53 protein-coding genes, 5 tRNA genes and 3 rRNA genes (2 of these 61 running past the window's edge) are annotated in these 57,671 nt (G+C 39.3%); 53 read left to right on the plus strand and 8 right to left on the minus strand.

Annotation, left to right across the window (positions count from 1 at the left end; genetic code table 11):
- A protein-coding gene (locus KGF34_RS11870) for a transposase (protein WP_333780935.1) crosses the window boundary here: on the plus strand, positions 1 to 255 show its 3' portion. Its footprint begins 201 nt before the window's first position; only the last 255 of its 456 coding nucleotides appear in the window; its start codon lies off the left edge, out of view; its stop codon occupies positions 253 to 255.
- A 138-nt stretch (positions 256 to 393) separates the two neighbouring features.
- Positions 394 to 1,296 carry a transposase gene (locus KGF34_RS11875; RefSeq protein ID WP_333780934.1) on the plus strand — a complete coding sequence of 301 codons (903 nt, stop codon included), beginning with the start codon at positions 394 to 396 and terminating at the stop codon, positions 1,294 to 1,296.
- Positions 1,297 to 1,427: 131 nt separating this feature from the next.
- Here the strand turns inward: KGF34_RS11875 and KGF34_RS11340 are convergent, their stop codons facing one another.
- From KGF34_RS11340 to KGF34_RS11350, 3 genes are all read right to left on the minus strand, one after another.
- The gene (locus KGF34_RS11340; protein WP_195411121.1) at positions 1,428 to 1,859 is read right to left on the minus strand and encodes a hypothetical protein; all 432 of its coding nucleotides are present in this window, start codon (positions 1,857 to 1,859) and stop codon (positions 1,428 to 1,430) included.
- Positions 1,860 to 1,861: 2 nt separating this feature from the next.
- A complete protein-coding gene (locus tag KGF34_RS11345; RefSeq protein ID WP_022234420.1) occupies positions 1,862 to 2,305 on the minus strand; it encodes a VWA domain-containing protein in 444 nt (147 codons plus the stop codon).
- A 68-nt stretch (positions 2,306 to 2,373) separates the two neighbouring features.
- On the minus strand, positions 2,374 to 2,730 hold the full coding sequence (locus KGF34_RS11350) for a GNAT family N-acetyltransferase (protein WP_333780933.1): 357 nt from the start codon (positions 2,728 to 2,730) through the stop codon (positions 2,374 to 2,376).
- Positions 2,731 to 2,915: 185 nt separating this feature from the next.
- Between KGF34_RS11350 and alr the strand changes: the two genes are divergently transcribed.
- The 10 genes from alr (at position 2,916) to rbr (ending at position 11,462) form a co-directional block, all read left to right on the plus strand.
- Entirely contained in the window at positions 2,916 to 4,094 is a 1,179-nt protein-coding gene (alr, locus tag KGF34_RS11355; RefSeq protein ID WP_252559183.1) for an alanine racemase, read from the plus strand.
- Entirely contained in the window at positions 4,091 to 6,649 is a 2,559-nt protein-coding gene (gene polA / locus KGF34_RS11360; protein WP_252559186.1) for a DNA polymerase I, read from the plus strand. Before alr ends, polA begins: the two co-directional genes overlap by 4 nt.
- On the plus strand, positions 6,633 to 7,064 hold the full coding sequence (locus KGF34_RS11365) for a protein-tyrosine-phosphatase (RefSeq protein WP_022234416.1): 432 nt from the start codon (positions 6,633 to 6,635) through the stop codon (positions 7,062 to 7,064). The genes polA and KGF34_RS11365 overlap by 17 nt, the downstream gene beginning before the upstream one ends.
- Entirely contained in the window at positions 7,054 to 7,488 is a 435-nt protein-coding gene (rimI, locus tag KGF34_RS11370; RefSeq protein ID WP_252559189.1) for a ribosomal protein S18-alanine N-acetyltransferase, read from the plus strand. The genes KGF34_RS11365 and rimI overlap by 11 nt, the downstream gene beginning before the upstream one ends.
- A gap of 21 nt (positions 7,489 to 7,509) precedes the next feature.
- Positions 7,510 to 8,517 (plus strand): tRNA (adenosine(37)-N6)-threonylcarbamoyltransferase complex transferase subunit TsaD, encoded by a 1,008-nt coding sequence (tsaD, locus tag KGF34_RS11375; RefSeq protein WP_022234414.1) that lies wholly within the window; start codon positions 7,510 to 7,512, stop codon positions 8,515 to 8,517.
- Between the two features lie 141 nt (positions 8,518 to 8,658).
- A complete protein-coding gene (locus tag KGF34_RS11380; RefSeq protein ID WP_252559192.1) occupies positions 8,659 to 9,195 on the plus strand; it encodes a DUF4190 domain-containing protein in 537 nt (178 codons plus the stop codon).
- Between the two features lie 141 nt (positions 9,196 to 9,336).
- A complete protein-coding gene (locus KGF34_RS11385; protein ID WP_252559194.1) occupies positions 9,337 to 9,684 on the plus strand; it encodes a DUF2752 domain-containing protein in 348 nt (115 codons plus the stop codon).
- A 124-nt stretch (positions 9,685 to 9,808) separates the two neighbouring features.
- Positions 9,809 to 10,300 carry a hypothetical protein gene (locus KGF34_RS11390; RefSeq protein WP_022234412.1) on the plus strand — a complete coding sequence of 164 codons (492 nt, stop codon included), beginning with the start codon at positions 9,809 to 9,811 and terminating at the stop codon, positions 10,298 to 10,300.
- 100 nt (positions 10,301 to 10,400) lie between these two features.
- Positions 10,401 to 10,745, plus strand: coding sequence for a DUF2752 domain-containing protein (locus tag KGF34_RS11395; protein WP_252559197.1), 345 nt, complete (start codon positions 10,401 to 10,403; stop codon positions 10,743 to 10,745).
- Between the two features lie 177 nt (positions 10,746 to 10,922).
- Positions 10,923 to 11,462 carry a rubrerythrin gene (gene rbr / locus KGF34_RS11400; RefSeq protein WP_022234411.1) on the plus strand — a complete coding sequence of 180 codons (540 nt, stop codon included), beginning with the start codon at positions 10,923 to 10,925 and terminating at the stop codon, positions 11,460 to 11,462.
- A 242-nt stretch (positions 11,463 to 11,704) separates the two neighbouring features.
- Here rbr and KGF34_RS11405 read toward each other — a convergent pair whose 3' ends face one another.
- Entirely contained in the window at positions 11,705 to 12,094 is a 390-nt protein-coding gene (locus KGF34_RS11405; protein WP_022234129.1) for a metal-dependent transcriptional regulator, read from the minus strand.
- Between the two features lie 279 nt (positions 12,095 to 12,373).
- Here KGF34_RS11405 and KGF34_RS11410 point away from each other — a divergent pair, with 279 nt between their 5' ends.
- Positions 12,374 to 12,895: a peptidylprolyl isomerase gene (locus tag KGF34_RS11410; protein ID WP_117705662.1), complete on the plus strand. Its 522-nt coding sequence runs from the start codon at positions 12,374 to 12,376 to the stop codon at positions 12,893 to 12,895.
- A 32-nt stretch (positions 12,896 to 12,927) separates the two neighbouring features.
- Positions 12,928 to 13,938, plus strand: coding sequence for a UDP-glucose 4-epimerase GalE (galE, locus tag KGF34_RS11415; protein WP_252559199.1), 1,011 nt, complete (start codon positions 12,928 to 12,930; stop codon positions 13,936 to 13,938).
- Between the two features lie 1,569 nt (positions 13,939 to 15,507).
- Here galE and KGF34_RS11880 read toward each other — a convergent pair.
- Positions 15,508 to 15,639: a pentapeptide repeat-containing protein gene (locus KGF34_RS11880; protein WP_186935976.1), complete on the minus strand. Its 132-nt coding sequence runs from the start codon at positions 15,637 to 15,639 to the stop codon at positions 15,508 to 15,510.
- A gap of 2,278 nt (positions 15,640 to 17,917) precedes the next feature.
- Here KGF34_RS11880 and KGF34_RS11425 point away from each other — a divergent pair.
- From KGF34_RS11425 to KGF34_RS11505, 17 genes are all read left to right on the plus strand, one after another.
- Positions 17,918 to 18,757, plus strand: a complete 840-nt coding sequence (locus KGF34_RS11425; protein ID WP_252559203.1) for a cohesin domain-containing protein — start codon at positions 17,918 to 17,920, stop codon at positions 18,755 to 18,757.
- 200 nt (positions 18,758 to 18,957) lie between these two features.
- The gene (locus tag KGF34_RS11430) at positions 18,958 to 20,613 is read left to right on the plus strand and encodes a hypothetical protein (protein WP_252559205.1); all 1,656 of its coding nucleotides are present in this window, start codon (positions 18,958 to 18,960) and stop codon (positions 20,611 to 20,613) included.
- A gap of 802 nt (positions 20,614 to 21,415) precedes the next feature.
- Positions 21,416 to 21,910 (plus strand): DUF177 domain-containing protein, encoded by a 495-nt coding sequence (locus tag KGF34_RS11435; RefSeq protein ID WP_022234846.1) that lies wholly within the window; start codon positions 21,416 to 21,418, stop codon positions 21,908 to 21,910.
- 28 nt (positions 21,911 to 21,938) lie between these two features.
- Positions 21,939 to 22,127 carry a 50S ribosomal protein L32 gene (gene rpmF, locus KGF34_RS11440; protein ID WP_022234847.1) on the plus strand — a complete coding sequence of 63 codons (189 nt, stop codon included), beginning with the start codon at positions 21,939 to 21,941 and terminating at the stop codon, positions 22,125 to 22,127.
- Between the two features lie 128 nt (positions 22,128 to 22,255).
- Entirely contained in the window at positions 22,256 to 23,542 is a 1,287-nt protein-coding gene (locus KGF34_RS11445; RefSeq protein ID WP_252559206.1) for a DUF512 domain-containing protein, read from the plus strand.
- A 7-nt stretch (positions 23,543 to 23,549) separates the two neighbouring features.
- Positions 23,550 to 24,872: a ribosome biogenesis GTPase Der gene (der, locus tag KGF34_RS11450; RefSeq protein WP_178586178.1), complete on the plus strand. Its 1,323-nt coding sequence runs from the start codon at positions 23,550 to 23,552 to the stop codon at positions 24,870 to 24,872.
- Entirely contained in the window at positions 24,872 to 25,591 is a 720-nt protein-coding gene (gene plsY / locus KGF34_RS11455) for a glycerol-3-phosphate 1-O-acyltransferase PlsY (protein ID WP_195411368.1), read from the plus strand. The genes der and plsY overlap by 1 nt, the downstream gene beginning before the upstream one ends.
- A gap of 59 nt (positions 25,592 to 25,650) precedes the next feature.
- A complete protein-coding gene (locus KGF34_RS11460) occupies positions 25,651 to 25,992 on the plus strand; it encodes a histidine triad nucleotide-binding protein (protein WP_195411367.1) in 342 nt (113 codons plus the stop codon).
- Between the two features lie 12 nt (positions 25,993 to 26,004).
- Complete coding sequence (locus KGF34_RS11465) at positions 26,005 to 26,541, plus strand: phosphoribosyltransferase family protein (RefSeq protein ID WP_249375903.1); 537 nt, start codon at positions 26,005 to 26,007, stop codon at positions 26,539 to 26,541.
- 25 nt (positions 26,542 to 26,566) lie between these two features.
- Complete coding sequence (locus KGF34_RS11470) at positions 26,567 to 28,708, plus strand: ComEC/Rec2 family competence protein (RefSeq protein WP_252559208.1); 2,142 nt, start codon at positions 26,567 to 26,569, stop codon at positions 28,706 to 28,708.
- 10 nt (positions 28,709 to 28,718) lie between these two features.
- Positions 28,719 to 29,762: a DNA polymerase III subunit delta gene (gene holA / locus KGF34_RS11475; protein WP_186935931.1), complete on the plus strand. Its 1,044-nt coding sequence runs from the start codon at positions 28,719 to 28,721 to the stop codon at positions 29,760 to 29,762.
- Positions 29,763 to 30,356 carry a DUF4093 domain-containing protein gene (locus tag KGF34_RS11480; protein ID WP_252559211.1) on the plus strand — a complete coding sequence of 198 codons (594 nt, stop codon included), beginning with the start codon at positions 29,763 to 29,765 and terminating at the stop codon, positions 30,354 to 30,356. It abuts the gene before it with no gap.
- A gap of 51 nt (positions 30,357 to 30,407) precedes the next feature.
- On the plus strand, positions 30,408 to 30,800 hold the full coding sequence (locus KGF34_RS11485) for a putative ABC transporter permease (protein WP_252559213.1): 393 nt from the start codon (positions 30,408 to 30,410) through the stop codon (positions 30,798 to 30,800).
- A 65-nt stretch (positions 30,801 to 30,865) separates the two neighbouring features.
- Entirely contained in the window at positions 30,866 to 31,537 is a 672-nt protein-coding gene (locus tag KGF34_RS11490) for an ABC transporter ATP-binding protein (protein WP_186935937.1), read from the plus strand.
- A gap of 3 nt (positions 31,538 to 31,540) precedes the next feature.
- Positions 31,541 to 34,222: an FtsX-like permease family protein gene (locus KGF34_RS11495; protein WP_252559215.1), complete on the plus strand. Its 2,682-nt coding sequence runs from the start codon at positions 31,541 to 31,543 to the stop codon at positions 34,220 to 34,222.
- Positions 34,223 to 34,271: 49 nt separating this feature from the next.
- Complete coding sequence (locus tag KGF34_RS11500) at positions 34,272 to 34,928, plus strand: response regulator transcription factor (RefSeq protein WP_022234858.1); 657 nt, start codon at positions 34,272 to 34,274, stop codon at positions 34,926 to 34,928.
- A complete protein-coding gene (locus tag KGF34_RS11505; protein ID WP_252559217.1) occupies positions 34,925 to 36,130 on the plus strand; it encodes a HAMP domain-containing sensor histidine kinase in 1,206 nt (401 codons plus the stop codon). The genes KGF34_RS11500 and KGF34_RS11505 overlap by 4 nt, the downstream gene beginning before the upstream one ends.
- A 52-nt stretch (positions 36,131 to 36,182) precedes the next feature.
- Here the strand turns inward: KGF34_RS11505 and putP are convergent, their stop codons facing one another.
- Positions 36,183 to 37,733 carry a sodium/proline symporter PutP gene (putP, locus tag KGF34_RS11510; RefSeq protein ID WP_252559220.1) on the minus strand — a complete coding sequence of 517 codons (1,551 nt, stop codon included), beginning with the start codon at positions 37,731 to 37,733 and terminating at the stop codon, positions 36,183 to 36,185.
- Between the two features lie 169 nt (positions 37,734 to 37,902).
- Here putP and KGF34_RS11515 point away from each other — a divergent pair, with 169 nt between their 5' ends.
- On the plus strand, positions 37,903 to 38,643 hold the full coding sequence (locus KGF34_RS11515) for a M23 family metallopeptidase (RefSeq protein ID WP_022234861.1): 741 nt from the start codon (positions 37,903 to 37,905) through the stop codon (positions 38,641 to 38,643).
- A gap of 274 nt (positions 38,644 to 38,917) precedes the next feature.
- On the opposite strand, the gene KGF34_RS11520 is transcribed toward KGF34_RS11515, so the two are convergent.
- Entirely contained in the window at positions 38,918 to 39,541 is a 624-nt protein-coding gene (locus KGF34_RS11520; RefSeq protein WP_022234862.1) for a cytidylate kinase-like family protein, read from the minus strand.
- 913 nt (positions 39,542 to 40,454) lie between these two features.
- On the opposite strand from KGF34_RS11520, the gene KGF34_RS11525 reads away from it, so the two are divergent.
- The 21 genes from KGF34_RS11525 to KGF34_RS11620 all read left to right on the plus strand — a co-directional run bounded on the left by KGF34_RS11525 (position 40,455) and on the right by KGF34_RS11620 (position 57,461).
- Positions 40,455 to 41,986, plus strand: a 16S ribosomal RNA gene (locus KGF34_RS11525).
- Positions 41,987 to 42,094: 108 nt separating this feature from the next.
- A tRNA-Ala gene (locus tag KGF34_RS11530) sits at positions 42,095 to 42,170 on the plus strand.
- A 35-nt stretch (positions 42,171 to 42,205) separates the two neighbouring features.
- Positions 42,206 to 42,282: transfer RNA gene (locus KGF34_RS11535), tRNA-Ile, on the plus strand.
- 371 nt (positions 42,283 to 42,653) lie between these two features.
- A 23S ribosomal RNA gene (locus KGF34_RS11540) occupies positions 42,654 to 45,484 on the plus strand.
- A gap of 101 nt (positions 45,485 to 45,585) precedes the next feature.
- A tRNA-Lys gene (locus tag KGF34_RS11545) sits at positions 45,586 to 45,661 on the plus strand.
- Positions 45,662 to 45,716: 55 nt separating this feature from the next.
- Positions 45,717 to 45,791: transfer RNA gene (locus KGF34_RS11550), tRNA-Glu, on the plus strand.
- Between the two features lie 51 nt (positions 45,792 to 45,842).
- Positions 45,843 to 45,959, plus strand: a 5S ribosomal RNA gene (gene rrf, locus KGF34_RS11555).
- The 16S, 23S and 5S rRNA genes sit together here with 5 tRNA genes alongside, the layout of an rRNA operon.
- Positions 45,960 to 46,175: 216 nt before the next feature.
- Positions 46,176 to 46,251 (plus strand) — tRNA-Asn (locus KGF34_RS11560).
- 638 nt (positions 46,252 to 46,889) lie between these two features.
- Positions 46,890 to 47,207 carry a DUF4314 domain-containing protein gene (locus KGF34_RS11565; protein ID WP_252559223.1) on the plus strand — a complete coding sequence of 106 codons (318 nt, stop codon included), beginning with the start codon at positions 46,890 to 46,892 and terminating at the stop codon, positions 47,205 to 47,207.
- Positions 47,208 to 47,248: 41 nt separating this feature from the next.
- The gene (dcm, locus tag KGF34_RS11570) at positions 47,249 to 47,731 is read left to right on the plus strand and encodes a DNA (cytosine-5-)-methyltransferase (protein WP_252559225.1); all 483 of its coding nucleotides are present in this window, start codon (positions 47,249 to 47,251) and stop codon (positions 47,729 to 47,731) included.
- A 29-nt stretch (positions 47,732 to 47,760) separates the two neighbouring features.
- The gene (locus tag KGF34_RS11885) at positions 47,761 to 47,922 is read left to right on the plus strand and encodes a DNA cytosine methyltransferase (RefSeq protein ID WP_354667463.1); all 162 of its coding nucleotides are present in this window, start codon (positions 47,761 to 47,763) and stop codon (positions 47,920 to 47,922) included.
- Entirely contained in the window at positions 47,849 to 48,553 is a 705-nt protein-coding gene (locus KGF34_RS11575; protein ID WP_354667446.1) for a DNA cytosine methyltransferase, read from the plus strand. Before KGF34_RS11885 ends, KGF34_RS11575 begins: the two co-directional genes overlap by 74 nt.
- Before the next feature lie 162 nt (positions 48,554 to 48,715).
- Entirely contained in the window at positions 48,716 to 49,675 is a 960-nt protein-coding gene (locus KGF34_RS11580; RefSeq protein WP_252559227.1) for a DNA adenine methylase, read from the plus strand.
- The gene (locus KGF34_RS11585) at positions 49,657 to 49,875 is read left to right on the plus strand and encodes a hypothetical protein (RefSeq protein ID WP_252559228.1); all 219 of its coding nucleotides are present in this window, start codon (positions 49,657 to 49,659) and stop codon (positions 49,873 to 49,875) included. Before KGF34_RS11580 ends, KGF34_RS11585 begins: the two co-directional genes overlap by 19 nt.
- Positions 49,875 to 50,192, plus strand: coding sequence for an AbrB/MazE/SpoVT family DNA-binding domain-containing protein (locus KGF34_RS11590; RefSeq protein ID WP_252559230.1), 318 nt, complete (start codon positions 49,875 to 49,877; stop codon positions 50,190 to 50,192). Before KGF34_RS11585 ends, KGF34_RS11590 begins: the two co-directional genes overlap by 1 nt.
- A 78-nt stretch (positions 50,193 to 50,270) precedes the next feature.
- On the plus strand, positions 50,271 to 50,975 hold the full coding sequence (locus KGF34_RS11595; protein WP_252559232.1) for a hypothetical protein: 705 nt from the start codon (positions 50,271 to 50,273) through the stop codon (positions 50,973 to 50,975).
- Between the two features lie 64 nt (positions 50,976 to 51,039).
- A complete protein-coding gene (locus KGF34_RS11600) occupies positions 51,040 to 51,639 on the plus strand; it encodes a hypothetical protein (RefSeq protein WP_252559234.1) in 600 nt (199 codons plus the stop codon).
- Between the two features lie 80 nt (positions 51,640 to 51,719).
- Positions 51,720 to 55,796: a SpaA isopeptide-forming pilin-related protein gene (locus KGF34_RS11605; protein WP_252559236.1), complete on the plus strand. Its 4,077-nt coding sequence runs from the start codon at positions 51,720 to 51,722 to the stop codon at positions 55,794 to 55,796.
- Entirely contained in the window at positions 55,796 to 56,146 is a 351-nt protein-coding gene (locus tag KGF34_RS11610; protein WP_252559238.1) for a DUF4406 domain-containing protein, read from the plus strand. The genes KGF34_RS11605 and KGF34_RS11610 overlap by 1 nt, the downstream gene beginning before the upstream one ends.
- Entirely contained in the window at positions 56,124 to 56,468 is a 345-nt protein-coding gene (locus tag KGF34_RS11615) for a DUF3852 domain-containing protein (protein ID WP_252559239.1), read from the plus strand. The genes KGF34_RS11610 and KGF34_RS11615 overlap by 23 nt, the downstream gene beginning before the upstream one ends.
- A 45-nt stretch (positions 56,469 to 56,513) precedes the next feature.
- Positions 56,514 to 57,461, plus strand: a complete 948-nt coding sequence (locus tag KGF34_RS11620) for a conjugal transfer protein TrbL family protein (protein WP_333780932.1) — start codon at positions 56,514 to 56,516, stop codon at positions 57,459 to 57,461.
- A gap of 191 nt (positions 57,462 to 57,652) precedes the next feature.
- Here the strand turns inward: KGF34_RS11620 and KGF34_RS11890 are convergent, their stop codons facing one another.
- On the minus strand, positions 57,653 to 57,671 hold the end of the coding sequence (locus tag KGF34_RS11890) for a hypothetical protein (protein WP_354667447.1). It continues 179 nt past the right edge of the window; the window shows 19 of its 198 coding nt (coding positions 180–198); the start codon falls outside the window, past its right edge; it ends in the stop codon at positions 57,653 to 57,655.

Genomic DNA, 57,671 nt, shown 5'->3' on the forward strand with positions numbered 1-57,671 from the left:
TGTGATTTAGGCGAAATTTCTTACAAAAACATATTCATAGACGGTACAAAAATAGAAGCCAATGCCAACAGATATACCTTTGTCTGGGCGAAGGCGGTAGAAAAGAATCTACAAAAATTAAAAAATAAAATTAATCAGGAACTGGCTTCTATTTGTGAAAAATACGGATTAGCCGACGGAAGTAATTTGGAAGAGGTAATTGAGTTTCTGAACTGTTCAATTCAATTGCTTAATATTGAATTTGTACATGGATGAGGCAAACACAAAACGCAGCTGCAACGGGATTACGAGAAACTTTACAGTTATCTTGAAAGACTGGACAACTACAACAAAAGTCTAGAAATATGCGGCAAGAGAAAGAGCTATTCAAAAACTGATACGGATGCGACCTTTATGAGGATGAAAGAGGATCATATGCTCAACGGACAGCTCAAGCCGGGATACAATGTACAGATAGGAGTAGAGAGCGAATATATTGTCGGAGTAGGCTTGTTTCCTAATCCCACAGACACAACTACACTGATACCGTTTCTAGAGAGAATACGAAAAAACACCGAAAAGAAATACGAAAATATCATAGCAGATGCAGGATATGCAAGTGAGGAAAATTACACATATCTTGAATCGGAAGAACAAAATGCGTATATCAAGCCTGCCGATTATGAGATTAGCAAAAAGCGAAAATACAAGAATGATATTTACCGCAAAGAGAATCTCTTTTACGATGAAACAGGAGATTACTTTGTGTGTCCTAATGGCAAAAAGCTGATCTTTGCTTATGATAGCAAACGCAAAAGTCAGAATGGATATGAAACAACAAGGAGAAATTATATATGTGAGGACTGTTCAGGCTGTCCGCACCGAGAAAAATGCTACAAGGGAAAATATGAAAATCGAAAGATAGCGTTTTCTCCGACAATGGCAAGGCAGAAGAAGGAAGCCACACAACGGATAACTACAGATGAGGGTATTATCCTGAGAATGAACCGTTCAATTCAGGTAGAGGGAGCATTCGGAGTAATCAAGCAAGACTTTGCATTTAGAAGATTTTTAACGAGAGGAAAAAAAAGACCGAAACGCAATTTTTTCTTCTTGCATTCGCTTTCAATATTCAAAAACTATGGAACCGAACAAAATCTGACCGTTTTCACAAACCTTTATTTGAGAAAAAAATCGCATAGCGTTAAGAAAAGTAAACAATCCGAAAAAAGAGGATGGAAATTTTATCCACCCTCTGAATTAGTGCGTATGCCATTGAAGATATTTTCAACTTTTTTAAAATTTCATTCTTACTAAAACTTAATCTATCAAAAAAATAGGGACTGTTGCAAATTTCACTCATTTGCGACAGCCCCTTCTGGCTGATAAACTATATTATTTACTATAATCACCACAGTTGGTTTTCATGGGCTTTATTAAATGAAAAATTACCAGTCGAATAAAAACCTATTGGATTCATCATATGTGCTACTGCTGAAATTCAAATCCTCCCAATATAATCTAAAGGATTTTTCACTCCCTTTATTATTGATGGTCGTTATTTTTACATATTCATCATGCCATTCCAATCTGTAGTTTTTTTCATCCGGAACATCACCGTCATTATCCACAGTAATCATCATAGTTGACGTTTCATGATTTTCATTAAATATCATTATTTGAACGCAGATTCTTTCCGAAGTATTGTTGCCGATAAAATTAGCTACAATAGTGTGTTGTTCATCGGGAGAAACTTCTCTGAACCATTGTGGATCTTTTATTGTTGTATGTTCACTGATATAACTGCAAGATAAAGGCAACAATAAAAATAAAAATACAATAATAATCGTTTCGATTATGACGATAATTTTAAACTTCAATATTATCTCTCCTTTTGCAACTGATGCATCAAAAAGTCAGTAAAAGCCTCGGCAGATGCATTCGATTGATTTTCTGAAAAATTATAATATTCAGTTCCATCAACCTTATTTGATTCATTGAATAATGGCCACCTTAACATATCTATATCTAAAAGATAATTAGTATTTGTATAGGTTTTAACAAGGTTTAATATTGTTTCTCTGTTCCAATTATTTGTAAATGAACTATATCTTTTTTTGTAACCATCACTATAATATGTTTTAGTTGAATCAGCTAAACAATTTGAGGTTCCATCTAATAAAGTGTAGATATTATATGCATCTGTATCAGCATACAAATCCTTCATAGATAATGAAAAATCATTGTCACCAATTAATTGATAAAATTTATTATAAAATTCATCATAATTATCACTACCGTCCAATTGAATATAAGTATTAATCATTAACGTTTATAAATCTCCTGCCCAACCTCCTAAATTATTGAAATGATATTCCAACATTTCTGTTTTAACTACAGTTGTTGCATTTTTGTAAATCCGTTTTCCTTGCCTTGAACAAGGCAATCCGAAACAAGCTTTTCACCGATATGTAAATTTCTTGCACTGCTTTTTACAGCATAGCTTGCGTTGCAAATGTGACCGCATCTGCCTACATTGTTGGGGTGAAGAATGTATAAGCCTAAAATTTCGTGACTTTCGGTATTTTCCGCAACCGCACAATATGTTTGTGAACCGAAAAATTCCGCACCGCTGTTTTCGTCAAGTAAATCAAGCTGCGGAAAGGCTATTCCGTCCTCTACAACTTCGTTCCAGATTTTAACCATGGCAGGGTAATCACTTTTGACTGCTTTGCGAATATTTATTTCCATAAAATCAACCTTTTGTGCGTAATCTACTAATATTTTAGCACTTAGTTTTTCTTTGTCAATATGGATTGATTTATCGGTGTAAAAGTATTATAATAAATATTTAAGACAGTACAATTTGATTTGTAAAAAATACAGATGTTTACGGTATTAAATTAGATGCGAATAAAAATAAAAGAGGTAGTTTGATGGATTACTTAAAGAGAACCTGGGCAGAGGTATCGCTTGATGCAATTAAGCATAATTTTAATGAAATAAAAAACAAAGTTGGCGGCAGAGCAAAGATTTGCTGCGTTATAAAAGCAGACGGTTACGGTCACGGCGCCGTTGAACTGTCTAAACTCTATGAGCAACTTGGCGCTGACTTTTTTGCCGTTTCAAATATTGACGAGGGTATAGAAATTCGTGAGGCAGGCGCAACACTTCCTATCGTAATTTTAGGATTTACTCCTGCAAATGAGGCTAAGCGACTTGCAGAATACAATATTTCTCAGGCAGTTTACAGCCTTGATTATGCAAAAATGCTTTCTAAGGCTTGTTGTGAGCAGAATGTGGTTTGTAAAATTCACATCAAAGTTGATACCGGTATGAGCAGAATAGGTTTTATGTGCCAGGAATTTCCGAGAGATGATTATTCTGTCGAAGAAATTAGAACAGCCTGCACTCTCAAAAATCTTGAGCTTGAGGGTATGTTTACTCATTTCTGTGTGTCGGATGAAGCCGAGGACGGCAAAGACTTTACAGAAAAGCAGTACAGTTGCTTTTCTTATGTAAGGGATAAACTTAAAGAATCGGGAATTAACATTAAGATTTGCCACTGTTCAAACAGCGGTGCTATTGAAGATTACGAGCATACATATTGCGATATGGTAAGAGCAGGTATTATACTTTACGGACTTGCTCCGTCGTATAAAATTCAGAATAATTTAAATCTTATTCCCGCAATGACTTTAAAATCAACGGTTGCATATGTAAAAAATCTTAAAAAGGGTGCTGATATTTCATACGGAAGAACATTTACCGCTCCTAAAGATATGAAGATTGCAACTGTTCCGATTGGATATGCCGACGGTTTTATTCGTCAGAACGCAAAAGACGGATATATGCTTGTCAACGGTAAAAAAGCAAAAATTGTGGGCAGAATATGTATGGACCAGACTATGATTGATGTTACCGATATTGAAGATGTAAAAATCGGTGACGAGGTAGTGATTTTCGGAACAGGCGAAAACGGCGAAATGACAGCCGATGACCTTGCAAAAAATACTGATACTATTAACTATGAAGTAGTTTGCCTTGTAGGCAAGCGTGTACCGAGAATTTATATTAAAAACGGAAAAGTAATGGATGTGATGTATAAGCTATGAGAATGCTTGTTATTGACGGAAACAGTATAGTAAACCGTGCTTTTTACGGTATAAGACCGCTTACAACAAAAGACGGTCAGTTTACAAATGCGATTTACGGATTTCTTACAATGCTCACAAAAATAAAAAACGAAGAAAATCCCGATGCGGTAGCTATTGCTTTTGACCTTAAAGCTCCTACATTCCGCCACAAGGCATATGCAGGCTACAAGGCAACAAGAAAAGGTATGCCGGAAGAGCTTGCCTCACAGATTAAACCGCTAAAAGAGCTTTTACAGCTTTTGGGTTATACTCTTGTGACCTGCGAGGGATATGAGGCCGACGATATTTTGGGAACATTTGCAAAGGCTTGCGAGAAAAACGGCAACGAATGTGTGATTGCGACAGGTGACCGTGACAGCTTACAGCTTGTTTCCGATACAACAACAGTGCATCTCTGCACAAACAAGCAAGACATCAGTTATACACCCGCAAAAATTCTTGAGGATTACGGCGTTACACCAAAACAGCTTATAGAAATTAAGGCTATTCAAGGCGATTCGTCCGATAACATTCCGGGCGTTGCAGGCATTGGTCCAAAGGGTGCGGGCGATTTGATTTCACGCTTTGGCAGTGTGGAGTACATTTACAGCCATATTGACGAGATAGATGTTAAGGACGGCATCAGAAATAAACTTAAAAATTCCGAGGAAAATGCGAAGTTAAGTCGTATGCTCGGTGAGATTTTCTGCGAAGTTCCTATCAATACAAATGTTGAGGATTACAAAGTAGAATTGAAAGACCCCGAAGAATGTGCGAGGTTTATGGCAAAACTTGAGCTATTCTCGCTTATCGACAAACTCGGATTAAAAGAAATGCCGACAGCGGAGGAAAAGCCTGCAGCTGTGCAGAACTTTGAAGTTGTAGAAAATGCAGATGCTAATGTTCTGTATGAGAATATTAAAAAACAGGGTAAGGTATATTTTAAAACTGATTTTTCTGATATAGAAAATCCTGTTTGCAACATTCTTTTTGACGGTAAAGTTTATATTGTTAAGGATAACGAATTTTTCGACAGACTTCTTGAAAATGAAGAGATTTTGAAATTTACTCACGGCAGCAAGACAGTTTTTGCTTATGCCGATAAGAAGAATATTGAAGTAAAATCGCTTGCTTTTGATATTGAACTTGCGGCATATCTTATTGAGCCGTCATCAAAAGATTACAGTGACGAAAATTTATGCGGCGGTTACGGAATAACGCTTCCGAAAAACGAGAAGTTTTCGGAACTTTCCGCTCTTGCCGTATATGATGTGCTTTGCGAAAAACTTAAGAAAGATATAGATACAAACGAACAGGAAAAGCTGTTGACAGATATTGAAATTCCTCTTGCAAAGGTGCTTGCTAAAATGGAGAACATCGGATTTGCCGTTGACAGGCAGGGTATAGAGGACTACGGCAAGATATTGCACGAACAGATAAAAAATCTTGAAAATGAGATATACACAAGCATCGGTTATGAATTTAATATAAATTCTCCGAAACAGCTTGGCAAGGCGCTTTTTGAAGATTTAGGACTTCCGTGTAAGAAGAAAACAAAAAGCGGCTACAGTACAAACGCAGAGGTGCTTGAAAGTCTGCGCTACGAACATCCTGCGGTTGAAATGGTGCTTTCGTATCGTACGCTTGCAAAACTTTATTCAACCTATTGTGAGGGGCTGTTAAAGGTTATTGCCGAGGACGGCAGAATACACTCAAGTTTTAATCAAACCGAAACCAGAACGGGAAGAATCAGCTCAACAGAGCCTAATTTACAAAATATCCCTGTCCGTACAGAAATCGGCAGAGAATTGAGAAGGTTTTTTGCCGCAAGAGAGGGTTGGGTGCTTGTTGATGCCGACTATTCTCAAATTGAATTAAGAGTGCTTGCTCATATTTCAGGCGATAAGAATATGATAGAGGCATTTAATACGAATGCCGATATTCACACTATTACAGCGTCACAGGTGTTTAATATGCCTGTTGAAATGGTTACTCCCACAATGCGTAGCCGTGCCAAGGCGGTAAACTTCGGTATAGTTTACGGAATCGGTGCTTACTCACTTGCCAAGGATATTAAAGTAACCAATAAAGAGGCATCTAAATATATTAAAGACTACCTCGCTCATTACAGCGGCGTTGACGAATATATGAAAAATGTCGTTGAAAAAGCAAAGCGTGACGGTTATGTTGAAACAATGTTCGGCAGAAGAAGATATTTGCCTGAACTTAGCTCGGGCAAGCATATGATGAGAGCTTTCGGTGAGCGTGTGGCAAGAAATATGCCGATTCAGGGCACTGCCGCAGATATTATCAAAATCGCAATGATTAAAGTTGACGAAAGAATGAAAAAAGAGGGCTTGCAGGCAAGACTTATTTTGCAGGTGCACGATGAGTTGATTGTCGAGGCTCCCGAAAACGAAAAGGAAACAGTGGCAAAGCTGTTGCAGGAGGAAATGGAAAACGCCGTAAAACTTTCTGTTCCTCTTACCGCCGACGCTGCTGTCGGAAGGACTTGGTATGATGCCAAAAAATAAAATTATGTTTGTATGCACAGGCAATACTTGCCGCAGCCCTATGGCAGAGGCTGTTTTTAACCGTTTTGCAGAGGAAAAAGGACTTGCCGTAAGGGCAGAGAGTATGGGTACAACAACTGTTACGGGTATGCCTGTTTCTGAAAATTCGGTTGAAGTCTGCAAAGAAATCGGTATTGATATTTCGGATATGCATTCTACGGCTTATTCCGATAAAAAACTTGACGAATACGATAAATTTTATTGTATGTCGACAAGCCACAAGTTTTTTCTTATGACACAGTGCGCTGTCCCTGCCGATAAAATCGAGGTTATTAATGTTGCCGACCCGTATATGTGCGGTGTTGAGGTTTACAGACAGTGCCGAGATGAAATTTGCAGTGCCGTTAAGGAAATTTTAAAACAATATGAGAATTGAAGAAATGAAAGAAAGCCACCTTTTACAGGTGGCAGAGATTGAAAATAAATGCTTTTCTCATCCGTGGTCATTAAAAAGTCTTGAGTCTGAACTAAAAAACAACGGCTCACATTTTTATGTAAGCGTTGAGGACGATAAGGTTCTCGGCTACATAGGAATGAATGTTGTTGTTGACGAAGGATATATTTTTAATGTGGCGGTTGATGAAAGCGCACGAAAAAAGGGCATAGGTACGGCTTTGATAAATACTCTTGTTACCTTTGCCAAGAAAAACAGCCTGGCTTTTTTGACTCTTGAGGTAAGACAATCCAATGAAAATGCAATAAGACTGTATTCAAACGCAGGCTTTGTTAAGGTGGGGGAGAGAAAGAATTATTATTCTGAACCTGTCGAAAACGCAATACTGATGACAAAGTATTTTTGATAAAACGAAAGGATTATTTTTATGAAGATACTTGCAATAGAGTCCTCTTGTGACGAAACCGCAGCAGCGGTTGTTGAGGACGGAAGAAAAGTTATATCCTCTGTTGTTGCCTCTCAGGTTGAGGAGCATAAACTGTATGGCGGTGTTGTTCCCGAAATTGCATCCCGCAGACACGCCGAGGCAATAGTGCCTGTTGTAAAAAACTCGCTTGAGCAGGCAGAACTTACTTTAAAAGAAATAGATGCAATTGCGGTTACATACGCACCTGGTCTTATAGGGGCTTTGCTTGTAGGAGTTAATTTTGCAAAGGGACTTTCTCTTTCAACAGGACTTCCGCTTGTTCCGACCCATCATTTAAGGTCGCACATTGCCTCTAATTATATTTCTAATCCCGATTTAAAACCGCCGTTTCTTTGCCTTGTTGTTTCGGGCGGTCACAGTCATATTGTGATGGTTGAGGATTACACAAAAATGCGCATTATCGGCAAAACAAGAGATGATGCGGCAGGCGAGGCATTTGATAAAGCGGCAAGAACTATGGGTATGCCGTATCCGGGCGGAATTGCACTTGATAAGGTAGCAGAGGACGGCGATCCTTTTGCATTTAAGTTGCCAAGACCTACCGTAAGCGGTTCACAGTATGATTTCAGCTTTTCGGGACTTAAAACAGCTGTAATAAATCTAATTCATAATTCTGCGCAAAAGGGCATAGAACTTAACAAGGCAGATGTTTGCGCATCTTTCAGATATGCGGTTGTTGACTGTTTAAAAACCAATTTTTTGAAAGCGGCAGAAGATTTAAAGGTTGACAAGCTGGTTATTGCGGGTGGTGTGTCTGCAAACCGACTTTTGCGTTCTTCTTTACAGGAAGAATGTGATAAGCACGGACTTGCTTTTTATATGCCCGAAAAATCTCTTTGCGGTGACAATGCGGCAATGGTTGGCTCGCAGGGATATTATGAATTTTTAAGCGGAAATATTGCAAGCACAGACCTTAACGCTTTTGCCACTATGAGTATTGAACTGTAAATAAATATGTATTAATTTGTGGCATTTATTAATTACTTGTTGACATTTGTTGACTTGTACTTTATAATAAACATTAAGGCAAATTATGTATATTTACAGTGGTTTGCTGATTTTATGCTTACAAATTTATGGAGGAAAAAGATGGACAATTACAACAATAACGGCTACAACAACGATTCTTTGAATAACCCACAGGGCAACGGCCCGGATCCACAGCAGAATAACTACTCAAATCAGGGTTACCAGCAGCCTTACGGTACAGACAATAATCAGGGTTACCAGCAGCCTTACGGTACAGACAATAATCAGGGTTATCAGCAGCAGTCATATGGTGCAAATGATTATCAGCAGCCATACGGTTCACAGCCTGATTACAATAACTACAATCAGAATAACTATCAGCAGCAGTATCCTAACTACAATCAGTATCCTGTAGAGGATAAAAGCGCAAAGAATAATGCTACTGCATCACTTGTACTCGGTATTATAGGTCTTTGCTGTTGTGCTCCTTGCGGTATAGTTGGTCTTATTCTTGGTATTAATTCTAAAAAGGCAAAGCCTGAAAATAACGGACTTGCAACTGCAGGTATCATTCTTTCTATTATTGCTTTAGTAATATGGGCAATACTTCTTATTACTCAAATTGTTTCAGGCGCATTTATCAGTTCAATTTCCTAATTTACTATTAATTTTATTACATAGCAAGCAACAAGCGGACTATATGTCTGCTTGTTTTGCTTTGGGGTGATTTTTATTATTAAGCCGTGCAAAACATATCAAAAAATTTTGGTTTTAATTTTACCGTTTGCCTCACTTTTTTTGTGTTATCTGATTTGTGCTTTTGCGTTTAAGTACATTTCATTGCCACCGTGTTATATACATCAGTTTACAGGTTTGTATTGCCCCGGCTGTGGAGCGACAAGAGCGGTATATGCGCTTGTTCACGGAGATATTCTGCTTTCGCTAAGGCAAAATGCTTTTTTAGCGGTTGGAATAGTTATTGTGCTTATTCTGTATATTCAGTTCGTACTCCGTGCTTTTGGTAAAAAAACAAATACATTTATTAATATGCAAGGCTTTATATGGATAATGTTTGCTTTATTGATTGTTTATACAATTTTAAGAAATATTTTTCCCGCACTTGCTCCTGTGGAGATTACATATTAAGCAGGTTTGTAAAATTATAATATTTTCAATAAATTATTGACATTAAAATAACTGTATTTTATAATTATATTGAGTAGGTTATATTAATTTGCTTTTGTGGCTTATTAAAATTTGGAGGAAAACTATGGACAATTACAACAACGATTCTTGGAACAATAACCAAAATCCACAGCAAAATCAGAATACATATTCTGCACAGGACTATCAGCAGCCATACGGTTCGCAAAACTATTCCGCACAGGATTACCAGCGACCATATGGGACTGACAACAATCAAAATTATCAGAATTCTTACGGCACTGGTTACAATCAGACTCCGTCTTATCAGCAGCCTAACTATAACAATATGAGCAATGACGAAGAGCATGTTTCTGTTCTTCACTGGATCGGAATTTTCTGCCTTAATATCATTCCGTGCGTAGGCCCTATTGTTTATCTTATTATGATGTTTGTTTGGGCTTTTGGCAGCACACCTAAAAAGTCACTTAAGAATTTTGCAAGAGCACAGCTTATCTTGTCTGCGATTGCATTAGGTATTATGATTATTATGATTATTATTTCAGCAGCAACAGGTGCTGCTATATTCAGCGGTTCAAGCAGCTATAATTATTATTAATTTTTACAGCAAGTTTATATACGAGGTGGTATAAATAATTACTCCATATAAAACATATCAAAAAATATTGGTATTTATATTACCGTTTGCATCTGTTGGTATGGCGTATTTGTTTTCGTTGTATGTTTTCAGATACATAACATTACCGTCTTGTTATTTATACGAGCTTACAGGAATTTACTGTCCCGGATGCGGCTGTACAAGAGCGGTTTATGCGCTAATTCACGGAGATGTTATATTGTCGTTAAAGCAAAATCCGTTGGTTATAGTTTCTCTTGCTACATTATTTGTACTTTATATTGAACTCGTTTTCAGAGCTTTCGGAAAAAAACTGCGCACATTTGTACACAGCAAATACTTTTTATGGGGTGCGTTTATAGCGATAATGATATATACGGTATTGAGAAATATCTTTCCGCAGCTTGCTCCGATAGAGCTTGTGTAAAATTAAAACTTTATAATTCGGTAGAAAGGCAATGTAAAAGTTGCCTTTTTATTTTTTGAAAAAATTTTCGGAAAAGTGTTGACAAATACTAGACAATAGTATATCATATAAATACAGTAATAATTACTGATTTATATGATAATTATAGAAAATATGAATTAGAAAGGGTTGAACTTTATGGCAAATAAATATGCCGGTACACAGACAGAGAAAAATTTACTTGAGGCTTTTTCAGGTGAATCACAGGCAAGAAATAAATATACTTACTTTGCGTCAAAGGCTAAGAAAGACGGATTTGAGCAGATAGCTTCATTATTCCTGAAAACAGCAGATAATGAAAAAGAACATGCAAAGATGTGGTTTAAAGAATTGAACGGTATTGGCAGTACAGCAGAAAATCTTGCCGCAGCTGCAGAGGGCGAAAATTACGAGTGGACTGATATGTACGAAGGCTTTGCAAAGACAGCGGAGGAAGAGGGATTTCCTGAACTCGCAAAGAAATTCCGTATGGTCGGTGCTATTGAAAAAGCACACGAAGAGCGTTACCGTGCATTACTCCATAATGTTGAAATGCAGGAAGTGTTTGCAAAGAGTGAAGTTAAGGTATGGGAATGTCGTAACTGCGGTCATATTGTAGTAGGAGAGAAAGCTCCGCAGGTTTGCCCTGTGTGCGCTCACCCACAGTCATACTTTGAAATTCACGAAGAAAATTATTGATTATTGACAGAGTTTACTGTATAATAATTTAAATTCAAAAGATTTTAAATATAGTTTAGCAAACTGTTTTGCCAAGTAACTATAAAAGTATTTTGTTAAACCGTAATTAATAAAGAAAAGAAAATAGAACAATATAAAAACAGCAGTCTATATCGTAAAGTAATGACCCGACCCCCAAAAGTTAGATTTTTTAGGTCTAACTTTTTGGGGTCACCACATAATAATGACTGCTGTTTATTTTATCAGTTATTTGTTTTATCGGCTAAAATTCCCGATAGCTTTTTTAATGCCATAAAACTCTCTTCGCTTATATCGTGCTCGATTTTACATGAATCTTCATAAGCTGTTTCTTCGCTTACACCGAGAGAAATTAAAAGTTCGGCTATATAATTATGCTTTTCAAGAATTTTCTGCGCAATATTCATTCCGCTTTCGGTAAGGGTGATATAACCCTCGCTGTCCATAAGAATGTAATCGTTTTCTCTTAGCTTTTTCATGGCAACGCTTACGCTTGGCTTTGAAAAACCGAGAAGATTTACTATGTCGATAGAACGAACGCATCCTCTTTTTTGTTTAATTAAAAGTATAGCCTCGAGGTAATCTTCGGCTGACTTGTGGACTGATAATGACAATAAAAACACTCCTTGAACAATGATAATATTAATGTTCAATCCCTTAATACATAAAATTAATAAAATATTACAAAAAGATTATATAACTATTTCTATTTATTGTATCATATTTTTATTAAAAAGTAAAGTTATTAAATTTTATTATTAAATATTTTTAAGTATAAAAATTCACTTGATATTTTATGGAATATATCGTAAAATTATAGACAAGGGATAGCTATTAAAATCAGCTTGATATGATATGCTTGATATGATATATAGATGAAAGGACGATTTATTATGTCACAGAATCCTGTAATTACTATTGAAATGGAGAACGGCTCTGTAATTAAAGCCGAGCTTTATCCTGAAATTGCACCAAACACAGTAAATAACTTTTTAAGCCTTGTAAATAAAGGTTTTTATGACGGACTTACTTTTCACAGAGTAATTTACGGCTTTATGATTCAGGGCGGTTGTCCTGACGGAACAGGTATGGGCGGCCCGGGTTACAGCATTAAGGGCGAATTTGCTATCAATGGTTTTGAAAATAACCTCAAGCACACAGAGGGTGTTCTCTCTATGGCTCGCTCAATGATGCCGAACTCAGCAGGCTCACAGTTCTTTATCATGCACAAGAATGCGCCTCACCTTGACGGTCAGTACGCCGCTTTCGGTAAGGTAATTGATGGTATGGATGTTGTAAACAAGATTGCTGAGTGTGACACAGACTTTGCAGACAAGCCGCTTGACGCTCAGATTATGAAAAAGGTTACAGCCGATACCTTTGGCGTTGAGTATCCCGAACCTGAAAAGTGTTAATTAAAGTTATATAATATAGAAAGGTAATTATTATGAATGTTTTGCTTACAGGCGGCGCAGGCTACATTGGTACACATACCTGCATTGAACTTATAAACGCAGGTCATACAGTAGTTGTTGCCGATAATTTTTCAAACAGCTCTCCAAAGGCTATTGAAAGGGTTGAGGAGATTACAGGTAAAAAAATTCCGCTTTATAATATTGATGTTTGTGATGTCGAGGCGCTCGACAAGCTCTTTGCCGAAAATAAAATTGACGCTGTAATTCATTTTGCAGGATTAAAGGCAGTAGGCGAGAGCTGCGAGATTCCTGTTGCTTATTACAGAAATAACCTTGATTCTACACTTGCTTTGCTCGAGGTTATGAAGAAATATTCGGTAGCAAACTTTGTTTTCAGCTCATCTGCTACTGTATACGGGATTCCCGAGAGAGTTCCGCTCGTGGAAACAATGCCGACTGGCTGCACTAACCCATACGGTTGGACAAAACTTATGAACGAGCAGATTCTTACCGATGCAGCTAAGGCTGACAGCAATCTTTCCGTAGTTCTTTTAAGATATTTCAATCCGATCGGTGCTCACGAAAGCGGTAGAATCGGCGAAAATCCTAACGGTATTCCAAACAACCTTATGCCTTATATTACACAGGTTGCTGCAGGCAGACTTAAAAGACTCGGTGTGTTTGGTAATGACTATCCTACACATGACGGCACAGGCGTAAGAGATTATATCCATGTTGTGGATCTTGCAAAAGGTCATGTAAAAGCTATTGATTATGCCGAACAGCACAAGGGCACAGAAATCTTTAATCTCGGCACAGGCACAGGCTACAGCGTACTTGATATTGTTAAGGCATTCAGCAAGGTTAATAATATTGAAATTCCTTATGATATAAAGCCGAGAAGAGCGGGCGATATAGCAGAATGTTACGCCGATCCGACAAAAGCATATGAAATTCTCGGTTGGAAAGCCGAAAAAAATCTTGAAGATATGTGCCGTGACTCTTGGAACTGGCAATCTCATAATATTAATGGTTACGAATGACCGAAAAAACAATCTTGTTTTTGTGCAATTAGCCAAAATAACAAAAATTTATAAAAATAACTCTCCAAAGTGTCAAATTCATTTGACTTTTGGGGAGTTTCTATTATATAATAGAATAGCTTATAGAAGCATTATTATTAAAGGAGGAAAAAGAAAATGTTCAAAAAAGCATTAAGCCTTGTTGTCTCTCTGATGCTTATGGTAACTTCATTGTCATTTGCAGCAATTTCAGTTTCTGCTGCAGATACAACATATGTAGTTGCCGGCGCAGAAGAACTTTGCGGCGTTTTATGGAAGGGCAGCCCAGAAGAAGCTCCTGCAAATGTTATGACAGACAATGGCGACGGTACTTACACAAAAGTATTTACCAATGTTCAGCCGGCATCAGGTCTTACACTTAAGGTTGTAGAAAATGGTGCTGACGGTTCACAGAACTGGATTGGCGACGCAACAGGCAATAACATTACATTTAATGTAACTGCTGCAAGTGATGTAACAGTAAAATTTGATTCTTCTACTAAAGAAATCACTGTTACAGGCGACGGCGTTCAGTTTGTAACAAATCTCGATATCAAGAGCATCAATGCTGTTGGTAACGGCGATCCTGAAGATGCAGCTTGGTTAAACGGTGTAGCTTGGGATCCTGCAGCTAACCCTATGACAGAAGTTTCAGAAAAAGTTTATGAGATTACATTCAAGAATGTATCTAAGTTCGACAACTATCAGGTTAAGTTTGCCGCTAACGGCGGATGGACTGACAGTTGGGGCGGTGCAGCGGAAAACTTCACACCTGAATCAGGCGTAGAGTTTGACGCAGCATATAACGGAGAGAACCTTACCGTTAATGTTCCTTATGAATTTGCTGATGTAACACTCAAGCTCGACCTTACAAACTTCGACTATGCTACAAAGGCCGGTGCTAAGGCAACCGTTACAGTAACTGAAGTGTCAACTCCTGCTGAAACAACAGAAGTTGCTACAACAGAAGCAACAACTGCTCCTGCTACACAGGCAACAGCTGCTCCGGAGAAAGCACCTCTTACAGTAAATGCAACATCTAATGTATTCTCAACAGCAAAAGCAGAATACAACAGCAAAACAAATCAGGTAACAGTATGCTACTATCTTGGTACAAATTGTGACCTTGTAAACCTCGAATGGTACTTCACATATGACAGTAACATATTTGAGGTAAACAACAAGAACAACCTTGATTCAACAGGTAAGAAACTTGGTATTATGCCACAGATTACAAGCAGTTCTGTAATCAACACAAGTATCCCCGGCAAGGTAAACGCCAACTCTTCTGACCTTGGCCTTTACACAATTGATGCAAAGGTTCCGTTTATTAAGATTGTTTTAGATGTAAAGGGTAATCCTGAAAATGTTGAAACAAATGTAAACCTTAATGTAAGAGTTCTTACAAAGGGCGAAATGGACTTTAATACAATGAGAGTTGATCCTGATACAATGGTATCATTCGTACTGGAGTATAAAATAGTAGATCCTTCATATATTGTTTCTGCTGAAACAAAACTCACAGAGTCAACATTTGTTCCATCGACAGAGTCAACAGAAGCTCCTGAAACAACAGTTCCTGAAACAACAGTTCCAGAAACAACAGTTCCTGAAACTACAGTTCCGGAAACAACAGTTCCTGAAACTACAGAAGAAGTTCCTGCTGGTGCTCTTACTGTAAATGCTACTTCTAACTTATTCCCTGCATCATCTAATGTTGTTGCAGGTGACGAAGAGTATGTAACAGTAACTTATTACTTTGAGTCAGAGAAGAATGTTCTTAACGCAGACTTCAACCTTACTTATGACCCAACAATGCTCGCTCTTGACAGTGTTATGACTCCTTACACAAACGGTGTAGTAGTAAACTCTGCAACAGCAGGCAAGGTTTATGGTAATATGTCAAGCCTTGAGCTTTACAATTTCAACCAGAAGACACCATTTGTTTCAGTTGTATTCAAGAAACTTGGTCTTGGCGAAACAGATGTAAACCTCACAGTTGATAACCTTACACTCTCACTTGCAAACGCTGAGGGCGTAACAGACGAGGCTCAGGAAGAGGGTCTTGTAAGAGATGGCGTTCTTGCTGAAACATCAACAAAATATTCAGTTGAAACTGAAATTCAGGCAGGTAAAGTTACACCTGTTGTTCCAACAACAGCTGAACCAACAACAGCTCCTGCTCCTGCAGGTTCAACATATGTTGTAGCAGGTTCAGAAGAACTTTGCGGTGTTTTATGGAAGGGTAGCCCGGAAGAAGCTCCTGAAAATGTTATGACAGATAACGGCGACGGTACATACACTAAGGTATTTACCAATGTTCAGATTGCTGATTCACTTCAGATTAAGGTTGTAGAAAATACAGCTGATGGCGGTCAGAATTGGATCGGTGATAACGGCGGAGACAACAATATAACCTTTAATGTTCTTGCCGCTTGTGATGTAACAGTTACATATGACAGCAATACACGCAAAATCACTGTTTCAGGTGACGGTGTTCAGATCGTTTCTGATATTGAAATCAAAAGCATGCATGCTGTTGGTAACGGTGACCCTGATGATGAATCATGGTTAAACGGCGTAGCTTGGGATCCAACAGCTAATGAGATGGAGCAGGTTGCAGATAAGGTTTATGAGATTACATATCACAATGTACCTGAGTTTGACAACTACCAGGTTAAGTTCGCAGCTAACGGCAAGTGGGCTGACAGCTGGGGCAGTGCAGAAGAGGGCTTCACACCTGAATCCGGCGTTGCATTTGACGCTGTATACAACGGTCAGAACCTCACTGTAAATGTACCATATGAGTTTGCTGATGTAACACTCAGAATTGACCTTTCAAACTTCAACTATGCTACAAAGCTTGGCGCAGTTGCTACAGTAACTGTAACAGAAGCTTCTCAAGCACCATCAACAGCTCCTGAAACAACAGTTCCGGCAACAACAGTTCCTGAAACAACAGTTCCAGCAACAACAGTTCCTGAAACAACAGTTCCAGCAACAACAGTTCCGGCAACAACAGTTCCTGCAACAACAATTGCACAGAATACAACAACACCTAATACAACTCTTGCTCCTGCAACAGAAGATGCAACATCTTCAACAGGCGCAACAGTTAAGCCGGGTACAGCCGATACAGCTAACAACGGTAACAATGGCAACAGTACAGCCAATAACAACAATGGTACAGTTAAGACAGGTAATGCTTCTATGGCAGCAGTTATCCTCCTTGTACTTGTATCAGCTACCGGTGTAGTTTACTTTACCCGCAAGAAGGTTAAATAATCTTTTATAAGCATTAATAAAACTTAGTTTTTTCACCCTCTGAGAAATCAGAGGGTGTTTTTTGTTTATAATTCAGAAGTCTAAATTATGGTTTAGCAAATTGTTTCGGCAAGTAATTATAAAAGTTTGGTCGACCTTTTCAAAGGTCGTGGGTGTGGGCAAGGCCCACAAATACTTTCCGTTTACGCAATCTGATGATAGCCAAACAGCTCGCTGTTTGGCGACTTGAACACAACGGCGTTAGCCTTAAAAAGCGATAGCAATAAGAAAGCCATTCGATATATAATGAAAAGTTAATCATTTCTTTTATAAAAGGCTGTCGCCTGTTTTTCAAACTATGTGCAAGCACGCAAACAGCGTGGCTGTTTGCGCCTGATAAATTGTTATATCGGAAGATTTTATGGGCGCTGTCCCAACCCGCAATTTTTGAAAAAATTGAGTAAACTTTTTTGCTTTTGGGAGGATAATTTAGCGTTATCTAAATTTTAATGCCCGACCGACACTCTGCTAAACCACAATTTATGGTGTTTATCTTATGTTTAAAATATAACTCAACATAGATTTATTTCTTTTTTAAAATTATCACATAAAATTCAAATTAAATTTTATATAAGTTCGTTGAAATTTTGTTTATAATATTATATAATAAATGTATTATATATAAGGAATTGATTTTATGTTTAAAAAAATTAAAACTACGTTAGCTTGTTGTTCTGCACTTATGATGCTTTGCGCTGTACCTCTAAATGCAAATGCGGCGGAAGAAGTGAAAATTAACGATGCTGCTTCTGTTGCTGTGGGGGACACATTTACATATTCAATGTATATTGCTGATGCATCAAAAGATGTAATGGGTATGCAGGCATATGTTTTTTATGATACAGATTACCTTGAAATTGACACTGATTCTATTAATTTTGATAATTTGAACGGTGTGATTTATAATGGAAATCTTGACGGATATATGACTTTTAATTTCTCTGATATATCAAATTATGCAAGCTTTTCATCCCGTACACAGCTTGTATCTATGAATTTTAAGGTTAAAAAATCCGGAAATACTAATGTTACATATTTTATTAAAGAAATGTATGACAGCGATATGAATACTCTTACTGCATATACCATAACCTATGATATTAAGTCAGACGGAAAAACTGTTGTTTCAGAAAAAACACCGATTGTTGAAGAAGCGGAAAAATATATAAATACTTACCAGGGAAATTTTATTAATTATATAGACGGTAAAGGAAATGATAATACAGATGAAAAAACGGACCATAAAGCTGTAATCGGCGAAAAAACAACAATGATGCCGCAAAATAACCAAGGCAATACGCAATATGTTGATGTGCAGAAATCGGGTTCGGGTGCATCGGTTACAACGATTGTAATCGTTTGCGGCTTGCTGCTGATAGGCGGAGCAATCGGCGGAGTTATGTATTTCAGACATAAAGAAAATACGAAAAACGGTTTGAATACTGATAGTGACAATATTGACAACGATATGACTTAAAGTGACGAACAGTTTTGACTGTTTATTGCAAAATTAAAAATTGTTTAAAAATTGTTTAAAAATTGTAACTGATTTTTGGTTATTATTACACCCTATAATCGACCTGTTTTTTTGAAAAAGCCTTGATTTTTTGAGCAAATTATTATATAATTGTCATACCGAGTATATCGGAAACATATTTTTATAGGAGGAAATTTCTAATGTCCAAGAAAATCATTAGTCTTATGTTGGCTATGGCTCTTTCTGCTTCAATGGTAGCAGTTGCAGCAGTTAGCGTTTCAGCTGACACAGACAGCGATGGTAACTATGTTCCTTCAGAGGGAACTGAAACATATAGATATTATTTCTATATGCCACAGAGATGGGAAAATGAGTTCACAACATCAACAGGTGCATACTGGTGGGAAGGCACAGATGCTTGCGAAACATGGCAGGATATGTATAAGGTTAAAGAAACTGAGAACGAAAACATTTTCTGTATTGATGTTCCAACGGATGTTCCTAAGCTCATCTTCAACAACTATGTTGACGGCGGTGATGATCCAACGGCTCCTCAGTACACAAAGGCTGCTCAGACATCAGATGTTACATGTGTAGACGATGATGGTGAAGAGGCTTGGGGTTACTGGCCTAAAACTGATGAAGACGATCCTAGTAACGAGCTTTATCCGGAAGGTATCAGAAATTTTAATAACATGATTTATGTTATTGATGAAAACAGAATTGAAGAGAACCCACTCAACCAGAAGCTTACATGCCGTGGTCAGTGGTACTACTACTATGGTAACGGCGAATATGGTTACACACCTGTAAAGGGTGACGGCGCTGTTTACAACACAGAGTATATGTCATTTGAAAAGGCACTTAAGGATAAAGAGGACGGTGTTAAACCAACACCAACAGAGCCTGACTCAACTGTAGCTACAACAGAGGCAGTTGAAACAACAGCTTCAGAGGAAGCTACAACAGCTCCTGCTCCAGTTTCAAAGCCTGCTCTTACAGTAAATGCTAAGTCAAACGTCTTCTCAGATGCTAAGGCTGTGTATGATAACTCAACAAAGCAGGTTACAGTTACTTACTACCTTGGCACAGACAGAGATCTCGTAAACCTTGAGTGGTACTTAAAATTTGATAACACTGTTCTTGAGTATAACAACAAGTCAAACCTTGATGCTACAGGCAAGAAACTCGCCATTATGCCACAGATTCCAAGCGGCTATGTTTTTAATACAAGCCTTCCGGGAAAAATCAATTCTAACGCTTCTGACCTTGGTCTTTACGCAATCGACTCTAAGAAGCCATTTATACAGGTTACATTTGATGTAATCGGTGAGCCTGAAAATGTTGAAACAACTATCGACCTTGACGTAAGAGTTCTTACAACAGGCGAGCTTGACCCCGACAAAATGCAGGTTGATGCTTCAACAATGAACTCGTTCGTAGTTGATTCTGAAATTAAGGATCCTTCAGTTCTTAAGGTTGCTAATACAACTCTTACAGAGTCAACATATGTAGCGCCAACAGTTCCTGAGACAACAAAGGCTCCTGAAACAACAAAGGCAACTGAGACAACAAAGGCTCCTGAAACAACAAAGGCAACTGAGACAACTAAGGCTACTGAGACAACTAAGGCTTCTGAAACAACAATAGCTCCTGCAACTGAAGATGCTACATCATCGACAGGCGCAACAGTTAAGCCGGGCACAGCTGATACAGCTAATAACGGCAACAACACAACTAACAATGATAACGGCACAGTTAAGACAGGTGACGCTACACTCGCAGTTGTAATTCTTACTCTTCTTGTTTCTGCTACAGGCGTAATGTTCGTCATTCGCAAGAGAGAGATGTTCTAATCTTAATTAGTAATAATTTAGATTTCTTTGGGCTGACCTGACAGGTCAGCCCATTTTTGATATTATGATTAAGAATAAATTTCAGAAAAATTGTGTAAATTATGGTTTGTAAAATGTTTTACCAAATAATTATAAAAGTTTGGTCAACCTTTTCAAAGGTTGTGGGTGTGGGCAAAGCCCACAAATACTTTCCGCTTACACAATCTGACGATAGCCAAACAGCTCCCTGTTTGGCGGCTTGAACGCAACGGCGAATGCCCTTAAATGCGATAGCAACAAGAAAGCCATTCGATATATAATGAAAAGTTCATTATTTCTTTTATAAAATGCTGTCGCCTGTTTTTCAAACTATGTGCAAGCACGCAAACAGCGTGGCTGTTAGCGTTTGATAAATCGTTATATCGGAAGATTTTTATGGGCGCTGCCCAAACCCGCAATTTTTGAAAAAATTGAGTAAACTTTTTTGTCTTTGGGAGGATAATTTAGCGTTAGCTAAATTTCAATGCCCGACCGACGCTCCGCCAAACCCAATTTATCAAGTTTAACCAAAATTTAGAACAGAAAAAATACCCTATAAACTCATTTTAATATGTCTGATATTTACTTAAATTTATAACTTGTATTTTGTGCATTGACAATGAATTTTACTTATAATTCCTATAAATAATAATTTTGAAAAAAATTAAAAAAATAGCGTATTTATGAAGAATTTATCGTAAATATCGGTTGACAAAGCGCAAATACTTTTGTATAATAATCAATAGCGTTTTAATATGCGTTTATGCGGTCAAGAGGTGCAATTATGCTTTTTGAACTTAAAAGTGTCTTTCAAAATGAAGGCGAAGAAAAAACAATCAGCTATAAGCTGGATATAAGCAATATTGACATTGACGGCGTTTTTCCATTCAAAACACCGCTTGATATTACCGCAACAGCAGGAAACAGGGCATCACTTGTTGACCTTACTTTGCTTGTCAGCTTTGACTATGTTCGCAGCTGCGACAGATGTGGAGAAGAATTTACAAGGAAGATGAAGTACAAGTTTACTCATAAGCTTGCCCGTACTCTTGAAACTGACGGCAACGACGACTATATTGAAACACCTGATTTTGTACTCGACCTTGATGAAACGGTTATTTCTGATGTGCTGTTGTCGCTTCCGCAGAAAAACCTCTGTAAAGAAGATTGTAAAGGACTGTGCAGTCAGTGCGGTCATAATCTTAATGAGGGTGAATGCGATTGCGATAAAAAGCAGGTTGACCCAAGGCTCGAGATTCTTAAACAACTTATGGATTGATATATGTTATTGTAAGGAGGTCTTTGTAATGGCAGTACCAAAGAGAAAAACTTCACACGCAAGAAAGAGTTCAAGACGTTCAACAGTTTGGAAGCTCAACGCTCCAACACTTGTAATTTGCCCTAACTGCGGTGAGTACAAGGCAGCTCACAGAGCTTGCGGCAACTGCGGTATGTATAACGGCAGACAGGTAATCGTAAAAGCTAACGAGAACTAATTACGGTACAAACATTATGGGCGGCAGAATTCTGTACGCCCTTTTGTTTTGCTCTGATACCTTGAATTTTTCGTGATTTTTGTGTAAAATAAGTGTGAGGTGAGTTCGTGGCTGTAAATATATTTGGTGTGACTGCTAACAGTCACGCAGACAGAGCAAAAATTAAAAGCGGTGAAATTCTGCTTAGTATTAACGGAAATATAATCGAAGATGTCCTCGATTACCGTTTTTATCAGGTAAACAGAGATTTGACACTCGAGATTAAAGATAAAAACGGCGAAATCAGAACAGTGCGTATTGTGAAAAGTGAATACGAGGAAATCGGTCTTGAGTTTGAAACTTATCTGATGGACGAGCAAAAGAGTTGCCGTAATAAGTGTATTTTCTGTTTTATAGACCAATTGCCTAAAGGCATGCGTGAATCACTTTATTTTAAAGACGATGACAGCAGACTTTCATTTTTGTTTGGTAATTACATTACGCTCACAAACCTTACACAGCACGAAATTGACAGAATCATAAAAATGCACATCAGCCCGATAAATGTGTCGGTTCACACTACGAATCCACAACTGCGCTGTAAGATGATGCATAACCGTTTTGCAGGTGATGCGTTAAGACATCTTGAAAGTTTTGCAAAGGCAGGAATCAGTCTTAACTGTCAGATTGTTGCTTGCCCCGGTATAAATGACGGTGATGAACTTCTCCGTACTTTTACCGATCTTGAAAAACTTGGAGTTAATATGACCGCTGTCGTGCCTGTAGGACTTACAAAATACCGTCAAGGATTATATCCGCTTACGGAATACAATCAAGAAACTGCCGCACAGACGCTTGATATAATCGAAAAATTCGGTGATGAATGTGTTAAAAAGTACGGCAGAAGAATTTTTTATGCCGGCGATGAATTTTATATAAAGGCTAACAGACCGATTCCCGATCCTGATTTTTATGAGGGCTTTCCCGCCGTAGAAGACGGTATTGGTATGATTGCCTGTCTTAAAGAAGAAATTGAGTTTGCTGTGGAGGACAGCGAGTACAATGATGCATTGAATTATAAGGTGACTATGGCATGCGGCGAGGCTGTTGCACCTTATTTGAGAGATATGATGAAGATTATTGCAACAAAATTTCCGAATATAGAGATAAATGTTGTTGCAATTAAAAATAACTTTTTCGGCGGAGGAGTTAATGTGTCGGGTTTGGTCACAGGCGGTGACTTGATTGACCAGCTGAAAGACAAAGACCTTGGCGACAAACTTTTTATTCCGTCATCTATGCTTAGATTTGAAAATGACATTTTCCTTGATGATGTTTCGGTTGAAGATGTTGAGCGTGAGCTTAATATTTCTCTTGGAATTGTAAATAACAACGGTGACGAACTTGTAAGAGAAGTTACCACGGTAAAGGAATGATAGAAGAATGAATAAACCTGTAATTGCGATTGTAGGCAGACCGAATGTCGGTAAATCTACACTTTTTAATAAACTTATCGGTCAAAGACTTTCAATAGTCGATGATACACCGGGTGTTACCCGTGACCGTATTTACGGCGAGGTTGAATGGCTCGGCAAAAAAGCGTTTATAATTGACACAGGCGGTATTGAACCGAAATCCGACGATATTATTTTGTCGCAGATGCGCAGACAGGCACAACTTGCCATTGATACCGCAAATGTAATTATTCTTGTTACGGACGGCAAAACAGGTATGGTTGCCACAGATATGGATATTGCGCAGATGCTTATGAAATCAAACAAGCCGATTGTGCTTTGTGTAAATAAATGTGACGGAATCGGCGAACCGACTCCTGAATTTTATGAATTCTATAATCTCGGACTCGGAGATCCTATTCAGGTTTCATCTGTTCACGGACACGGCACGGGCGATTTGCTTGACAATGTGTTTGAACACCTTGATTTTACAGAGGACAGCGAGGATGACGGCACAGTAATTAATGTGGCTGTTATAGGCAAGCCAAATGCAGGTAAATCATCGCTCATTAATAAAATTACAAACGAGGAGCGCTGCATAGTTTCTGACATTGCGGGTACTACAAGAGATACCATTGACACAATGATTGAAAATAAGTACGGTAAATTTAACTTTACCGATACAGCAGGACTTCGTCGTCAGAATAAAATTTATGATGATATTGAAAAGTACAGTATTATCAGAGCAAAGATGGCTATTGAACGCAGTGATGTATGCGTTATTATGATTGACGCAGAGGCAGGCGTTACCGAGCAGGATACAAAGGTAGCAGGACTTGCTCACGAGGCAGGCAAGGCTTGTATTCTTGCTGTAAATAAATGGGATGCAATTGAGAAAAACGACAAGACAATGCAGGAGTTCAGGAAAAAACTTGATACAGACTTTGCATTTATGTCTTATGCTCCTAAGGTATTTATTTCTGCAAAGACAGGTCAGCGTATTGACAGGTTGTTTGAATTTATTGTAAGCTGTGCGGAGCAGTCTGCAAGAAGAATTACAACAGGTATGCTCAATGAATTGCTTGCACAGGCTACAACAAGAGTTCAGCCGCCGTCGGATAAAGGCAAGAGATTAAAGATTTTTTATGTTACCCAGGCATCGGTTAAGCCGCCGACATTTATTTTCTTCTGTAATAACGCTCAATTATTCCACTTTTCTTATCAGCGCTATCTTGAAAACAGAATCAGAGAGGCATTCGGACTTGAGGGCACACCAATCAGAATTATTATCAGGGAGCGTGGCGAAAAGTAATGAATTTTTATTTATCGTTTTTAGCGTATAATTGTTGGAGAATTATAATTACTGCCGTTATAGCTTATCTTTTAGGCAGTGTGAATACAGCCGTTATAGTTACAAAGATTGTAACGGGCGGTAAGAAAGACATTCGTGAAATGGGCAGCGGTAATGCAGGATTTACAAATGTTCTGCGTTCCGTAGGAAAAGTGCCTGCAATTTTTACAATCGTATGTGACGCACTTAAGTGTGTGGTTGCGGTTATTATCGGCTGGTTGATTTTCTCGACTATTCCTGCAGACAGTCAGATTCTTTCAAATGAATTTGGCAACTGCGGCAAGTATATAGCCGGTATTTTTGCAATACTCGGACATTCGTATCCTGTTTATTTCCACTTTAAAGGCGGTAAAGGTGTTGTAACCGCTGCCGCTCTTATAGCAAGCGAGGATTGGAGAGTATTTATTGCGGTTATCGCAGCTTTCCTTATTGTTTTTGCTTGTTCAAAAATCATTTCGCTTTCGAGCATAACAGCGGCTGTACTTTACGGCCCATTTACATTCCTTGCAACATTCTTGTTTGATTATCCGAACGGATATTCTTTAGGCTATGTTATCTTGTCAACGGTTGCGGCATTGATTATCGGTATATTTGTTATTGTTAAGCATAAGGATAACATCAAAAGACTTATGCGTGGCGAAGAAAAGAAAATTACCGCAAAGAAAAAGACAAACGCTTGACGGACTTTTGCAAAAGTTGTAAAATAATGACGGATAATTTTATTGAAAGGTCGAATATTATGTCTGACTGTATTTTTTGTAAAATAGTTGACGGTTCTATTCCGTCTACAAAGGTTTATGAGGATGATAAAATCCTTGCATTCAAGGACTTAAATCCACAAGCACCTGTTCACACTCTTATTGTTCCGAAACAGCATATCTGCTGTGCTGATGAAATTACTGCCGATAACTGTGAGATAGTCGGTTACATATTCTCAAAAATTCCGGAGATTGCAAAATCACTTGGTCTTGAGAACGGCTATCGTATTGTTAATAACTGCGGTGAGGATGGCTGTCAGTCAGTAAAGCACTTGCACTTCCATTTGCTTGGCGGCAAAAAGCTTGCTGAAAATATGGCTTAAGAGGTGGAAAAGATGGGTACATACAAAATTACTATTGCAGGTCACGAGCGTGAACTTGAGTTTTTTCCTGTAAGCGATAAACTTGATATTGCAGCTTTTATTATGTTTGGCGATGTTGAAATTACCGAAGCATCTGCTAAAGAACTGTTAAAGATTTGCCCTGAACACGATGTTGTTGTTACGGCAGAGGCAAAAGGTATTCCTCTTTGCTATGAAATGGCAAGACAGGGCTGTAAAAATTATGTTGTTGCCCGTAAAGGCGTTAAGGTTTATATGAGAAACCCTATTGAAGTAAATGTTAAGTCAATCACAACCGAGAATGAGCAAAAGCTTTATCTTGGCGAGGGTGACGCAAACTTTATTAAGGGCAAAAGAGTTTTGATTGTTGATGATGTTGTTTCAACAGGTCAGAGCCTTGAGGCAATTGAAGAGCTTGTTACTAAGGCCGGCGGAAATATAGTAGGTAAAGCGGCTGTGCTTGCCGAAGGTGACGCAAGAGGCAGAAAAGATATTATTTATCTTGAGGAATTGCCGCTGTTTTTTAAATAAAACTGATAAATAAGGATTGAATTTTATGAAACGACCGTTTGCATTGATTGGTATTACTTATCTTTCTGTGCAAGCGGCGCTTTTTTATTTAGAGTCGGATTTAGCAGCGGCAATATTAACCGCTGTGTGTTTTGCCGGAACTATTATTGTGCTCTTTATACTTAAAAATAGAAATTTACGGCATACGGTGCTTGGCTTTTGTTTGACAGCAGCATTTGCAAGTACGATTTTCAGCGGATATAATATATTTGTTAAACAGCCGATTGTAGATAAATATTCCGAAAGAGAAATATATGTGACGGCAACTGTACTTGAGCAACCCACGGTGCAGTACGATACTTACAGATATTTAATTGAAACCGATAGTATAAACGGAAAAATCGAAAAACTGAAAATCTGTCTTTCAACAATTAATGAATTAAATGTTGAAGAATTTGACAGAATAAGCTGTGTTTTGCCATTAAAAGAATGTACTAAAAGTCAGATGATTGCTGACGGTGCGTTTTTACAGGCATCTGTTAATAAAAACTTTGCTTATATTGTAAAAAAGACCGATGACAAGCCTCTGTATTATCAAGCTGTAAAGATAAGAGAAAATTTTGCGGACAGTTTTGAACAAAATATGTCGCAGGATTGCGCATCACTGTGCAGAGCGGTTTTATTGGGAGAAAAAACCGCTTTATCGCAAGAAATTCAGAACGATTTTACCCGTTGCGGCGTAAGTTTTTTGATAGTTGTGTCGGGTATGCATCTTGCCATAATCAGCAGTTTTGTATTTTTGTGTATCAAGAAAATTATAAAAAACAGAGTTTTGCGTTCGATGATAATGCTTATGTGCGAATTTTCATTTATGGCGGTAACAGGATTTGCACCGTCTGTTGTAAGAGCGGGAGTAATGCTTGCCGTAGTGTATTCGGGAAAAATGTTTATGCGCAAAGGCGATTCGCTCAATTCGCTCGGAATTGCGGCTTTAATTCTCACCGTACCCAATCCTACAGCTGTTGCCGATGTGGGTATGCTTTTATCTTTTACCGCAACGCTTGGAATAATATTGTGGGCAAGAAAAATTTCAGTTTATATAATGGGCAAATTTGCAAAATTGAAAAGACTTAAAAAGCCCGTTGAATTTACAGTAAACTTATTTGCGGTTTCCGTTTCTGCCGCTGTATGGACAATGCCGATTTCAGTGTTGATGTTTGGTAAAGTATCGGTATTTTCAATCTTGCTTTCCATTATACTTTCGCCTGCGGTAAGCGTACTTGTAGCTTGTGCGTTGCTTGCGGTGATTCTTTACGGCTTTGGAATTGTAAGTATTATTGCTTATCCGCTTACCTTTGTATGTGAGCAGTTAAGTAAGTATGTAATTTTTATTGTCGGCACATTTTCGGATATTCCGTTTTCTTCGGTAAACGCACGAAAACCGTATTTTTACATTTGGCTTGCTCTTATTGCGGTTATGGTGATTGTCGGATATTTTGTTAAAAACAAAGCAAACTATGCCGTTAAGAGCGCTGTTATTTCGCTGTGTGTTCTTGCACTCGGTTTTGCGGTTTACTCCGTAATTGATGTAAATACAACCGTCATTAATATTTACGCAACGGGAGGAAATACGGTTACGGTAAAGCGTGGAAAAAATTGCTCGGTTGTCAGTTGCGGCGGTGAAGCAACAAATGTATATTATGCCGTGTCTGATATTATGGAAGATACGACTTTGCTTGATTTTTTGATTGTGCCTTCGGATTCGGACGGAAGTTTGCTTTATGCCGATATTTTCCAAACAAAATTTGACGAATCGGATGTTTTGATATATGATAGTAAAGGTGAGAATGAAGATAACGGTAATGTAAAATATTTTACTGTAAATAAAAGTTTTACGCTTAATTTAAATTCGGAAACCAAAGATGAAGCAGTAAGCACGGAAAGCGGTGTGTACCAGTATATCAGCACCGAAAGCACCACTGTTTTGTTACTTGACGGTAATTGCAAGGCAGAAGATATTTTGGAAAAACACAGAAAAGCAGATTACATAATTACCGATAAAGACGGAGATAATTTGCAAGATATTTGCGGTAAAAGAATTATTACGAATACCGACGATGCAAACGCAAAAGATTGCGAAGATATGATTTTTGTACGGGACAAAAATCTGCAGATTGTTATTGATTGACGGAGGAAATATGGCTGTACTAACAGATAAACAGATGGACAAGCATATAAAAGAAAGAAATTTTGCAAAGGTGTATTTGATTTACGGCGAAGAGCAAATGTATGTAAAAAAATATACCGATAAGCTTGTTACGGCTGTAGCAGGTAAGACACCGTCAGAGTTTAATTTTCATTCATTTGGTGACAGCATTAATTTTGACGAGCTTGCCGCCTCTGTACAAATAGTTCCGTTTATGAGTGAATTTAACTGTGTTCTCGTAAGCGATGCGGCTTTCGATGAATTTAATGCAAATGATAACGCAAGGTTTGCAGATATATACAAGGCAGTGCCTGACGGTTGCGTATTTATAGTTTCTTTGCCGTCTGTAAAACCTGTTAAAAATAAAACCGTTTTGCCTGCATTAAAAAAATATGCCGATAAAAACGGAATCGTTTGCGAGTTCAATACTCTTACTCAAAACGAGCTTGTTAAGTTTATTGCAAAATGGGCGAATGCAAACGGAAAATTCATTTCACAGGTAAATGCCACACAACTTATTTCGCTTTGCGGTCGTGACCTTAATATGCTGAAAAATGAGATAGATAAAATTTCCGCATATGCAAAGGGAGAAGAAATCTCTGACGAAGACATAGAAAAACTTGCGACGGTTACACTTGAATCAAAGATTTTTGCGCTTTCGGACGCTGTGCTTAACGGCAATGCACAAAAAGCCTTTAATACGCTTGACACCTTATTTTATCAGCAGGAAAAGACGGCGGATATGCTTTTTATTTTATCGCAGGCTTTTATAGACGCATACAGAATCAGAGTTGCTGATGAAAGCGGCGTACAAAAAACGGAGGTTGCGAGTAAGTTTAATTATAAAAACAGAGCGTTTGTACTTGATAATGCAAGAAGGGCAACAAAGCGAGTTTCTACGCAGGCTTTAAGAAAATCGCTTAGTTTGCTTTTGCAGGCGGAAACCGAATTTAAAAGTGTTTCGGTAAATGACAGAGTGTTCTTTGAAAAACTGATTGCACAGCTTTTGCTGACCGCTGAGAGGGGAAGAGTTTAATTGCTTAAAATAAAAGAGGCAATAATAGTTGAGGGCAGATATGACAAAATAAAATTGAAAAATCTTGTAGACACAACGATTATCGAAACAAACGGTTTCCGTGTGTTTTCGGATAAAGAAAAGCAAACGCTTATCCGCAAAATAGCACAGACGAGGGGAATACTTGTATTTACTGACAGCGATTCCGCAGGCTTTGTTATAAGAAATTTTTTGCGTGGTACGGTTGACAAAAGTAAGATAAAACATTGCTACATACCGCAGATAAACGGCAAGGAAAAGCGTAAGGCGCACGGTTCAAAAGAGGGCTTTCTTGGTGTTGAGGGAGTGAGCGATGATGTGATTATCAAGGCAATTCGCAAAAGCGGAGCTACAATAATCGGTGAAGATGAACAGGCAGACAGAGAAGAGGTAACAAAAGCCGACTTATACAGGCTCGGTCTTTCCGGCAGGGAAAACTCCGAGAAATTAAGAAAAGCCTTGTTAAAGCACTTAGATATGCCGTCTTACCTTACTGCCAATGCTATGCTGTCGGCAATCAATTGCTTATATTCGCTTGATGAACTGAAAAATATAGTTAATGAATTGGAAATTTAATAATCAGAATTTAAATCACCGTTTTTGGACATAATAAAAACGGTGATTTTTTTGTTAAAGAGATTAAAATGTGATTGTATACTGTTTTCAATCGGCGGAGTTGCTTATGCTTTGCTTGAAATACTGTGGCGCAGAAAAACTCATTGGACAATGGCGGTTACGGGCGGCAGTTGTTTTCTTACAATTTTCAGAATATATAAAAAATTCCCAAAACTGTGTTTACGCAGCAAATGCCTTATAGGCGGTGCCGTTATCACACTTATGGAGGGAATATGCGGATTTATAGTAAATGTAAAATTTAAACTTAATGTCTGGGATTACAGCAATTGTACGCTGAATTTTAAAGGACAGGTTTGCCCGTTTTACAGTATGTTGTGGACGCTTTTGTGCATACCTATAAGCTGCATATGCAAATTGCTTTGCAAAAACAAAAAAATTATTTAGCAGTCACTTTAGCGTCATTATGAGTATTTATAATAAACCTGTAAAATAAATTTGGAGGAATTATTATGGAAATACTCAAAGTTGAAAATCTTGTAAAAACCTACGGAGAGGGAGATAATATTGTAAATGCGGTTGACAATATTTCTTTGTCTGTAAATAAGGGCGAATTTGTTGCTATAGTAGGCGCAAGCGGCAGCGGAAAATCAACGCTTTTGCATTTGCTCGGCGGTGTTGACAGACCGACAAGCGGCAAAATTTATATAGACGGAAACGAAATAAATAATATGAATAATGATAAACTTGCTATTTTCAGACGCAGACAGATTGGCATTGTTTATCAGTTCTATAATCTTATTCCGATTCTTACGGTGGAAGAAAATATCTCTCTTCCGTGTGACCTTGACGGTAACAGACCCGACAAAGAGAGAATGGATTTGATTTTAAAGTCTTTCGGACTTTTTGAAAGAAGAAATCATCTGCCAAACGAGCTTTCGGGCGGTCAGCAACAGAGAACCTCGATTGCAAGAGCTTTAATAAATAATCCGGCTATTCTGCTTGCTGACGAGCCGACAGGTAACCTTGATTCAAAATCCACAGAAGAAATTATGAGTATTTTGAAAATGTCTAACCGTGACTTTAATCAGACAATAATTATGATTACGCACAATCTTGAAATTGCAAAGGAAGCCGACAGAATTATTACAATTCAGGACGGCAAAATTTTAAGGGAGGCGTAAGGCTTGAAGATACTGAATAAACTTACTGTTAAAAATTTAAAGTTGAATAAAAGCCGTACGATTGTTACGATTATCGGTATTATGCTTTCGTGCGCTTTGATTATGGTTGTTGCCGGTATGGCGGCAAGCGCACAACAGACAATGGTAAACTTACAAATTAATATTACGGGTAATTATGATTTATTTGTAAAAGGAGCAAACAAAAAAATTATTGACAATGCGCAGGCAAACAGAAATGTAAAGGACATTTATATAAAACAAAATCTCGGTTGCGCATATCTGCCGCAGGCGAAATTTGACACAAAGCCGTACATAAATGTGGTTGCATTTAACGAAAAATCATTTACAGACTGCTTTAATGTTACACTTAAAGAGGGCAGACTTCCGCAAAACGGAAACGAACTTGTGCTTTCGCAGAGTGTAATTGAGAACAGCAGAGCGGAATTTAAAATAGGCGATACAATTACACTTGACTTGGGCAAAAGAGTTTATGTATCGGGTGCGGAAATACCGTTAAACGATACCGAATATTTTATTGACGAAAATGGTTTGGAAAAACTTGTCGATACTCATAAAAAGACTTACACTGTTGTAGGTGTGTTTAATAAGGTTTCTTCATCATATTTTGCGGCAGACAGCAATTCTGCGAGCAGTTCCGCTTTCACTTTAGCTGAAGAAAATGCCGATATAAATGATTTGTTTATAAGTTTTACATCAGACGGTGAAAAAGATTATATTACAACGAGCGGTGAGATTTTAAATTTAACGGGTGACGATTTTGAGAGTTTAAAAAATGATTTTGAAGTTTATCTTGAAAACGGCGATTTTTATGAGGCGAGTATAAACAAAGATTTGCTGAGATACAAAGGCTTTGCGCTAAGTGACGAGTATATGAGAATGCTTTTATCATTAGCTGTAATAATTATTGTAATTATTGCAATTTCAAGTATTTTTGTTATCCGCAACAGCTTTGCAATTTCAATTACCGAAAAAACAAAGTTGTACGGTATGCTTGCTTCAATCGGTGCTACATCAAAGCAGATAAGGCATAATGTGCTTTTTGAGGGCTTTGTGCTTGGCATAATCGGTATTCCGGCAGGCATTTTGCTTGGCGTAGGTGTAATTGCGCTGCTTGTGGTAATTTTGAACGCATTGCTCGAAAATATGCTGAACGGAATCTCATTTGTTTATGCTGTTCCATGGTGGGTAGCGGTTATTTCTGCTGTAATGTCAGCGGTTATTATTCTGTTTTCTACGCTTTCATCGGCTTTCAGAGCCTCAAGAATTGCTCCGATTACCGCAATCAGAGGCAACAACGACATTAAGATTAATAAAAAGAAAAGCTATAAATCACCGAAATTTATTAAAAAGCTGTTTGGTGTGGGCGGAGAAATTGCCTATAAAAACCTTAAACGCAGTAAAAAGAAGTACCGCACTACTGTAATTTCTATTATTATAACAGTTGCAATGTTTATTTCAATTTCCACCTTTATTGAGTACGGATTAAAAATTGCAGGTGATCACTTTAAGGATATTTCTTACAATATTACTGTACTTGCAAACGATAAGCTGTCATATGATGAATACGAAAATGTTTACAAAAGAATCATTGCTGATACGGATATAAATTCAAGCATAAAAGCCTGTGAAAATTATTATGGCAATATAGTGGGGCTTACCGATTATTATACGGAGGATGCCAAAGCGGCAGAGTTATCGGGCGGCGATTTAGCGTATGTGTTTGGTGTGGATAATAAGAGCTTTAAGGAGTATGTAACCGCACTTGGATATAATTATGATGATGTCAAGGATAAAGCACTTATTACGAATGATTTTAAATACTACAATTCGGATAATATTCTTATCAAGGGTAAGGAATTTGACTTGCCTATGAACACTGTTGTAAAGTTGTATCCTAACGGAACCCCGTCATATACTGAGGATGATATTAAAGAAATTCAGAAAACAGATCCTGATTTTGTATATAATCCGGATGATTATAAGTCTGTTGACCTTGTTATATATGATACAATTAATAAGGAAGTGCCGGGGTCTATAGTTTCAAGTATTATGAGTACCCTAAATGAGGGAAGTGTGCTTGTAAGTGAGGATTATTTTAAAAAGCTGTTTGCCGAGGATAATGACCATACAACAGGAGTCATTGTTATTGATTCGGCTGACCCTGTAAATACGGTAGAATATATAAATAATCTTGATATAGAAAATCTTGATGTTTTTAATATTAACGAGCAAAAAGAACAGATGAATGCCATTGTGCTTATTATTGCAATCTTTGCTTACGGTTTTATTATTGTAATTTCACTTATCGGTATAACAAATGTATTTAACACAATCAATACCAATATGCGTTTGCGCAGTAAGGAATTTGCGATGCTCAAGTCTATCGGTATGACAAAGAAAGAATTTAACAGAATGATAAGACTTGAAAGTTTGTTCTACGGTTTAAAATCCTTGCTTATCGGTGTTCCGCTCGGATTGCTCGGAGGTTATGCTATATTTAAGGCTACGGGAAATACCATTATGCTTGACTATTCATTCCCGACTATGGCTGTACTCATAAGCATAGTGTTCGTATTCTTTGTTGTATGGCTTATTATGAAAATTTCTATCAGCAAAGTGAATAAACAGAATATAATTGAAACCATACGCAACGATAATATTTGACATATCGGCTTACAGGGTGATATAATCACAAAAGAAGGGAAGTGTTAGTATGAAGATACTGCTTGTTGAGGATAACAAAAGCATAATAAAAGGACTTGAGTATGCATTTGCACAGAACGGCTACAGTTGTGAATACTGTCTTAGTTTAGACGAGGCTGTACGAAAAGCACCTTTTAATTATGATGTAGCAGTGCTTGATATAATGCTTCCCGACGGAAACGGCTTTGATTTGTTTAAAAAAATTCGCAGATATTCCGATTTGCCTGTAATTTTTCTTACCGCTGTTGATGATGAAGACAGTGTAGTAAACGGACTTGAACTTGGTGCGGACGATTACATAACAAAGCCTTTTTCTACAAGAGAACTTATTGCACGCATAAAGCGAGTGGCGAATAAAAACAGTAAAAAGAACATAATTACAGTATCGGGCGTTACGCTTGATTTGGATAAATCGGCGGTGTTTGAAAACGGAAAACAGCTTGAACTTACCGCACTTGAATATAAATTATTGTCGCTGTTAATGCAAAATGCAGGTAAAGTGGTAACACGGGAACTGATATTTGAAAAAATATGGGATGTATCCGGAAACTTTGTAAACGACAATACGCTTACCGTATATATCAAGAGAATACGCAAAAAACTTGATGCGGATATAATAAAAACGGTAAAGGGAATGGGGTATCAGGTTGCGGAGGTCAGCGAATGAAAAATGCTCAAAAGTTTGTATGTGCGGGTCTTGCGATAACAATTGTATTTTGTGTAATATCAGCTGTTTTTACTTTTATCGGTCTTGAGAATATAAGAAAAACAAGTAACGATACCATAAATCAGCTTGTAAATATACTGCTTGAAAAATACCCTGATGTCAGCGAAAAAGAAGTAGCCGAAATACTTAATAATAAAACCGAATATACGGATAATTCGGAATTTTTAAATAAGTACGGAATTCACCCCGAAAAGGATTGGGTTTCATACAACAATCAAGGCTCATACAAATATGTGATTCTTTCGGTATCTGTTTGTATAGCATTTGGACTTGCTTTTGCGGTTCTGTTTTTAGGGTATTTAAAAATTCAAAAGAAACAGACTATGGATATTGCAAAGCGGATTGAGCGTATAAATCTGGGTGATTATTCATTACAGATTGACCGAAACAGTGAAGATGAACTCTCACTGCTTGACAATCAAATTTACCGAACTGCCGTAAAATTCAGAGAGCAGGCAGAAAATTCTAATAAAGACAAAGAGAATTTACAAAAATCGCTTTCCGATATTTCACATCAGCTTAAAACTCCGCTTACATCAATAATTGTAATGGTTGATAATATTCTTGACGATGACGATATGCCGCTTGAAATAAGGCGTGAATTTTTAAATGATATTAAGCACAACACGAATACTATTTCTTTTTTGGTGCAAAGTCTTCTTAAGTTATCAAAACTTGACGCAGAGGCGGTTAAATTCAGATATGAGCAGGTTGAGGTGAAAAGCATTGTTGATGAATGTATTAAAAATACCGCTGTAATGGCTGAAATTTTGGGTGTAAGACTTGAAACCGACTGCAATGACATAATTCTTAATTGCGACAGAAAATGGCTTTGCGAGGCTGTTACGAACATAATTAAAAACTGTATTGAACACTCGCACAACGGAAACATAAAAATAACCGCTGACCAAAATAAACTTTATACAAAAATCAGCATAAAGGATAACGGCAGCGGTATTACAAAAGAAGATTTGCCTCATATATTTGAACGATTTTATAAGGGCAAAAATTCAAGTGATGACAGTGTGGGTATAGGACTTTCACTTGCAAAGACAATTATTGAAAAGCAAGGCGGATACATAAGTGTATCGTCTGAACTTAATAAAGGCAGTGAATTTGTAATAAAATTCTTTAACAACTGAATATCAACAAAAAACAGGTTGCCGCTTAATTGCGACAACCTGTTTTTGTATCTTAGATTTCAATGCTTTTGATTGAATCAAACTCGTCCTGAATTTCTTTTGAAGGTTTCTTTACTATAAGAGAAACTATAATATTTACGATAAGCGCAAGCGCAAAACCTAAAACAAGAGAATAAAGATTTGTTGCTTTGTAAAGAGTTACACCGTTTACGAGCGGTAAATAGTCCCATACAATAACTGTAAGTGCGCCTGTTGCCATACCGCTGATTGCACCTGCAAGTGTTGAGCGTTTCCAGAATAACGCAAGAAGTACAACCGGACCGAAAGCAGAGCCAAAACCTGCCCATGCGTCAGAAACAAGTCCCATAATACTTGAGTTAGGATTAATGGCAATTACAAAGCCGATAATTGCAACAACAACTACCGCAACCTTACCGATGTTAAGAGCACTTTTCTCTGTAGCGCTTTTCTTAACGCCTTTGTAAATATCCTCTGACACGGCAGATGCTGTAACAAGGAGCTGGCTGTCGGCTGTTGACATAATAGCGGCAAGAATACCGCAAAGGAATATACCGCCGATGAATATCATTATTCCGTTATCGGAGAAGATCTGCTGAATAAGTCTGATGAATACTGTTTCGCTTGCTGTAGCGTCAAGGTTTTCGATAAGGTAACCTCTTGCAACAAGTCCGATAAGGCAAGATGCGGCAAGCGAAATGATAACCCATACGATAGCAATTTTTCTTGATTTTTTGATTTCAGAGTCACTTTTTACCGCCATAAATCTTATAAGAATGTGTGGCATACCAAAGTAACCGAGTCCCCATGCAAGGTTAGAAATAATAGAAACGGCAGAAACATTTGAACCGTCATCATTTTTTAAGAAGTTAAGGTAATTATCCGGGTTTGTTACACCGCTGTCGATAAGTGACTGTGAGAAACTGTTGTTATATGTAAGAGCTACATAAGCGATTATCGGAACCGCCATAATGGCAACAAGCATTAAAAGTCCCTGTACAAAGTCAGTGTAGCAAACAGCCTTAAATCCGCCGAGAAATGTATAAACAAGAATTACAATTACAGCAACTATAAGACCGATTGTATATACAGTGTTGTAGTTTTCAGAGTTGCCGAAAAGTGTAGCGAAAAGCTTTGCGCCCGAACTGAATGCCGAGGCTGTATATACTGTGAAGAATATTGCAATAATAATGGCAGATACCATTTTTATTACGCCCTTATCGTCACGGTAACGGTTCTGGAAAAAGCTCGGAATTGTAAGTGAGTTTCCTGCAACGATTGTATATTTTCTTAATCGTGCCGAAACAATGTACCAGTTGAGTATAGTGCCGATCAAAAGTCCGACTGCTATCCATACCTCACCTGTTCCCGCAAGGTAAACCGAACCCGGAAGTCCCATAAGCAGCCAACCGCTCATATCGGAAGCCTGTGCAGAGAGTGCAGCGGTCCAGCCGCCAAGATTTCGTCCGCCGAGGAAATAGTCCTCGTTGTTTTTTGTGCCCTTAGACGATACAAAGCCAATAATTATCATAATGACCATATATGCCGCAAAGGAGCATAAAACTATTATATTTGCTGTACTCATATTTTCCTCCTCTATTTTGTTATTAAACACAAATACTCTTTAATAGTACCAAATTTCAGCAAAAAAATCAAGTATATTCAATGTTGTAGCAGATTTATACAATAAAATATTTTTATATAATTGTATATTTATTACAGCAGAGCCAATAATAACAACGGAGGTGCTATTTATGAGCGAAAATAACAGCAGAAAGAAAAAGAGCAGATATGAAAAGGCAGGATTCTATACTGCGCTTTCTATCTGCTTAATAGCCGTAACTATGGCAGTGTATTCAACATATAATACTATATCGGGAGCAAAAGAACCTACGGAGCAACCCACCACCACGGCAGTGGAGGTAAATAATCAGGTGACAGGTATAACGGAGATTGCAGAGGAAACTACATTTCCTAAAGTTGCAAATGAAATAACTGTTCCTACAATATCGGTTACAATTCCCCCTTACACCGAACCTACCGAGCAGGACACAACAAGAAATGCCTTACAAACTATGCTTTCAACCGATTTAACTCTAAGTTATCCGCTGAATCAGAAAAACATTATAAGAGAATACAGCGAGAAAACAGTGTATTATAAAAGTCTTAATGTATGGAAATCGCATCTCGGAGTGGATTTTGCGGGTGAGATAGGCGATGAAGTAACCGCAATGACAGGCGGTGCGGTAATAAAGGTTGACGAGGATAAACTGTACGGAAAAACGGTAGAGATTGCAACCGATAATGCCGTAGTTATTTACAGCGGATTAAACGGAATAACCGTAAAAGAAGGCGATTCGGTAGAAAACGGACAGAAAATCGGTGTAATAGGTGCAGTTCCTTGTGAAGTACACGACAAAAATCATATTCATGTTGCCGTTAAGATAGACAGACAATTTGCAGACCCGCTTTCATTTATCAGCAACGGGGAATAAAATCTCCGTTTTTATCATAGATATAATTATAGCACGCCCTCGTATCGTTTCAGGGGCAAACAAAAAAGTGATGGTTGATTTCAGCCATCACTTTTATCTTATTCGTATTCACGATTTACAATTTTACAAAGTACGGTTATCTTTCGCTCTGATGCCATTCTTCATTGCCAAAGATAAAATCATCAATATCCATTACAATAATTCTCATAAAAACACCTCCTATATTATAGTAAACAATACCATTATATTCAGGAAGTGCAGGAATTATACAGGATTACTTGTTAATAATATTTAAGTATTCACAAATAATGTCAACTGCCTGCTCGGTAGAAAGAGCTGTACTGTTAATGCACAAATCATAGTTATCTGCCAAGCCCCACTTTTTTCCTGAATAGAAACTGTAGTAGTTTGCTCTGTTTTTGTCTGCTTTTAATACTGCCTGCTTTGCACGAGCGGGATCAATACTTTGTCTTTCGACTGCTCTCTTAGTTCTTACATCAATGTCAGCATAGATATAAATCTTAGCGAGGTTTTGGTGATCCTTCAAAACATAATCCGCACATCTGCCAACGAATACGCATGGACCTTCATTGGCAAGCTGCTTGATAATCTTGTGCTGTAAAATGTAGAGCTTGTCATTAACAGGTAAATCACCCATAGATGAAAAACCGTTACCGTAATTATAAAGTCCTAATGAAAGAGAGTACAAAAGGCTGTTTGTAGCCTTCTCATCAACATTTTCAAATACTTCAGGACTAATTCCGCTCTCTTTGGCTGCTAAAGATATAAGCTCCTTATCATAGAATGGAATGCCAAGGCGTTCTGAAAGAGCCTTTCCTATGTTGTGACCGCCTGAACCGTACTGTCTTGTAATTGTAATAATGTTATTGCAGCTCATATCATAACCTCCGGTGCAAAGAAATGTATGGAAAAGTAACTTGTATTACTTACTCTATACATATATATAATATCATAAATTTTTAAAAAATCAAATGAATTATACAATTTTTACAAAATTTGTGTAATCAATATAAATTGATTTGAGTTGCTTTGTGCACTATTACCATATAGCATATAAGAAATATATTGAGTTTGTACGAAGTCTGTCTGATATATAAACTATACAGTTGAAATAAGTAATTGCCTGTAATACAGTTATTTATCAATATAAGACTTTATCTTAAGATTACATATATACTATTAAAGATAAAAGCAATTTTTGAAATTAAATCAGTTTTCAATTTAATAATCGTGATACTTGATTTTATTAGATATATATGTAAGAGAGTATTATTTCAGACTAAAAATAGTATATTCCATATATGTAAACACTATATATTGAGTTTATAAGGATAAAGTAAAAATTATTTAAAATTTTTTGAAAAAAATTGAAAAAAAGGGTTGCAATTTGTAAAAAGGAGTGATATAATAACGAAGTCGCTTGAGGAAAGCACAAACAACAGAAAAGTTTGAAAGCACAGAAAAAAGCTTTTAAAAGTAATGAAAGAGATTTCAAAAAACTTTTTAAAAACTTTGAAAAAAGTGTTGACAAGCGAAAATGAATGTGATATAATAATTCACGCACTGTTGAGAGAGGTTCGGTAAGAACCGACAAAAAACTTTCCAAAAAGTGCGTAGGACCTTGAAAATTAAACAACGAGAAAGATAAAGGAACCCGTAATACTTTGAGGATACTCAAAGATTTACAGTGAGATGCACACAACAAAGCATCAGGAATTACGGATACGTTAGTATTCGGAATGAGCGATTAAAGCTCTGAAATTGATAGTAAGCGAAAGCTTAATATACAAATTTTAGAGAGTTTGATCCTGGCTCAGGACGAACGCTGGCGGCGTGCCTAACACATGCAAGTCGAACGGAACTTCTTTAAAGGATTTCTTCGGAATGAATTTGATTAAGTTTAGTGGCGGACGGGTGAGTAACGCGTGAGTAACCTGCCTCTAAGAGGGGAATAACATTCTGAAAAGAATGCTAATACCGCATAATATATATTTATCGCATGGTAGATATATCAAAGATTTATCGCTTAGAGATGGACTCGCGTCCGATTAGTTAGTTGGTGAGGTAACGGCTCACCAAGACCGCGATCGGTAGCCGGACTGAGAGGTTGAACGGCCACATTGGGACTGAGACACGGCCCAGACTCCTACGGGAGGCAGCAGTGGGGGATATTGCGCAATGGGGGAAACCCTGACGCAGCAACGCCGCGTGAAGGATGAAGGTCTTCGGATTGTAAACTTCTTTTATTAAGGACGAAGAAAGTGACGGTACTTAATGAATAAGCTCCGGCTAACTACGTGCCAGCAGCCGCGGTAATACGTAGGGAGCAAGCGTTGTCCGGATTTACTGGGTGTAAAGGGTGCGTAGGCGGCTTTGCAAGTCAGATGTGAAATCTATGGGCTCAACCCATAGCCTGCATTTGAAACTGCAGAGCTTGAGTGAAGTAGAGGCAGGCGGAATTCCCCGTGTAGCGGTGAAATGCGTAGAGATGGGGAGGAACACCAGTGGCGAAGGCGGCCTGCTGGGCTTTAACTGACGCTGAGGCACGAAAGCGTGGGTAGCAAACAGGATTAGATACCCTGGTAGTCCACGCTGTAAACGATGATTACTAGGTGTGGGGGGTCTGACCCCTTCCGTGCCGGAGTTAACACAATAAGTAATCCACCTGGGGAGTACGGCCGCAAGGTTGAAACTCAAAGGAATTGACGGGGGCCCGCACAAGCAGTGGAGTATGTGGTTTAATTCGAAGCAACGCGAAGAACCTTACCAGGTCTTGACATCCTACTAACGAGATAGAGATATGTTAGGTGCCCTTCGGGGAAAGTAGAGACAGGTGGTGCATGGTTGTCGTCAGCTCGTGTCGTGAGATGTTGGGTTAAGTCCCGCAACGAGCGCAACCCTTGCTATTAGTTGCTACGCAAGAGCACTCTAATAGGACTGCCGTTGACAAAACGGAGGAAGGTGGGGACGACGTCAAATCATCATGCCCCTTATGACCTGGGCTACACACGTACTACAATGGACATTAACAGAGGGAAGCAATACAGTGATGTGGAGCAAACCCCTAAAAATGTTCTCAGTTCAGATTGCAGGCTGCAACCCGCCTGTATGAAGATGGAATTGCTAGTAATCGCAGATCAGCATGCTGCGGTGAATACGTTCCCGGGCCTTGTACACACCGCCCGTCACACCATGGGAGCCGGTAATACCCGAAGTCAGTAGTCTAACCGCAAGGAGGACGCTGCCGAAGGTAGGATTGGCGACTGGGGTGAAGTCGTAACAAGGTAGCCGTATCGGAAGGTGCGGCTGGATCACCTCCTTTCTATGGAGAATTTATCGGATGAAATAAGCTGATATAACATCCAAGGTCAGTTACGGAAGTAATTTATTGAATCGTTGTTTAATTTTCAGGGTCCTGCCCGAGATATACGGGGGTATAGCTCAGCTGGGAGAGCACCTGCTTTGCAAGCAGGGGGTCAGCGGTTCGATCCCGCTTATCTCCACCAAAGGCTTGAGGGAATAACCGAAAAGCCGGAAATATGGGCTTATAGCTCAGCCGGTTAGAGCGCACGCCTGATAAGCGTGAGGTCGGTGGTTCGAGTCCACTTAAGCCCACCAAGAGTACGAAAGTACTCAAAGAAAGTACCTTGAAAACTGAATAAAGTATAGCAGATAAAGCGAGAAAAGTAATTATTGACAGGTTTTAACAAGAAGAGTTGAATCTCGAAGCCTTTAAATAACGACTGATGAGGACTAAGCTGTAAAATCACTTTAGTGATTGCAACAGATTAGACGAGTGGGAGTTATTTAAAGAATAGCGAAGAGAATGAAACTTGACAAACTCAAATAAGAGAAAGCGTTAAACGAAGGTAATAAATACTACAATTAGCTTAAAGGGTAATAAAAGATTAGTTATAAACTAATGGCTTATTAAACTGCGAAAAAAGAGTAATTTACATTACAAAGAAGAACCAAAAGATATCTCAAATGGTCAAGCTACAAAGAGCACAAGGGGAATGCCTTGGCACCGAGAGCCGAAGAAGGACGTGACTAACTGCGATAAGCTACGGGGAGCTGTAAGTGAGCGTTATATCCGTAGATTTCCGAATGGAGCAATCCGATTAGAGGAAAGTCTAATCATCATATACTGAATACATAGGTATATGAGGGGAACCGCCTGAACTGAAACATCTAAGTAGGGCGAGGAAGAGAAATCAACTGAGATTCCGTAAGTAGTGGCGAGCGAATGCGGAAGAGGCCAAACCTAATGTAGTAATATGTTAGGGGTTCGGACAGTAAAATGAATTGTCGAGATTTAGCCGAATGTCATGGGAAGGGCAATCAAAGAAGGTGAAAATCCTGTAGGCGAAAAGTTAAGACATCAGACTGTATCCAGAGTACCGCCGGACACGTGAAACCCGGTGGGAATATGGGGGGACCATCCTCCAAGCCTAAATACTACTCGGTGACCGATAGAGAAGAAGTACTGTGAAGGAAAGGTGAAAAGCACCCCGGAAGGGGAGTGAAAGAGAACCTGAAACCTTGTGTTTACAAGCACCGAAAGTTCATCAACGAACGATCGGGTACCTTTTGTAGAATGGTCCGGCGAGTGAATGTAACTGGCAAGGTTAAGCACTTAAGGTGTGAAGCCGTAGCGAGAGCGAGTCTGAAAAGGGCGCATGAAGTCAGTTGTATTCGACCCGAAACCGGGTGACCTACCCATGTCCAGGCTGAAGTGCAGGTAAAACTTCATGGAGGGCCGAACCGACTCCCGTTGAAATGGTAGCGGATGAGGTGTGGGTAGCGGAGAAATTCCAATCGAACCCGGAGATAGCTGGTTCTCTCCGAAATAGCTTTAGGGCTAGCCTTGGAACAGATTACTGGAGGTAAAGCACTGAATTGGCTAGGGGCCGAGAGGTTACTGAACCTTATCAAACTAAGAATGCCAGATAATCGTTTTCCAGGAGTCAGACAGTGGGAGATAAGTTTCATTGTCAAAAGGGAAACAGCCCAGACCTACAGCTAAGGTCCCAAAGTATAGTTAAGTGGAAAAGGATGTGGAATTGCATAGACAACCAGGATGTTGGCTTAGAAGCAGCCACTCATTAAAAGAGTGCGTAATAGCTCACTGGTCGAGTGATTCTGCGCCGAAAATTTAACGGGGCTAAACTATACACCGAAGCTTAGGATACCGCAAGGTATGGTAGGAGAGCGTTCTGTACGGAGTGAAGTCGTAGCGAAAGCGGCGGTGGACTGTACAGAAGTGAGAATGCCGGAATAAGTAGCGAGAATTAAGTGAGAATCTTAATGGCCGAAAGTCTAAGGTTTTTGGAGGAAGGTTCGTCCGCTCCAAGTAAGTCGGGAGCTAAGGTCAGGCCGAAAGGCGTAGCCGATGCACAAACGGTTGATATTCCGTTACCGTCTACAATTTAAACAAAGGGACACATACAAAGCGTTTAACCCGGGCGATGGTTGACCCGGGCGCAAGGGACTGAAATAAGAGTAGGGAAGTAAATGTGGCGTATGGCGAGAAAAGCTTTGTGAATAGAAGTAGACGCCCGTACCGCAAACCGACACAGGTGGACAGGAAGAGAATTCTAAGGCCAGCGGGAGAAGGGTAGTTAAGGAACTCGGCAAATTGACTCCGTAACTTCGGAATAAGGAGTGCTCGAAAGAGCCGCAGAGAATAGGCCCAGGCGACTGTTTAGCAAAAACACAGGTCTCTGCCAAATCGAAAGATGAAGTATAGGGGCTGACACCTGCCCGGTGCCGGAAGGTTAAGAGGAGGAGTGCAAGCTCCGAATTGAAGCCCCGGTAAACGGCGGCCGTAACTATAACGGTCCTAAGGTAGCGAAATTCCTTGTCGGGTAAGTTCCGACCCGCACGAATGGTGTAACGATCTGGGCACTGTCTCAACTACCCACCCGGCGAAATTGTAGTACCGGTGAAGATGCCGGTTACCTGCGGCAAGACGGAAAGACCCCATGGAGCTTTACTGTAGCCTGATATTGGGTTTCGGAAATCTATGTACAGGATAGGCGGGAGACTGGGAAGTATGAGCGTCAGCTTATACGGAGTCATTGTTGGGATACCGCCCTTAGGTTTCTGGAATTCTAACCTGCGACCGTGAATCCGGTCGGGGGACATTGTCAGGTGGGCAGTTTGACTGGGGCGGTCGCCTCCGAAAAGGTAACGGAGGCGCTCAAAGGTTGGCTCAGCACGGACGGAAACCGTGCCTCTGAGTGTAAACGCAAAAGCCAGCCTAACTGCGAGGATGACGGTCCGAGCAGTAACGAAAGTTGGAGTTAGTGATCCGGCGGTATGTGAATGGAAATGCCGTCGCTCAACGGATAAAAGCTACCCTGGGGATAACAGGCTGATCTCCCCCAAGAGTCCACATCGACGGGGAGGTTTGGCACCTCGATGTCGGCTCATCACATCCTGGGGCTGTATTCGGTCCCAAGGGTTCGGCTGTTCGCCGATTAAAGTGGTACGCGAGCTGGGTTCAGAACGTCGCGAGACAGTTCGGTCCCTATCTGTCGTGGGCGCAGGATATTTGAGGAGCTCTGTCCTTAGTACGAGAGGACCGGGATGGACGTACCTCTGGTGCACCAGTTGTCATGCCAATGGCACGGCTGGGCAGCTACGTACGGAACGGATAAACGCTGAAAGCATCTAAGCGTGAAGCCGACTCCAAGATTAGATATCCCATTGCATAAGCAAGTAAGACCCCTTGAGGACTACGAGGTTGATAGGCTGCGTGTGTAAGTGTCGTGAGGCATTTAGCTTGGCAGTACTAATAGGTCGAGGGCTTGACCACAAGAGTCTTTTGGTCAGCTTATTAAAGTATTTACAATATTGCTTCTCACTTTGCTTAATCTTTATTCAGTTTTCAGGGCGCTGTCTAAGCGACTGTGAAATGCACCATTAGCTCAGTTGGTAGAGCACCTGACTCTTAATCAGGGTGTCCCGGGTTCGAGCCCCTGATGGTGCACCAAAAAGGTAACAGGGGCTAATGAAAAGATGACCATTAGCCTTTGTTACAAACAGATGGCTCGTTGGTCAAGCGGTTAAGACTCCGGCCTCTCACGCCGGCAACGCGGGTTCGATTCCCGCACGAGTCACCATGAAGATGGTATATACTTCTCAAATAAGGGAAGAATAAATACAAGAGAATAGTTGGTGTTGATGACGCTGAGGGTCCACCTGTTCCCATACCGAACACAGAAGTTAAGCTCAGTGGTGCCGAAAATACTTGGCTGGTGACGGCCCGGAAAGATAGGGAGATGCCAACACAGGCGAAACACCTAATCAGGTGTTTTGCACTATATTCCTCCATAGCTCAGTCGGTAGTGCGAGTGTACAGAAATGTACCCGAAACTATTACTTAGACAGAGGAAAAACTAAATATGTCGTTTAAGTCCACTACCGGGGACTTAAATAACAAAAAAGATTGCTCTTTGTGCAGTCTTGACAAAAACCTTTGAGTAAAATCAAAGAAAATTGTATATTCCTCCATAGCTCAGTCGGTAGAGCGCATGACTGTTAATCATGATGTCACTGGTTCGAGCCCAGTTGGGGGAGCCAAAAGAGGCTCATAGTTTTTCTATGAGCCTTAATTACTTATATACAAAATTTATTTCCGGTAGAAGTGATAATTGATTTATCGGAAAGGAAAAGATATGGAGTTCGAAAATATGACAGACATACAATTTGATGTTCTTATGAACTCAATTATCCAAATAGTAAAGGATTCTGAAACTAAAGATGAAGCTGTTGAAAAGCTACAAAATTTAGTTAAAGGTAAAGAAAACTGATTACTTTCGCTAATCTGCTTAATTTAATATTATCAAATATATGAGTCAATCATTATATTTCTTATTTTAGAGATATAGTAATTGGCTCTTTTTTTATTTGGCAATCGTTTTTAATTTTTTGATTAGAACGGTTGCCTTTTTTTATTTACAAAAAATCGAAAGGAATGATTTTAAATGTATTTTACCGACACACCTGAACTCAGGAAGTTTGAAAGAGAGATGCGGCAGAAACCTAATTTTGACAGGTGAAATGATGATTGTGATGAAAATGAAATCTCACATTTCTCTGACAACAAAAATGTCAATACAAACAGAAAAAGGATGGAGGTTGATTTTGTGACAATAAAAATAAGAAGTCCTACTAAAGCTATTACTTAAATCAAAACTAAATAAATTGGAGAAGATAACTTGAACGAATACGAAAGACAGCGCAGAATAGCTGAAAGCACAAAGAAATTGTATCCGCCGGGAACAAGAATTGAGCTTATCAATATGAAGGACCCTTACGCACCTGTTCCGGCAGGCACAAGAGGAACAGTAAAATTTGTTGATTCAATGGGAACGATATTCCCTGAGTGGGACAATGGTCGTTCACTTGGTGTAGTTCCTGGTGAGGATTCATTCAGAAAGCTTACGCAGGAAGAAATCGAAGCAGAAAACCAATCCGAATCAGAAGTTGAAGATGAAACTCCTGATGAGGATAACGGAATGACAATAGGAATGTGAGGCGTTTTTTAATATATAAATCTTCGTTGGAATGAAGATTTATGGCAATCAGATTTTTTGATATGTTTGCTGGCATCGGTGGTTTCCGTTCCGGACTTGAAGCCATAGGCGGTTTTGAGTGCGTCGGTTACTGCGAAATCGACAAGTATGCAAAGCAGGCATATGAAGCAATGTACGATACAGGAGGTGAACTTTACTTTGATGACGCAAGAAAAATCGTACCCGAACAGTTACCCGATTTCGACCTTATTACCGGCGGATTTCCCTGTCAGTCCTTCTCAATCGCAGGAGCAAGAAAGGGTTTTGACGATACAAGAGGAACGCTGTTTTTCGAGATTGCTCGAATTGCTGCCGTTAAAAAACCTAAGTATCTCTACCTCGAAAACGTTCCCGGTCTCCTTAACCATGACTCAGGCAAAACATTTGAAACAATCCTCCTCTCCCCGAAAAGCTATAAGCTTTTTGGGGAGAGGAGGCACAGCATATCGAACGAGTTTTTGACCGCTTGCGGTCGAAACGAGTAAGCGGAGCTTGTGCCGACGAGGGGTATGATGTGTGCTGGCAGATACTTAACAGCAAAAATTTTGGAGTTCCACAGTCACGAAATCGAGTGTTCATTATCGGATATCTTAGAGGACAATGTGCCGGAGAAGTATTATCTTTTACGCAAACAAGCGGAAAAGCTCTTATACAAAGAAAACCCAACGCAAGGTGAGCGAATCTACTCATCTAAAGGGCTAAGCTGTACACTGACAAGCGGTTCGGGAGGATTCGGCGGTCATTCGGGACTTTATCTCGTTGAAGATACTGAAAACTTTGGCTTGCCGATAAAATCTAAGACCAAAGACGGTTATCAGATCGCATATCCCGGCGACAGCATTGATACCGCCTTTTCGGGACAAAATTCAAGGCGTGGCAGAGTCGGAAGTCAGATAGCACACACGCTTACTACTTCCGCAACGCAAGCGTATTATTTTATCGACCTGAACCCCGATCCGAAGCTGACAGAAATTGCAAGGTGCATAACTGCAAGACACGATTCGGGAATCAGTAACCGAAAGGGTGAGCATTCAGGTGTATTCGTTGAAAGCACGAATTTTACAGATGATGAAAAATTCGCAGTTGCTTTTGTTGATCCAAACGGCGAAGTCCATATCGGCAGAATCAGAAAGCTTACTCCGAGGGAGTGCTGGAGATTACAAGGCTTCACGGACGATCAGTTCGACAAGGCAAAAGCGACTGGACTATCCGACAGCAGGCTTTACAAGATGGCAGGAAATGCGGTGACAGTAAATGTAATCTCTGAAATCGGGAAGATTATCAAAAAAGTAAACGATAAAAATTAAATAATAACAACTAATATCAATCGTTCCGAACGACTGATATTGGTTTTCATATATATAAGCCGTTGATTAGATTTTTTTAATTTAATCAACGGCTTTTTGTCGTTTCAGGGGCGATTGGTATTCCGAAATGGAGTGATGAATATCAAAACCCCTGTGAGTTGGATGGGAAATAAAACTTCCATCCTTCATATTTTGTACGCCCTGTTTCCTCTGAATTACGAAAGGTATATTGAGCCGTTCGGAGGCTCAGGAGCTGTACTTTTAGGCAAGAAAAAGCCTGATAAGTTCGAAGTTTACAATGACTATAACCATAATCTTGTAAACCTCTTTCGCTGTATGCGTGACAGACCTATGGCATTCATAAAAGAGCTCGGATTTTATCCGCTTAATTCAAGGGATGATTTCAATGCAATAAAGAAATTTTTTAAACAGGAAAAGTTTGAGGACAAATACCTTGATGAAGAATTGGAATTGACGAAGATTATTCTTCCCGACTTGAAAGCAGAAGAAATCATAGAATTGTATATAAAAATGAAACAAGACTACGACTTGCGCAGAGCAGTAATGTTTCTTAAACTTCTACGATACAGCTATTCAAGCAGTGGAAAGTCATTTGCCTGTCAGCCCTTTTCAGTAGTGAGCCTGTTTCAACTGATAGAGCAAGTCGGCAAAAGACTTGAAAATACTGTGATTGAAAATCAGGATTTTGAAGTCTTGATAAAGCATTACGACCGAGATAATGCCTTTTTCTACTGCGATCCGCCTTACTATTCAAGCGAGTATGTTTATCAGTGCGGTTTCACTTGGGATGACCACTTGAGGCTGAAAAACGCACTTGCAAAAGCAAAAGGCAAATGGCTTGTATCGTACAACGATTGCACAGAAATCAGAGAATTATATAACGGTTACTCATTCTTTGATTTTAAACGAATCCACAGTATGGTTCAAAAGTATGATGCAGGCAGAGAATTTCCTGAACTTTTGATTGCAAACTACGATTTGTATGAGCGAGAGCGTGCAAAGCCAAGACAATTAAGTCTGCTTGATTTGCAAACGGACAATGAAGAAAATTTAGATCAAATTTTAAAGGAGAGCATAATATCATGGAAAATGAAACAATGAACAATTTAGTATTTATAGGCATACCGCTTGATACGGTTATCGTGTCTGGAATCACATCTGATGCAACAGTTCAGGTTACGGCGACCAACGGTGTAATTGTTATTGAGAGGTGTGATGACATCTGTGAATGTGAAGAAAGTGACTGTCTTTGTGATGATTGCAGAGCAAAGCTCGGTCTTGATGAAAGCGAGGACGAGTAATGCTTAAAATGTATAGAGTCCTTGGCAAAAGAGGTAGAATTACTATTCCCTATGAAATCCGTCAGCGTATCGGTTTCAAATACAACGATGTTTTATCATTCACACAGCAGGATGATGGCTCGGTTGTTGTCAGGAGAGAAAAAATCTGCGATAACTGTAATGAATTTGCTGAAGAATTCGAGGAAAATTTCACCCTTGAAGATTTCCTCGACAGCCTATCCGAGGAAGAACAGAGAGATGCACTTGTTCATCTTTCTTTGAAGTGGGTGGAAAAACAGAATGTTAGTTTACCGTTTGCGTCTGCCAAAAAGAAGTGATTATCAGTTGGTATTCAAAAATCTCTGGACATTTGAAATTCTTTGGATATACTTAGTGCTTGAAAGGACGGCGATAGTATGAAAAAGAAAATCGCAATAATGCTGACATTGATTTTAGCAACAGGAACATTCACAGCTTGTACGGCAGAAGAAAAAATGTATAACAGTTCTTTATCACCCACGGTTTCAACTTCCGCGGGTGTTTCTGTATATACGGAATCTTCTGCAACGGCAACAACAGAAAAAGCGACTGAAACCACAACCCCCAAAAAAGCCACAGTTTCAAAAGAAACAGAGCTTTCGGAAGAGAACACCAAAACCAAAGAAAAAGCCGACAGTGGGCAAAATTCGGTGGTTGCTTCGGCAACGGATTCAATTCAGGAAACACAATCCAAGGTTCAGAACAACAGCAGGAATGTTGAGAGTGGCAATCAGCAAAAATCACAATCAAACGCTAAAAAGCCAACGCAGAAACCTACACCAAAGCCGACACGACCGCCTACCAAAGCAAAAACGGTTGATGTTCAGTATGCGGTGAGTGCCTGCATAGCCTACGGTCAGCAGCTTGGAATGAAATACGATTCCTCACTGAACACAGGCAACGCAAGCTGGTTCTCGCCCACAAACGCATCATATTATGATGATACGCAAAGACTGACAGCAGATTGCTATGGTGATGTTGAGTATGTAGCCTACTACTTCCAAAGCAGTGGCATAGCTCCGAGAGACTTATCATTCAATGTAATTGCAGAAAACAACAAAATATATGTAGTCTACTGTTGAGCATACGATTAAGCAAGGCACTCACTTCATTGTGGGTGCTTATTTTTATGAAAGGAAAATGACAATGAAAATCAATAATATTACACTCTCGGATCTCCGCCGTATGAACGGCAAGGAAGGACTCATCTTGCAGGGATGCGGCGGTGAAACACAGGAATGGGTGGACGGCATCAATAAAATGCTCACAGACAAGGGAATACTTCTTGACAATACAAAGTTTGAGAATGTTTCTGTGCTCAAGAGTGACGGCGTAACCTGTATTCTCTATCCCTTTGAAGATGTCCACCTTGATATCGGCAAGCTTGCAATGTGGAGATTACAGTCATACACAGCATTTGCCGGAACTTGGCTTTCCGACTATGTGGAAAACAAGCTCGGTGGATTTATTACCGATGAGCAAATCAAAGCAGAAAAGGTCAAACCTGACTGTGCGTTGATAGGTCAGGATGGCAATATATTCAATCTGTTAGGAATTGCAAGTCACATTCTCAAACAAAACGGTATGGCTGACGAGGCAAAAGAAATGTGTAGTCGTGTTACGAGTTCTGGCAGTTACTGCGAAGCGCTGAACATTATCGGCGAGTATGTAAATATAACGGACGGCAGTGAGCAGTCCGATGATATAGATGAAGATTTCAATGAAGGGCAGGCGATGAAATTATGATTGTATTTAAAACAGAATAAGACATCAATCGGGGCAAGGGCAAAATCTTGGCCCATATTTTTTATGAAAGGATTTTTAAAATGACGAACTTAATCAAAAATAAAAAACTTACAAGAATAACGGCACTTTTACTTGCGGTTGCCGTAATATTCGGAACAATGTTCTCACTCCCCGTAAGTGCGGCAAGCGGTGATAAGGTTACAATCACCTTTGATTACTGTTATGACAGCACCGGGAACACAATCAAATTCCAGCAGACCACAGTCAGCGACGGTTATACTGTAGGTACAGTGGGCGAAGAGCTGTGCAAGATTTTTGCAGACGGCAAAGAAGCCTATTGCATTGAACCCGGTCATACACTCTACTCAGGCAATACGCTGACAGAAAGTGCCTCAACCGTTTGGAAGAATTTAGGCTCGGCAAAGCAGAAAGCAATCAACATTGCTCTGCTTTACGGCAAACCCGGTTCAGAAAAAAGCTTAAGCGGAACAGAGGATCAGAAATGGGTAGCAACACAGCTGATTGTATGGGAGTTTGTTTCAGGTTGCAGAAGTACTGCTGACGGTTACAAGTGTATGAATACAAAGTTCATTGACGGCATTTGTGCAGGCGGCGCAAACCCAGGAGTCAAGTCGGTTTACAATGCTATCTCAAAAAGCCTTGCCAATTACTCAATTGTTCCAAGCTTTGCATCTGCAATCGCCTCAAAGGCTGAAACCTATGAGATGAAATACTCGGACGGAAAGTACACATTAACTCTTACCGACAGCAACAATATTCTTTCCAGTTTCAGTTTCAAGACAACAGGCGGTGTGAGCGCATCTGTATCAGGCAACAAGCTGACCTTGACTTCAACTTCGCCAGTCAACGATGCAGTAACATTCAACTCTGCAAAGTCAATGCCAAGCGTAGGAAATACAACTCTTGTTCCATATGGTGACGCAAGCCTTCAGGATGTAATCACAGGAGTTGAAAATGACGCTGACCCGATAAGAGCATATTTCAAGGTCAAGACAAGCTCGGGCAATCTCAAGCTTGTTAAAACCGCAGAGGACGGCAATGTTGCAAATATTGAGTTTACTGTCAAAGGCGATGGTTACAGCAAAACTGCAAAAACCAATTCAAAGGGCGAATTTGAATTAACCGACCTTGTCCCCGGAAAATACACGGTTACTGAGCATACTCCGACAGAGTATGCCGAACAAAAATCAAAGACCGTAAATGTTGAAAGTGGGAAAACGGCAACTGTTTCTTTCAGTAATGTTCTTAAAAAGTGGAAGCTGACTGTTACAAAAACAGACGCTGAAACAAAGTCTGCACAGGGTGATGCAACACTTGCAGGAGCAGTTTACGGAATCTACAATAACGGCAAACTGGTTGACAAGTACACCACCGATAAAAACGGCAGTTTTACCACATCTTATTATATTTGCGGTGACAACTGGACTTTAAAAGAAATTGACCCGAGCGAGGGTTATCTGCTTGACGAAACCGAATATCATATCGGTGCAGAGGCGAAAAAATATACGCTTGAAAACAACAGCGTTTCAATGGGTGTTACCGAAGATATACTGAAAGGAAAAATTGCAATTATCAAGCACACCGATGACGGCAGTACAAAAATTGAAACTCCCGAAAAAGGTGCAGAATTTCAGGTGTATCTGAAATCGGCAGGTAGTTACAACAAGGCAAAGGAAACTGAAAGAGATACTCTTGTATGTGATGAATACGGCTTTGCGGAAACAAAGGATTTGCCTTACGGCACATACACTGTTCATCAGACCAAAGGCTGGAACGGTACAGAGTTCATTGCTGATTTTGATGTGTTTATTTCTGAAAATAATAAGACTTACAAATACCTCATCAATAACGCAAGCCTTGAAAGCTATGTAAAGATAGTAAAGGTTGACAGCGAAACAGGCAAACAGATTCCGTATGCAGGTGCAGGCTTTCAGATTTATAATCTTGACGGAAAGCTCGTGACTATGACCTACACCTATCCCGAGGTTACAACTATTGACACATTCTACACGAACAGCGAGGGTTATCTAATTACACCCGAATCTCTGCCCTACAGCAAAGGCTATTCAGTCGTTGAGGTGCAGGCTCCTTACGGATATATCCTTGACAGCACACCTGTATATTTTGACATTACAGCAGAAAACACAAGTGAAGAAAACGGCGTTACAATTGTAAAAACCGAGAAGAAAAATACTCCGCAGAAAGGCACAATTACCGTAGAAAAAACAGGCGAGATTTTCTCGAATGTAACTGCAGTCGGCGGCGGATATACTGATGAAAACGGAAATGATGTTACACTTCCGACCATATATCAGCCTGAATATTCTGTAAGCGGTTTGGCGGGTGCAGTGTTTGAAATCTATGCTGATGAGGATATTACAACGCCTGACGGAACAGTTCGATATACAAAAGATACTCTTGTTGACGCCATTACCACAGGTGAAAAAGGCACAGCAACAAGCAAACAGCTTTACCTCGGCAAATACCGTGTTGTAGAAAAAACTGCTCCTAACGGATTTGTTCTGAACAGGACTGTAAATCATATTGCGCTCACCTATGCCGGACAGAATGAAAAGGTGACTAACACCTCAACATCATTTACAAACGACAGACAAAAGGTTGAAATCGACCTTACCAAAGTGCTTGAACAGAACGAGAAATTCAACATTGGCAGTAATGACGAAATCCTCAATGTTCCATTCGGACTTTACGCTGATGAAGATTTGAAAGCCGCAAACGGATCTGTCATTCCAAAGGACGGACTTCTTGAAATTATCACCTGTGATGAAAAAGGCAAGGCAACCTTCACCACCGACCTTCCAATCGGCAGTTACTATGTTAAGGAAATCAGCACGGACAATCACTATATCCTATCTGAGAAAAAATACCCTGTTGTGTTTGAATACGCAGGACAGGATACAGCAACTGTTCATATTTCTGTAAATGACGGTGAACCGATTGAAAATGAAATCATCTATGGCACAATCAAAGGCTTGAAGATTGATCGTGAAACAGGCGAAAATATCGCAGGCGCATTGTTCGGCTTATTTAGCACTGATGAAACAGAGTTTACAGAAGAAACTGCAATTTTAACATCTGAATCAAACGAGGGCGGTATTTTTGAATTTACCAATGTTCCCTACGGTGAATATATTGTCCGTGAGTTAAAGCCTGCTGAGGGTTATCTCCCTAATGAAGAAAACTATGCCGTAACAATTTTTGATAACAAGGAAATTATCGAAATCACAGTTGAGAACGATAAAATTCCTGAGTTAAAAACCACAGCAACCGTTGACGGCAAAAAGGAAGTCGGAGCAACAGAAGTGTTCACACTTGAAGATGTTGTAGAGTACAAGCATCTTGTACCCGGCAAGGAGTACACGGTTAAGGGTGTTCTTATGGATAAGGCAACAGGCGAACCACTTTTAATTGATGAAAAAGAAATCCGTTCAGAAACCACATTTACACCTGATGAACCAACAGGAGATGTTATTGTTTCCTTTGAATTTGACGCAAGATATATCAAGAAAGATACTGACATAGTCGTTTTTGAAAGCCTTTACAGTGAGAATAAAGAGCTTGCAGTCCACGCTGAAATTGATGACGAAAGTCAGACCGTAACTGTTAAACTTCCGAAAATCGGAACAAAGGCAAGTATTGAAGGCAAAAAGAAATTCACAGCTAACGGTGATATTACCATTGACGATGTTGTTTCCTACAAACATCTCACAGCAGGAAAAGAATACACAATCAAAGGCATCCTTATGGATAAATCCACGGGTAAGCAATTCCTTGTTGACGGCAAAGAAGTTTGTTCCGAAGTAACATTCACACCCGAAATAGCAGACGGCGAAGTAACAGTATCCTTTACCTTTGACGGTTCTGTAATTACCAAAGAAACAGAAATTGTTGTGTTTGAAACTCTCTACCGTGATGAAACGGAAATTGCTGTTCACGCTGACATTGATGACAAGGATCAGACTGTAACTATTCATCCGCAGCCTGAACCTGAAAAACCGCAGACAGGAGACAATTCAAATATCGGTTTTTGGATTGGTTTAGGTGCAGTTGCGCTTGGCGGTCTTGTTTCTGTGGTTATCATCAAACTCAAGAAGAAAGATGAGGATGATGAATAATGCACAGGACATATATCTGTTCGCCTTTGGGCGGTAATGTATCTGCAAATATTGAAAACGCAAAACGATATGCCCGATATGCGTTAGAGTGCGGTATGGCTCCGTTCATACCGCATTTTTATGCGCTGATTTTAGATGACAGCAACAAAGAAGAAAGAAACCTTGGTATGCTTGCGGGACTTTCTATGCTTTGGGTGTGTGATGCGGTCTGGGTTTTCGGTGATGAATTAACCGAGGGTATGAAAACAGAAATTCGCTTTGCAGAAAAACTGAACATCGAAGTCAGATATATATCGGAGAATGATCTAAGAAAATCGGAGGTAAAAAATGATAAAATCAAGAAAAATTAAGTTGTTGAAGTGGTTGGCAGGAATATCAGTAATACTGTTAATGCTCGGAATATCGGCGGTAACAGTCTTTGCCGCAGGCGATGTATCATCAGCCATTGAAAGCACATGGAACTCGGCACAAACACAGATTAAAAATGTTGTAAACAATGTTGTCTTTCCTGCGGTAGATATGATTCTTGCCATACTTTTCTTTGTTAAACTTGCTACTGCTTATCTCGATTACCGCAAGCACGGACAGTTTGAATTCACCGCGCCGGCAATTCTTTTCGGCTGTCTTGTGTTCTCGCTGACAGCACCACTGTACATTTGGACGATACTCTGATAACAATAAAAATAAGGCTGTTGTGTTAAGTCATAACAGCCTTTTGTGGAGGTGATTTATATTTTTGACTGGTTAGGAGATTTCATCGGCGGAATCGGAAGTGCCATAGGAGGTGTGTTCGATTACCTCGGTGAGCAAATCTCAAATGCTATATGGAACACAATGCTTCAGTGGCTTTATGAAACGATTTACAACGCTGTTGCCGACTTCTTCACAATGATGGGAAATATGGGAGCAGATGTGTTCGACCTCACTTGGGTGCAGGCGACAATAAACCTGTTTACGCTGTTTGGCTGGGCATTGTTCGTCGCAGGCACGGTCGTCGCCGTATTTGATGTTGCAATAGAATATCAGAACGGCAGAGCGAACATAAAGACAACTGCAATTAATGTCTTAAAAGGTTTCTTTGCCTGTTCGCTGTTCGGCGTTGTGCCTGTGGAACTGTATAAATTTTGCATCAGCCTGCAAAACACATTCTCAAAGGATTTGTCCTCCATAATGGCAGGACAGCAAAGCATTGATTTAGCAGGACAAAGCACAAGTGTTTTAGAGGGCAGTTTTGCAGTTGCAAACCAGACAACATTCGGATTATTGAATCTGTTATGTATGATTGCTTTTGCCTACTGCGTAATAAAAATCTTTTTTGCGAACATCAAGCGTGGAGGAATTCTGCTCATACAAATGGCGGTAGGTGCGTTGTATATGTTCAGCGTTCCGAGAGGATATCAGGACGGCTTTAATCAGTGGATGAAACAGATAGCGGCACTGTGCCTTACGGCATTTATGCAGACAACTCTGCTGTTCCTCGGGTTGCTAACCTTCCCCGGCAATATGCTTTTAGGACTTGGAATAATGCTTGCATCAAACGAAGTTCCTAGAATTGCACAGCAGTTCGGACTGGATTCATCAGTTAAAGTGAATATGACAAGCATTGTTCACGCAACAACAACTGCTGTTAATCTGACGAGAAGTGTTGCAAGGGCGGCTAAATAACTTAGTGCCAATGTTCTACTCCACTTATGTTGCGTAGAACATTACTGCTTTTTAGCGTAAAATTTCCGCTAAAAAGCAGAGGAGCAATGCTCCTTGGCACAAGTTGCAATCTATCGCAAAGTTCTAATCAAACAAGCTTGTTAGAACTTTGCTCCGATTTAAGACGAAAGGAATTTAAAGATTATGACCACTTATTTATATCCGCAAAAT

The sequence above is a fragment of the Ruminococcus sp. FMBCY1 genome (assembly GCF_023921805.1).
GTDB classification, from domain to species: domain Bacteria; phylum Bacillota; class Clostridia; order Oscillospirales; family Acutalibacteraceae; genus Ruminococcoides; species Ruminococcoides intestinale_A.

What these genes read in the sequence shown, in the direction of transcription:
- KGF34_RS11875 (WP_333780934.1), top strand. Translation starts at nt 394, where the DNA reads ATGAGGATGAAAGAGGATCATATGCTCAACGGACAGCTCAAGCCGGGA.
- KGF34_RS11345 (WP_022234420.1), bottom strand. Translation starts at nt 2,305, where the DNA reads ATGATTAATACTTATATTCAATTGGACGGTAGTGATAATTATGATGAA.
- KGF34_RS11350 (WP_333780933.1), bottom strand. Translation starts at nt 2,730, where the DNA reads ATGGAAATAAATATTCGCAAAGCAGTCAAAAGTGATTACCCTGCCATG.
- alr (WP_252559183.1), top strand. Translation starts at nt 2,916, where the DNA reads ATGGATTACTTAAAGAGAACCTGGGCAGAGGTATCGCTTGATGCAATT.
- polA (WP_252559186.1), top strand. Translation starts at nt 4,091, where the DNA reads ATGAGAATGCTTGTTATTGACGGAAACAGTATAGTAAACCGTGCTTTT.
- KGF34_RS11365 (WP_022234416.1), top strand. Translation starts at nt 6,633, where the DNA reads ATGATGCCAAAAAATAAAATTATGTTTGTATGCACAGGCAATACTTGC.
- rimI (WP_252559189.1), top strand. Translation starts at nt 7,054, where the DNA reads ATGAGAATTGAAGAAATGAAAGAAAGCCACCTTTTACAGGTGGCAGAG.
- tsaD (WP_022234414.1), top strand. Translation starts at nt 7,510, where the DNA reads ATGAAGATACTTGCAATAGAGTCCTCTTGTGACGAAACCGCAGCAGCG.
- KGF34_RS11380 (WP_252559192.1), top strand. Translation starts at nt 8,659, where the DNA reads ATGGACAATTACAACAATAACGGCTACAACAACGATTCTTTGAATAAC.
- KGF34_RS11390 (WP_022234412.1), top strand. Translation starts at nt 9,809, where the DNA reads ATGGACAATTACAACAACGATTCTTGGAACAATAACCAAAATCCACAG.
- KGF34_RS11395 (WP_252559197.1), top strand. Translation starts at nt 10,401, where the DNA reads ATGGCGTATTTGTTTTCGTTGTATGTTTTCAGATACATAACATTACCG.
- rbr (WP_022234411.1), top strand. Translation starts at nt 10,923, where the DNA reads ATGGCAAATAAATATGCCGGTACACAGACAGAGAAAAATTTACTTGAG.
- KGF34_RS11410 (WP_117705662.1), top strand. Translation starts at nt 12,374, where the DNA reads ATGTCACAGAATCCTGTAATTACTATTGAAATGGAGAACGGCTCTGTA.
- galE (WP_252559199.1), top strand. Translation starts at nt 12,928, where the DNA reads ATGAATGTTTTGCTTACAGGCGGCGCAGGCTACATTGGTACACATACC.
- KGF34_RS11425 (WP_252559203.1), top strand. Translation starts at nt 17,918, where the DNA reads ATGTTTAAAAAAATTAAAACTACGTTAGCTTGTTGTTCTGCACTTATG.
- KGF34_RS11430 (WP_252559205.1), top strand. Translation starts at nt 18,958, where the DNA reads ATGTCCAAGAAAATCATTAGTCTTATGTTGGCTATGGCTCTTTCTGCT.
- KGF34_RS11435 (WP_022234846.1), top strand. Translation starts at nt 21,416, where the DNA reads ATGCTTTTTGAACTTAAAAGTGTCTTTCAAAATGAAGGCGAAGAAAAA.
- rpmF (WP_022234847.1), top strand. Translation starts at nt 21,939, where the DNA reads ATGGCAGTACCAAAGAGAAAAACTTCACACGCAAGAAAGAGTTCAAGA.
- der (WP_178586178.1), top strand. Translation starts at nt 23,550, where the DNA reads ATGAATAAACCTGTAATTGCGATTGTAGGCAGACCGAATGTCGGTAAA.
- plsY (WP_195411368.1), top strand. Translation starts at nt 24,872, where the DNA reads ATGAATTTTTATTTATCGTTTTTAGCGTATAATTGTTGGAGAATTATA.
- KGF34_RS11460 (WP_195411367.1), top strand. Translation starts at nt 25,651, where the DNA reads ATGTCTGACTGTATTTTTTGTAAAATAGTTGACGGTTCTATTCCGTCT.
- KGF34_RS11465 (WP_249375903.1), top strand. Translation starts at nt 26,005, where the DNA reads ATGGGTACATACAAAATTACTATTGCAGGTCACGAGCGTGAACTTGAG.
- KGF34_RS11470 (WP_252559208.1), top strand. Translation starts at nt 26,567, where the DNA reads ATGAAACGACCGTTTGCATTGATTGGTATTACTTATCTTTCTGTGCAA.
- holA (WP_186935931.1), top strand. Translation starts at nt 28,719, where the DNA reads ATGGCTGTACTAACAGATAAACAGATGGACAAGCATATAAAAGAAAGA.
- KGF34_RS11490 (WP_186935937.1), top strand. Translation starts at nt 30,866, where the DNA reads ATGGAAATACTCAAAGTTGAAAATCTTGTAAAAACCTACGGAGAGGGA.
- KGF34_RS11500 (WP_022234858.1), top strand. Translation starts at nt 34,272, where the DNA reads ATGAAGATACTGCTTGTTGAGGATAACAAAAGCATAATAAAAGGACTT.
- KGF34_RS11505 (WP_252559217.1), top strand. Translation starts at nt 34,925, where the DNA reads ATGAAAAATGCTCAAAAGTTTGTATGTGCGGGTCTTGCGATAACAATT.
- putP (WP_252559220.1), bottom strand. Translation starts at nt 37,733, where the DNA reads ATGAGTACAGCAAATATAATAGTTTTATGCTCCTTTGCGGCATATATG.
- KGF34_RS11515 (WP_022234861.1), top strand. Translation starts at nt 37,903, where the DNA reads ATGAGCGAAAATAACAGCAGAAAGAAAAAGAGCAGATATGAAAAGGCA.
- KGF34_RS11520 (WP_022234862.1), bottom strand. Translation starts at nt 39,541, where the DNA reads ATGAGCTGCAATAACATTATTACAATTACAAGACAGTACGGTTCAGGC.
- dcm (WP_252559225.1), top strand. Translation starts at nt 47,249, where the DNA reads ATGGCAATCAGATTTTTTGATATGTTTGCTGGCATCGGTGGTTTCCGT.
- KGF34_RS11580 (WP_252559227.1), top strand. Translation starts at nt 48,716, where the DNA reads ATGGGAAATAAAACTTCCATCCTTCATATTTTGTACGCCCTGTTTCCT.
- KGF34_RS11585 (WP_252559228.1), top strand. Translation starts at nt 49,657, where the DNA reads ATGGAAAATGAAACAATGAACAATTTAGTATTTATAGGCATACCGCTT.
- KGF34_RS11590 (WP_252559230.1), top strand. Translation starts at nt 49,875, where the DNA reads ATGCTTAAAATGTATAGAGTCCTTGGCAAAAGAGGTAGAATTACTATT.
- KGF34_RS11595 (WP_252559232.1), top strand. Translation starts at nt 50,271, where the DNA reads ATGAAAAAGAAAATCGCAATAATGCTGACATTGATTTTAGCAACAGGA.
- KGF34_RS11600 (WP_252559234.1), top strand. Translation starts at nt 51,040, where the DNA reads ATGAAAATCAATAATATTACACTCTCGGATCTCCGCCGTATGAACGGC.
- KGF34_RS11605 (WP_252559236.1), top strand. Translation starts at nt 51,720, where the DNA reads ATGACGAACTTAATCAAAAATAAAAAACTTACAAGAATAACGGCACTT.
- KGF34_RS11610 (WP_252559238.1), top strand. Translation starts at nt 55,796, where the DNA reads ATGCACAGGACATATATCTGTTCGCCTTTGGGCGGTAATGTATCTGCA.
- KGF34_RS11615 (WP_252559239.1), top strand. Translation starts at nt 56,124, where the DNA reads ATGATAAAATCAAGAAAAATTAAGTTGTTGAAGTGGTTGGCAGGAATA.